We start from the raw sequence: 48,316 nt of genomic DNA on the forward strand, positions 1-48,316 counted from the left end.
CTACGGCTTGTGTAGGATATCGGGGAAGCGGAGTTACGGGGGAGCCCCTTTTTGCAAAAAGGGGCTCCCCGGACCCCTCCCCAAAAACTCCTATAATTTGCCGTCTTTGCCGCCCGAGGCGGCAAAGACTGAAACGCACAGCGCTGGCCGTCGCCAAGATTGCAGAATTATTGAAACGGCCCAACCATTAATCTCAATGATAACCGGATGATATTTAAAGCAGTGGCCAACATTTCTATCCGATTCGAGAGGACGCCATTCCGTCATTCCTGCGGAAGCAGGAATCGTAGGGCCGGCGTCCCTGCCGGCCAAAATGTGCACCGGCACGGAGGCCGGTGCCTACAAGGTTCCCGCTTTCGCGGGAACGACGGGCGTTATAACGCTCCGGCAAAGTACGCCCCGTCGATACCATCTAAAAACCAGACTGATTATCTTCGGGCCAAACGGACATTACTATTGGCAACCGGTATATAGATTGTAGAAGAAACAAGGGGGACAGACATGAAATTGGCAATGGTCGGACTTGGAAGAATGGGAATGAATATGGCGCGGCGGCTGTTGCAGAAAGGCCATGAGGTCGTAGCGTACAATCGGACGCTCAAAAAAGTGGACGAAATTGAAAAAGAAGGAGCAATAGGTGCGTACGCCCTGTCCGAATTATTCCAAAAACTCGATCCGCCAAGGATCGTCTGGATGATGCTACCGGCCGGCGACCCTGTGGATGAAACAGTGCATCAGCTCTCGCTCGTGCTCGCGGAAGGGGACATAGTCATCGACGGCGGCAACAGCTACTACAAAGACGACATTCGCAGAGAGCCTTTGCTTTCCGAAAAAGGGATCGTCTTCATGGACGCCGGCGTCAGCGGTGGTGTTTGGGGCCTGGAGATCGGATACTGCCTGATGATCGGTGGGAAAGAGTCGGCCTGCAAGTACCTTGAACCGATTTTCAAGAGCCTGGCTCCCGAAGAAGGATTCCTATATTGCGGACCTACCGGAGCAGGTCATTTCGTGAAGATGGTCCACAACGGCATTGAATACGGAATGATGCAGGCCTATGCCGAGGGCTTCGATATCCTGGACAAGTCCCCGTACGCAGAGAACCTTGACTACAGCAAATTGTGCCACTTGTGGAACCGCGGGAGCGTCATCCGCTCATGGCTGCTCGAGTTGGCCGAAGATGCATTTTCCAAGGATGCCAGGCTCTCCAACATCCAGGGATGGGTGGAAGATTCCGGAGAAGGACGCTGGACCCTCCAGCAGGCAGTGGACACGGACGTCTCTGTTCCGGTCATCGCCCTGTCCCTTTTCTCAAGATTCAGATCGCGTGAAGAAGACTCCTTCGCGGACAAAGTTCTGGCCGCACTGAGGCATGAGTTCGGCGGCCACGCTGTGAAGACGGAATAGGGCTCCAAACCTGGGAACTGTTTGGAGAGTGACCGAGGAGGGCCTTTTTGCAAAAGAGATTGTTTTTTTAACTCCGCAATAGTTGTCCAAGCCAGTAAACATCCTTCCGAGGCCTTGGCAAAGGAAGGGGCTCAGGGTTGTCATTGCGAGGAGTGAAACGACGAAGCAATCTCATCTTCGGTAGGACCGGCATCTTGCCGGTCATTCTAATAGACAGGCTGGAAGCCTGTCCCACCGATGGAGATTGCTTCGGGCTGGCACCCTCGCAATTGTATTTCGTGCCGCGCGGTATCCCCAAACGGAGCTAAAGGCATAATCCATTTACAAAAAGTCCCCCCCGCAATTTTCTAGCCCCTCCAGATCGGAGTGCAGACCTCACTCCCCTTTGAACATCAGGTGGTCACCATCCGGATATGCTTCGATGGTTGCGCCCGGCGGGAACTTGCCTTTCAGTATCTCCAGGGCCAGCGGGTTTTCGATGAGCCTTTGAATAGCCCGTTTCAGGGGCCGAGCCCCGTACGCGGGGTCAAATCCTTCGGCTGCCAGCATATCTCTTGCTCCCGGTGCAAGGACCAGCGTCAGCTTGTTTTCGGCTAATCGTTTGTTCACTCTTTGGATCTGGATATCCACTATTTGCTTGATCTGCTCCCTGTCCAGCGCATGGAAGATGATGATGTCGTCCAGCCGGTTGAGGAATTCCGGCCGGAAGTGCATTCTCAGGGCTTCCATGACGCGCCGTTTCATCGCCTCCTCATCCCGGCCGGCGAATTCTCGAATCTCTGCGGAGCCGATGTTGGAAGTCATGATTATGATGCTATTCTTGAAATCAACCGTGCGGCCCTTACCATCGGTCAATCGGCCGTCGTCGAGGATCTGAAGCAGCGCGTTGAAGACCTCCGGGTGGGCTTTTTCTATCTCGTCGAAAAGAACCACCGAATACGGACGCCTTCTGACCGCTTCGGTAAGGTACCCCCCTTCCTCATATCCGACATACCCGGGGGGCGCTCCGATGAGCCTGGCCACCGAATGTCGCTCCATGTACTCTGACATGTCCACCCTGACCATGGCCTGCTCGTCGTCGAATAGGAATTCTGCCAGAGCGCGGGCAAGCTCGGTCTTGCCGACACCGGTTGGCCCCATGAAAATAAACGATCCTACGGGCCTGTTCGGGTCCTGCAATCCGGAGCGCGCGCGGCGGACCGCGTCGGCCACAGCCACGATTGCTTCCGGCTGGCCGATGACCCGCCGGGCGATCCGATCTTCCATCTTGAGGAGCTTGTCCACTTCACCCTCAAGCATCTTTGAAACCGGGATTCCCGTCCACTTGGCGACAACCTCGGCAACGTCCTCCGGCCCCACTTCTTCTTTCAGCAGGCCGCCGCCTTTCTGAATCTCCGCGAGTTGCTCGTTCTTTTCCTTGATGTCTTTTTCCAGGGATATCATCAGGCCGTATTTCAATTCCGCGGCCTTGCTCAGGTTGCCTTCTCGTTCAGCTTTCGTCGCGTCGGTCTTGGCACGCTCATATCTTTCCTTGAGTTCCCTGATAGCGCCTATCACCTCTTTTTCCTGATGCCATTCCTTCTTGAGCACGTCAGACTCGGAGGTCAACCGAGCGATCTCGGAGCGCACTTTCTCCAACCGCTCTTTGCTTGCGGGGTCCGATTCCTTGGTTAGCGCCTGTTCTTCGATCTGGAGCTGAATTATGCGGCGCTCGATCTCGTCGATCACTGTGGGCATGGAGTCTATTTCTATCCTGAGCCTGGAAGAAGCCTCGTCAATTAGGTCGATGGCTTTGTCCGGGAGGAACCGGTCGGTAATATACCTGTGGGAGAGAGTCACCGCCGCGATTATGGCCGCGTCCTGAATTCTGACCCCATGATGGAGTTCATACCGCTCCTTTAGTCCTCTCAAAATAGAGATCGAGTCCTCCACCGAGGGCTCAGCCACATAGATAGGCTGGAAGCGCCGTTCCAAAGCAGCATCCTTCTCGATATATTTGCGATACTCATTGATCGTGGTTGCACCCACGCACCGCAGTTCCCCTCTCGCCAGAGCGGGCTTCAGCATGTTCGAAGCGTCCACAGCGCCCTCAGCCGCACCCGCGCCGACCAAGGTGTGCATTTCGTCGATAAAGAGAATGATTTCCCCGGCCGCGGAGGTGACTTCCTTGAGTACGGCCTTCAAGCGGTCTTCGAATTCACCGCGGTATTTGGCGCCGGCAATAAGTTGGCCGATATCCAGTGCCAGGACCTTTTTTCCCTTGAGTGTCTCGGGGATGTCTCCGGAAACGATTCTTCCTGCCAGACCTTCGACAATCGCGGTCTTGCCCACACCGGGATCCCCGATCAAGACCGGGTTGTTCTTGGTTCGCCGCGACAGGACCTGAATAATTCGCCGAATCTCGTCGTCTCGTCCTATGACAGGGTCGAGCTTTCCTTTGCGTGCCAGTTCGGTAAGGTCGCGGGTAAATCGCTTCAGAGCCTGATATTTCTCTTCCGGTGCCTGATCGGTCACCCTCTGTGTGCCACGGATTTCCGTGAGCACCATGTATATTCGGTCTTTAGTAACACCGTGGGTCTTGAGTATTTTCGCGGAAGCAGTGCCTGAGGCCTCTGAAATAGCGATAAGCAGGTGCTCGACCGAGACGTACTCATCCTTGAGTTGCTCCATCTCCTTGAAGGCCGCTTCCAAAACAGCCCTGAGCTGATTGGAAAAGTACTTCTCAGCCATAGCGGTTCCACTCTGCTTAGGAAGGCGCTCCACAGCGCGAAGCACTTCACTGCGAACCCGCTCAGGGTCCGCGCCCAACTTCTTTAGAATCTCGACGCAGATGCCTTCGTCATCAGAGAGCAGCGCGAGCAGCAGATGTTCGGTCTCGACTTGCGGGTTGCCACGATCAGCCGCGGTGCTTTGCGCCACCTCCAATGCCTCTTGGGATTTAAGGGTGAATTTGTCGGCACGCATTACGACTCCTCCGAGGGACAATCTATAGTGATTGCCAAAAGTATTGGCTTATTCATCATTCGCCACCCCGGCTTCCGCCGGAATGACGGCATCGTAACCGTTCACCGGGTTCGTGAGACAGTCTACGGGCAAGGCTGGACGTCCTACTCCAGCAGAAATCCCCTCTTTGGCTGAGAAACGATGAAGGCCACGTTCAACCCGTGAACGATCAGACTTTACCTATCAGGTAAATCCGAGACTCGTTGCTGTCAACCTGCCCCTGGCGATTCGTCGGCTGTACATGCTGATCAACGGTGTCATTTCGTTCCTGACGCCAGGAGGACAAGGGAGATGCCGTCGTGCCGTAGATTTCGGCTGGACCTTGTGTGAAAAGTCCCATCCAAAAAAGCAATAGCAGGAACTACCTACTAGAGATCGAGGCGAGAAGAAAGGTACCCGGGTGCGCTCTCAGTGTGACCGTATCCTGGGGCGCGTTGCGACATGGAACGGACAGGCCGAGGCCGAAACGGTAGCGAATGGAATGTCGGTTGGCAAAAGGCCTCACCATTAACTTGTTGATATAACACAGCATCACGGAAGGGCTTTCAAAGAATTGGGTAATTTTGCCCATATCAGAGTTGCTGCAAGAGATCTTTCCCGGTGTTCTGAAAACGCACCACTGCCGACCTCGTGCCAAACGTGGCTCTTATCTTAATCCCTTTCTGTTTCTGCTTTGCGTTGGTCGTGTTGGCACTACAGTTGCACTATCACGCGCGTGTTCGCCGTTTCCACCTCCTCAGGGAGGCAGTAAAGGTCCTTTCCTCGGTCGGTCTCTTCCATTCATGGGGGAGATCGCCCACAACCTCCATGGCCGTCCGCAGAACCTCGGTCCCCATGACAGAGGACTGCCGGACGGGCCGAGAACAGTGCTTTGAGGGCAATCGTCCGAGATTCTCGACGATCGCCGCTCATGGGTGCGGAGGAAACAATGAAAGACACATATCGTATTACCATGCCCCCGGAAATAGCAGGCGGAGGGAAATCAGTCGACCCTCCAAGCGGAGACGAGCTTCTGAGACTCTTGGGATTTCATGAGCCCGAATTCACTGCCGAGCAATGCAGCGACGCAGATGAAGAGACGACATTTTGGAGGTCTTTCGCCGACACTGAGATGGATTACTCATTCATCGCCTTCGGAGAGGCTGAAGACCAAGTTCAACCGGCGTCTAAGGCAGGGTGAATCTCGAGGACCTCTGACAACCACATCTTCGTTGGCCCTTGATAATTGCCACAAGAAAGCCGGTGGTAGGATCCAAGGTTTTCGAGGCGAGGCAAGAGGCCATGGAAACGAATAGAAACCTGTCGGCAGGAAAAACCGGGCAGCATGTCGTAGTCATTTGCCCGACCCGTGCGAAGGACAAAGCTCAAAGGCAGCCCTGACGAACAGAGTGGGCGCCGGGGGGGAGCAGTTCAAATGAAAGCGGTTAACAAGATATTTCTCATTGCTCTCTTGATTCTTATGATCCCGGGACTGGCGTTCCTGAGTCAGCGCCAGGCTCCAGAGGCTATTTCCGTTTCTTTGGCAACCTCGCCATGCGGCTTGAACCACGAAGGCACAAAAGTTGTTCTAAAAGCAGCAGTGAATGGAACCGGGCTCAGCCACGGAGTGGTCAGGCTGGAATTCAAGCCCATGAAGGCCGTCCGACTAGTTTTCGATTCGGACTACAAGTCCAGCATTTACGGTTACACTGATGCTCATGGGGTTTTTATCACTAATTGGACTCCTATTGTACCGGGAGAGTACATGGTTACCGCTCTGGTCAAGAAGCCGGGGCTGACCGATGGGGCATCAGTGTGCTTCGCAACGGTAAGCGACTAACCGGCGAACATATATACCTGTTCTCGAAAGTAATGACGAATTGGCTAGCGGGTGCCTCCGCGGGCTTCATCTTGACTCGCCCCGTAATTTGCGGCGGCCAACAGGCCGCCCTACATTCGTAGTCCGGGCTTGGGGTCATCTCCCGTAGGGTGGCCTATTGGCCGCCGTTGACCCAGGCACCACTGTGGCTTCATTCCGCGTAAACTTTTAAGAATCGCTATAAACGCTGGGTTGTCTCTCAGCGTGCCTTTAAAGACCGCATCAAATCACGATTCGAACCCAGGCTGTGGCCTCTCGTTTAGTTGACGGTTGACAGCAGTCGGCCTCGATGCGTAAGATGGTCCGAGGGAGTTCATCTTTCAATGGGCTCGGACGTAGCAGCGCTCGATACAGCTTGGGTATGGTCGTAAGCGAAAACACAAATCATTTGACAACAGGGGTCGTCCTTGTTGTTGACGATGATCACGCGTCGCTTCTGATGCTCACAGACCTTTTGAGCCTGAGCGGCTTTACGGTGCTCACGGCTGAAGAAGGTCGGCAGGGCATCGAAATGTTCGTGAATCATTCGCCGGACTTGGTCATCACCGACATCCGTATGCCCCACCTGGACGGATTGGAACTCCTCAGAAATATCAGAGAGTTGGACGACCTGACTCCTGTAATACTCGTGACAGGCCATGGGGACCTTGAGAACGCCATGAGGGCCCTGCGTCGCGGGGCTTACGACTTTATTCTCAAACCCATCAACCCTGATGTGCTGCTTAACGCAACGCGCAAGGGACTTGACCATTATAGGCTCAAACGACTGGAACAAGATTACCGCTGTCTTCTCGAAGAACAGGTTGCCGAGAGGACTCGGGAGCTGGCTCAGGCCAACGACTATCTGCGAAAACTTCAGGGGTGCTCTATTTTTGCCCTGGCCAACCTTGCCGAGTCTCGGGACGGTGAAACCGCGGATCACTTGAAGCGCCTTCAGGCCTATTGCAAGGTCCTGTGTTCCGGATTGTCTTCCCTCGCTCTCTACCGGGAAGTCATGACTGAGCGGTTCATAGAGGATCTTGTCCAATGCTCCGTTCTTCACGACATAGGCAAGGTGGCGATACCTGATTCCATTCTTTTCAATCCGCGGAAATTAGGAACTGATGAGTTTGAAATCATGAAACAACATGCCATCTTTGGAGGGAAAGCCTTGGAAGAAGCCTCCATCGAGATCGGCGACGAAGACAGTTACCTTTCGCTTGGTAAGGACGTGGCCTATTTCCACCACGAGCATTGGGATGGGACCGGCTATCCGTTCGGGCTCAGAGAGGAGCACATTCCCCTTGCAGCGCGCATTGTGGCCGTTGCCGACGTGTACGATGCTCTGACTACTCAGCGGCGCTACAAGAGCGCCTTCTCTCACAACGAGGCGGTTGCAGTGATTGTTGATTCCAGGGGGAAGCAGTTTGACCCCGGGATCGTGGATGCTTTCCTCCGGGTAGAAGGTGAGTTTCGCCGGGTTTGTGACGGCGTCGCACAGGCCAATGGGTCGCCACGGATTCAGACGGTAGCGCGATAGAACGCATTCCATTATATTAGAGCGAGTTCATTTCCTCGCCATGCCCGGGTGTCCGGATTGTGGCCCGGCTATATCCCATCCATTGGGGCAATGCAGCGATCTTCAGCGGCGGCTTTTTTTGCCGTCAGGTCCCCTATTTTCGCCGCCGGAAGCCAGTCACCATTCGGGGCAGGCTGCCTGCTTGAAACCCGTGGCCGACCACAATTGCACAGGGAGTTGCCGTCGAGCGAAATGGAAATCCTTTCCGCGTTTTTTGCAGCCAGGGATCGAGTATGGCCAAATTAGACTCCGTTCTTCAGATAGGCGTCCAAGCGCAGGCGTCCGATGTGCATGTGTCTCCGGGAAATCCTTTTATCGTGCGACAGTTCGGCCGGCTGCGGAAAATCAAATCGCCTGAGCTTACGCCGGATCAAACCGATCAGCTGGTCCGTGAGATTCTGTCTGAGCCTCAACAGCAGGCGTTGGATCAAAACCTCCAGTTGGATTTCAGCTATGAACTCAAGGGGCTGGCGCGTTTTCGCGGCAATGCGATCATACAGCGCAGGGGCTTGACTGCGACGTTCCGGATCATACCGCTTCGCATATCCTCCCTGGAGGAATTGGGGTTGCCTTCCGTTGCGAAGAAGTTTTGCGACTTTCACCAGGGGCTGATTCTGGTCACAGGTGCAACCGGCCAGGGCAAGTCCACAACTCTTGCATCCATGATCGACCTTATTAACTCGACTCGGCCGGTGCATATCCTCACCGTTGAAGATCCGGTGGAATTCGTTCATCCGCTCAAGAAGGGAATCGTGAATCAGAGGCAATTGGGGCTTCACACGCGATCCTTTGCCAACGCTCTTAGGGCCGCACTCAGGGAAGACCCCGACGTGATTATGGTCGGGGAATTGCGCGACCTGGACTCCATAAGGCTTGCGGTGACAGCCGCCGAGACTGGGCACCTTGTTCTTGGGACGCTTTCGACCTCGTCCGGCCCCAAGACAGTGGACCGGATCATTGATTCTTTCCCTCCGGACGAACAGAATCAGATCCGAACCATGCTGGCTGAAGGGTTGCGCGCGGTGATAACGCAAAAACTTCTGCGTTCCTCTGAGGGCAACGGACAGGTCCTGGCTTGTGAAGTCATGATCGGGACCGTCCCGCTTGCAAACATGATACGCACGGAAAAGACTTTTCAAATTGGGTCCGTGATGCAGACCAGCCGAGCGCAAGGGATGCAGCAGATGGACGACGCTATCGAGCAGCTTCTCCACGAAGGAAAAGTAACAGCAGACACGGCCCGGGACAATGCCGAGAACAAGAAGCGTTTCCGGTGACTCTGTCTGAAAACAGGCTCTTTTTATGCCCGAAATAGACGCTTTACTAACCGAAATGATAAAAGCCGGCGCATCAGACCTGCATATGGTGCCTCAGCTTCCGCCCATGCTTAGACTTCGGGGAGACCTCGTCCCAACCAAGCACGAATCCCTTACCCACAAACGAAACCAAGAGCTGTTCTTCGAGATGATGAATCAGGCTCAACAGAGGCGCCTTCAGACCACCTTGGAGTTGGATCAGGCTTACGAAGTCGAGGGCCTGGCCCGATTCAGGTGTAATTACTTCTACCAAATGAGGGGACTGTCAGCGGTATTCCGCCACATACCCACCGCGATAAAATCCCTGGAAGAACTGGGGATGCCCGCGGGGGTCCAAAAACTCATGGAGATCAAGAGGGGACTCGTTCTGGTCACAGGGCCTACCGGCTCGGGGAAATCCACTACCCTCGCAGCGATCGTCGATCGCATAAACAGGACCAGCGAGCAGCACATCATTACCATTGAAGACCCGCTCGAATTCGTGCATGACAACAGGATGTCTCTCATAACCCAGCGGGAAATAGGGACCCACGCGAAAAGCTTTGCAGACGCGTTGCGGGTCGCTTCCAGAGAAGACCCCAACATAATCCTGGTCGGCGAGATGCGAGACCTGGAAACCATTTCACTGGCTCTGACATGCGCGGAATTGGGTATATTGGTCTTCGGGACCTTGCACACCAACTCAGCCGCCAAAACCATTGATAGGATCATCAACGCTTTTCCTGCCAACCAGCAGAACCAGATAAGGAGCATGCTCAGCGAGTCCCTCAAGGGGGTAATGGCACAACAGCTCCTCAAGACATCTGACGGAAAAGGACGATGCGCGGCGGTCGAAATACTGATCAGCAGCCCTGCCGTGGGCAACCTTATACGGGAATCGAAGCTTAGCCAGGTGGCCTCCATCATCCAGACCGGAACGTCGGAAGGAATGCAAAGCATGGACCAAGCCCTCCAGCAGCTTGTCGATCAACGCCGCATCACCCCGGAAGAGGCTTACTGGAAGGCCATAGACAAGTCCGCATTCGCTTCCCAATGTTCGGATTCGATATTCGAGTAGCGGCCAATTGACTCCTTCGATGAATTTTTTCGCCGAACTCGGGTTTGAGAATATGTTTATACCAATTGCCAAAATTACTGTCCGATTTGTCTCTCGAAACTGTGTGCGACGACATTGCTCAGGTTCAAAAAGAAGCCCTGGCCTCGTACGGCGCGGAGCCCCGCGTCCGCCCTTGTCCTGGCGTCTCGTTGGTCCCAGGGCAGGCACGGGGGCCTGCCCCTACGCAGACTAACTGCATTCGGACAAAAAATTTGGCACTTGGTATAATCGTGTCGTTTCGAGAAGTGAAAGGATCTCGGGTCCCGGGGGAGCGGGGACAAAATCCGGCCATTGCCGGAAGTCGGCCCGGTTGTGCCATGCAATGGAATCTCATAAGCCTGCTTAGCCGAAGGAACTTCATAAGGCGGATATCAGCCGGCCTGTTGGGCTCCGCGTTTGCACCGGGCGTCTTCTTTTCTTTTCGGGACAGGGCTCTGGCGCAGCTGGCTGAGACAACCCAGGGCGATCCCCTTAAGGACAAAAACCCCAAAGATGTCGACGCAAGCACCATCGAGATTACTCCGCTGAAAGACTTCGGAACCATGGGCCTGGACGGCTACAAAGCCGACACGGAAGTGTGGCGGCTTATAGTCGAAGGGCATGTGGAAAACAAATTGAGCATCTCTTACCGGCAATTGTTGGACATGCCGTTTATCGAGAAGCCTGTTCTGATGATTTGTCCGGGTATCTTCGTCAATCATGGCTTGTGGAGAGGGATTTCCGCAGCTCACCTACTTAAACTTGCAAAGATTTCGGGTGACGTGAATTACGTCTCGTTCCGCGGCCCTGAAGGCAATTACGAAAAGGTGATGCGAGTGCCGCTTAAGGACATTGTTGCTGAAAAGGTTTTCCTTGCACATCATGTGAACGGAGAGGCCCTCCCTGCAAAACATGGCTTCCCCCTGCGCCTGGTGGCCGAAGGCTATTATGGATATGACTGGGTAAAATATGTATACAAGATCACAGCAGAAATAGTACCGGCCTGACCGTTCCACCGGAGGCGGAAGATGGGCTTTGATCGCGAATCCATTGACTCGCATATCGAATCGGTAATTAAAGGCAAGACCGAGGACTTGAAGGTTCCGCAGGAGGCCTGCCTGTTGGAGTCCCCGCCGGACCCATGTACGATTGTGATCTTCGGTGCGACCGGCGATCTCGCCAAACGGATGCTGACACCCGCACTTTACAAGCTTCACTTGAGCGGCGCGTTGCCGGAGCCCTTTCTCATTGTGGGCGCGGCCCGTTCCGACATGACTCACGAGGAGTTCCGGCAGGAGCTTAAAGGGGCTGTTGCAGGCATGGATATGTCGAAATGGGAAGAATTTGCAGCGGCTTCCTATTACCAGAGGGTACAGTTCGATTCAACCGAATCATTTTCGAATTTGGCTCTGGCACTCAAAGATTGGGAAGCACAGCACGATATCTCCGGAAACAAAATCCTGTATCTTGCGATCCCCCCTTCTCTGTACGAGAGTACCGTGGAAATGCTGGGCGAGGCAGGTCTTTCCGGGAAACAGGAAACCGGAGGGGGATGGGCCCGAATAGTGGTGGAGAAGCCCTTCGGGAGAGACGTGAAGACCGCGGCCCATCTGAATAAGACGCTCGAAAAGCATTTTGAAGAGCGCCAAATCTTCAGGATAGACCATTATCTTGCCAAGGAAACCGTCCAGAACCTCCTGATCTTCAGGTTCGCCAACGCGATCTTCGAGCCCCTCTGGAACCGACAATTCATAGACCACATCAACATTACGGCCGCAGAGTCGCTGGGGGTTGAAAAAAGAGGAAGTTACTACGAGGAAGCAGGCGTCCTGCGGGACATGTTCCAAAACCACATGATGCAATTGCTCGCTTTGACGGCTATGGAACCGCCGTCAAGTTTCGAGGCGGATTTGGTCCGAGATGAAACCTGTAAGGTGTTCAGATCGCTGAGGCCGTTCTCGGCCGATGACAATGGACCGAGGCTGCTGCTCGGCCAGTACGGCTCCGGCTCAATAGACGGCAAGCAGGTCCATGGGTACCGGGAAGAGGCTGGAGTGGACGCGAAGTCCCTTACCCCCACATTCGCTATGATGAAGGTTTTCGTCGACAACTGGAGGTGGCAGGACATTCCTTTCATCTTGACTTCCGGCAAGAGAATGGCCCGTAAAATGACAGAGATTGTCATCCACTTTAAGAAAGTGGCTCACTCTATGTTTCGCGGCCTCCTCGAAGAAGCGATCAAACCGAATATCTTGACTCTCGGGATTCACCCGGATGAGAGCATTAAACTGACTTTTGAAACCAAGAACCCCGGCGCGCTTGTCTGTTTGAGGTCCGTGATCATGGATTTCAATTACACGGACAATTACAGTGGACCTGCCCTCGATGCGTACGAAAAGGCCCTGTTGGAATGTATGCAGGGCGACCAGACGCTTTTCTGGCGACAGGACGCGGTGGAACTCTCATGGGCTTTCCTCGACCCGATCCTGGAACATTGTGAAACCTGCGAAGACAGAGGACGGCGGCTCTTGACTTACGAGGCCGGCACGTGGGGACCGGGAGACATGAAGTTGGAGCTTGATACGAATGCGCTTTCAGAGAAGTGAAGAACGGGTGCCACTGCTGAAACTGTCTCAAAACTGGCGATTTCATCAAACGGTCGGTACGGCGTCCCGCGGGACGCGGGACGAACCGCCCGGAATCAGGGCGCTTCTCGGAAACTGTCTCAGAATTCCTCGGCGCGGAGAGATCGTGCCACGCGGGGTGGCCCGGAGGCCACTGCCTCCGGGTTCCGAAGGAACAAGAGGGGCTGTTGAGAGGACATTACCCTGTCCAAAGACTGCCGGTGCTACTCGCAGGCTGGAAATCACCGCCTGTCGCTTCGCGACCCGGACGTGTGGCGTCCGGGCCACCCGACAGAGACGATCGTCATCGTTGTAACACGATTTGGGCCTGCTCCCGGGTTTTGAGATAGTTCCAGCAGGGGCACCCAACAAAGAACCTGAAAAGATGGTGAAGCACTGACCTGAAAGCTAGGGAGGAGGCGTATATAGCCGGTGTCAAAAATAATGTCCGACTATGAGATGCGCTTCTTGGAAATTGGTAGGTGCCAGCCTCCGTGCCGGGACATTTTTCAGATACAAATCAATTACGCCTATGGCGTGACCCGGCAGGGACCCCGGACCGCGGTCCGGGGCAGGCTCTGGCCCCTACCGGTTCCGTTAGAGAGCGTGGCCTGTGAAAAACGGTCAAGAATTGTGGCTACTGGTATATGATGTAAGCCCGGCCTGTTTGTCCCTAAAGGCGAATACATATGAGACACCAACCAGGCTGTATCAGAGTTGACCTTGCATCAACCCCGCGCGATCTCTCTCAGCCACAGGTCCACCGCAAGATGATCGTCAATCTCATCCAGGGATACCTCCCTGGGCTGTTCATCCAAGAGAAATGAGTGGATGAAGTAGTTCTCGTCGAAATCGTCCGGCTCTCCAGCCTTGCCGGGATTCTTGGAAAATCCCGCGGCCAAGAGTCTCCCTTTACCTGGACCTCGCTCCTCCGCCAGATCGAACAGAGTACGAAATTGCTCGTGATCTCGCCGGATCAGTTCAAAAATATTCATGGCTTTACCCCTCCCGATTAATTCCCCGGCCCATTTGACGCAGTAACAATTTGGTAAATGCCCTTTCCCCCATGATTGGGCGTGTTGCCTAAATCCAGAGCATGTTTCGTGCCAGATCGCGAGACGTGGAGGGAATGTCTGCATAAGGGTTTGTGGGAGCCGATTCCGCGGTCTTCCGCCGCGCAGGCGGGCTCATCCTGCGTGTCTTCCGGGAGGCCCTTGGAGCGGTAATCGGACAACAGGAAAAAATAGGCGTGCGAATTTGCGACAGCATGCCGACAGAACGGACATTTCAGCCTCAATATTGATCGGCCACTATGCAATAGAACCGCACACTAGGGCATCTCTTCCACGCCATTGTCACGGGTTATGCTGATGCGCCTTCCAAGAAGTGACATTAGCAATGGCCGGCAGGGACGCCGGCTCTACCATAATGTGGTAGCCGTCCAGCGGGACGCGGGATGTCCGCCATGTTCACTGGTATGAAAGCGAACCAATATGACAAGTGGCAGGGTCCGGGACTTTTTGCTTTAGCGGCGCTTTACCAGATGGTCTGAATATGCTAGCTTTCCGTATCATTTGTGGGAGGGCAAAAAGATGAGAACGGTCTTGGCTATACTTTTGTGCCTTCTTCTGTGCCCCCTTTCGGGCTCCATCACTCCTGCATCCGAACGAACCATTCACATCGGCATTTCGCAGATCGTGGAACATCCCGCGCTCGACGCGACCAGAAAAGGTTTTATTGAGGACCTTCAGGACAGCGGTTACAAAAACATCAACTTCAACTACAAGAACGCGCAAAACAACAGGGCGGTCTCAGGGCAAATTGCAAGGACGTTTGTCGGCGACAAGGTTAATCTGATCTTCGCGATTTCGACTCCTTCCTCACAAGACGTGGCAGCACTGACCAAAGAAATCCCGATCCTCTTCTGTGCAGTAACAGACCCTGTGGCTGCAGGACTGGTAAAATCCCTGGAAGCTCCGGGCGGAAACGTATCCGGCACCACGGACCGCTCGCCGGTTGCGCAGCAACTCGACCTCATCGGCAAGGTCCTCCCCGCTGCCAAAAGACTCGGTACAATCTATAACGCGGGCGAGACCAATTCCGTATCGTCGGTAAGGGAGATAAAAGCCGAGGCTGCCAAGCGAGGAATGAGCGTGGTAGAAGCCACGGCCGCCTCTTCCAGTGCCGTGAAAATGGCAGTGGAAAGCCTGGTGGGCAAGGTGGACTTCATCCATATTCCTACCGACAATACCGTAGTCCTTGCCTTCGAGTCCGTGGTGAAGGTCTGCCGCGACAACAAGATCCCTTTATTTGCAGCGGATGTTGACTCGGTATCCCGCGGAGCGATTGCAGCCTTGGCGGTCGACTATTACAGGATGGGCCGGCAAACAGGAGCCATGGCTCGCAGAGTTCTGGAAGGGAAGGCCAAGATCTCGGAGATGCCGGTGGAATTCCAAAAGGAGTTGCTGCTTTACCTCAACCCGCGACAGGCCGAACTGATGGGGGTGAAGCTTCCCGACACCCTTTTGAAGGAAGCGGCAAAGATAATTCAATGACCGAGTGGCTGTGAAATGAGTTGGTACACTTTTGTCGGAGCGCTGGAGCAAGGCTTCATCTTCGGCCTGATGTCACTCGGGGTGTATCTCACCTTTCGGGTACTGGACTTCCCCGACTTGAGCGTTGATGGGAGCTTGCCTCTCGGGGCTGCTGTCTGCGCCGCAATAATAACCGGCGGCGGCGATCCTTATCTTTCCGCGGGAGCGGCTTTTCTTGCGGGAGTTTTAGCAGGCGCGTTCACGGGTATTATAAGTACCAAGCTGCGAATCCTTAATCTTCTCGCAGGAATTCTCACTATGATCGCCCTTTATTCGATCAACATTCGGATAATGGGCGCTCCCAATCTGAGCCTCTTGAATCAACCAACTGTCTTCGATCGGTTCCAAGGTTTGGGAATCCAGGGTTTTGCCGTTCCCATGGCAGTGGTTTTGGTTATCCTGATTGTCCTCAAAATCTGCCTCGATTTGTTTTTGCAGACTCGCTTCGGGTTGGCGGTCAGAGCCACGGGCGACAATCCAGCGATGGTTAAGGCTCAGGGAGTTAACACCGACAACACGATCATTGTGGGGGTATCTCTCTCCAATGGACTGGTCGCCCTGTCAGGGGCCTTGTTGGCCCAGGCCCAGGGAAGCGCGGACGTAGGCATGGGCGTGGGCACCATCATAGCCGGGCTTGCAGCCGTAATAATCGGTGAAGCCTTTGTGGGCGGCCGATCCGTATTTGTGGCCACCATAGGGGTCATTCTTGGTTCGGTAGTCTACCGGCTGGTTGTGGCCGCGGCACTAAGTTTCAGGTTCGGTCCGCTGAGCCTGGCGCCTAGTGACTTGAATCTTATCACTGCGTTGCTGGTTATAGTCGCGCTCACTTTCCCGAGAGTTAGGGAGAAACTCAAGAGCAGGGCTTTCAGATGAGATTCATCTCCGGCAACAGCGGGGCGGCCATCGACCGCCGATTGCTTTATATCGATTGACAAAAGAAATGTCCAAAGACGCTGTGCCGTCAAGGCTGTTGCAGACGACCATAATCGGCGGGCACGGCCCGCCCTACGATTGAGCCAGGCCCCTCTTGTAGCGGGCCGTGCCCGCCTATTCAGAGCTGCTGCCCCAAGTAATGTCCGAAAGAAGGGTCAAAAACTTGGTCATAGTCCGGAACATCACGAAAGTCTTCCATCCCGGCGAGGTCAACGAAGTAATCGCTGTGGCTGACGTTTCCTTCCAGATACCGGAAGGCCAATTCCTCACGGTAATAGGCGGCAACGGGTCGGGAAAATCCACGCTGCTTAACCTCCTTGCCGGGACTTTTTTCGCGGACAAGGGAACCATAAAGGTTGCGGACGAAGACGTGACCCACTTGCCGGAATTCCGACGAGCCAGGCTAATCGGCAGGGTTTTTCAAGACCCCTTGATGGGAACATCGGCGGGCCTGACCATTGAAGAAAACTTTGCGCTTGCCGAGTCGCGGGGAAAGTTCAGAGGTCTCGGACCCGCTCTGAATGCGAAGGTCCGAAGCGAGATCAGAGATCATCTGGCGATGCTGGGATTGGGGCTGGAAAACAGAATGAGGGCCAAGGTGGGCTTGCTATCCGGTGGCCAGCGCCAAGCAATCACCATTCTGATGGCGGTATTTCGGCGGCCCAGAGTTCTGCTATTGGACGAGCACACAGCCGCACTCGATCCGCGTGCCTCTCGCAAAATAATGGAATTGACCAGGGAGATTGTGGAAAGCCAAAGGCTCACCACGCTCATGGTGACACACAACCTGGCGCACGCTCTTAATAGCGGCGAAAGAATAATAATGATGAGCCGCGGCCAAATAATTCGGGATCTGCCTAAAGAGACTTTCCGGGCCATGACTCCCCAGGATCTGCTGGGCCTATTCTGGGAAACGCAGAAACCCGAAGATGCGCCCGCGGGCCTTGAAATCGCGCCGAACACAAGTTGACCTTCAAAAAATGGAGGCAGTGGAATTGCTTTGGTAAGGGCACGGCATGGAGGCCATCTTATACCGGTTTGCTATTATTCTCGTAACACACTTGATGTAAGCTGTGATGGCTGTAGATGTTAGATAATTCGTGGACAAGATGTGCCACAGAAAGGGGGTACTGAGTCCATGAGAATCCATAGCCAAGATCAGACGATAAAGAAGAACTACCTCCAGAAGGACCGGTTTTTGATCGGTGAATATCAGTAAGTCAAGGCTGGGGAACACTCAAGCTACCGACGTGTGCAGGACTTTTGCAAGGCGCATGATTTAGATAGAAGGGCGTCCCGGAAGTATTATAATAGATACTTGCAGAGCGGCAACGAAGAGGATTTGCTGCCGAGGCAGAGGGGTCCGAGGTGAAAGATTTATTTCTTGTAGGCGATTCCATAGCGGCCCCGGGCGCCGGTGGGGACGTAGGAAACAACTCCGTAATTCTCACTTACCGAGCGCTGACACATCGCCAGCTTTAGACTGGAGAACGATTCGGCGGCCATTTATCGTCGAGTCACAAGCCTCGAAAAGGAGCAATCGTTTTATGGCGAGGTACCAAATAGAAGTCTCAGTCAAGGATTGCGCCGGCTGTCTGCGGTGCGAGCTGGCCTGTTCCGATGCTCACACGAAGGCCTTCAATCCTTCTGCGTCCAGAATCCGGGTGTCGATGTCAAGCGGGGATTGCAGGATCGACTTTACCGAGGACTGCGTCGAGTGTGGGATCTGTGCAGACCAGTGCTTCTACGGTGCACTGTCCAAGAGCAACAAAGACCGGGAGGATCAATGAACATGGCTGGGTTTGCCGGAAAGATCCTGTGGGTTGATTTGACCAAAGGCGTAACGAGACAAGAGCCTTTGGACATGTCGTTGGCGGAAAAGTACATCGGCGGGCTGGGCCTCTGCCTACAATTGTACTCTGATGCAATGAAACCGGGCTGCGACCCCCTGTCACCGGAAAATCCCATCGTTCTAGGAGCGGGTCCTTTGGTCGGCACCGGCCTGCCATCGACATCCCGCGTGTACTCGGTTTCCAAGCTGCCCGCGACCGGCACCATTGGTTGGTGCGGGGCCGGGGGATTCGTCTTCGGGGCCATGCTCAAAAACAGCGGTTTTGACCACATAGTCATCCGAGGCAGGTCAGATCGGCCGGTGTATCTAACAATCTTCGACGACGATATTCGGCTGAATGACGCGGATCACCTGTGGGGCTCGACCGTCGAAGGGGCAACCCATGCACTATGGCAGAAGCATGGAATGCCAAGCGGCGTACTGGCCATCGGTCCGGCGGGCGAAAACCTGGTTCCCTTTTCAATGGCCTTCGTCGATCGCATCTCAACCTTGGGCCGGGGAGGTTTGGGCGCTGTGATGGGCTCCAAGAACCTGAAGGCGGTCGTGGTCAAGGGCACGGGTGGGATCGCGGTGGCTGATCGCAAACGATACAGGGCTCTAAGTAATGAATTGTTGGACAAGATTCGGTCCTGGCCGCACCTGAGGGACGCGCAAGACCTGGGAATGGTACAGGCATTTCCCGTTGTTTCCAAGGACGAGTACAGGCGGATCAAGAAGCGCCGGGTGGCCTGTGTTTCCTGCCCGATCGGATGCAAAGACGTCATTGAGATTCCGGACGGGCCATTCAAAGGTCTCGCCAAGTGCACGAGTTCCGTAGTCAACTTGTATACCCCGGTCCTCTACGGCTTCAAGGACTATCGTGAGGCGATCAAGTGCATGGCCACTATTGATGAATACGGCCTCGACATGTTCGAATTTTTCGGTGTCATGGACATGGCCAAGAAACTGATCGACCATGGAATAATCTCGGCGGGTCCAGCCGAGCCGGAGATCAAACTCGATTCGTTGGGTTCCATGGAGGCGTGGGCTCGAAACATCAGTTTGCGGGAAGGGCTGGGAGAAGTCCTGGCACGCGGGTTTAACGGAATCATCGAGGAATACGGAGACAGGGCCATGGAGTTTGCCCCCGCGCTCATCAAAGGGATGCACCCATACGCTGGGCCGGGTTCGGCACTGGCCTGGAACTTTTTCGGGACCATGGAGCTGGGGCAGGTCCTGGACCCGCGCGGTCCACACGTGGGTTCCGGCGGGTCGCCCACATATTTCGCCAAGAGGCCTCTTGAGGCGTTTCCCAAGCATCTGAAGCGAATGGGAGTCCCGAGTGAAGCAATTGATCGAATCATCAAAGGGGCCGGTGCCGGGACAGAGAGGCAAGAACTCAAGATCGGTGCGCTGCTTAGGTACTCACATGCTTGGTTCCTCACATTAGGTTCACTGGGTATCTGCGCTCGGGGTCAAATCAATCGTTTCTACGATGCTGAGTTGTGCGCTCAGTTGTACCAAGCGGTCACCGGGATCCGGACCGACCTGCCCGCGCTGCGCCTCAGGGTGGATCGTGTCTGGACGCTCTACCGGATGGCTAACCTTCGGGAGGGCCTGGAACCTCACAAACAAGAAGCACCACCGGAAAAGTGGTTCAGCGAAACCGGGTTCAGGCACTATCTGACAGGCCATCGTCTCACCCGTTCTGAGACGGAAAACATGATCGCGGAGTATTACAGCGAATGGGGGTGGAACTCGGCGACCGGAGTCCCGACTGCGCAGGCGCTGGAAAGACTGGGGCTAACCAACCCCTGACCTAGAGGTGATATGGTGATTCTGTTTTCTCTGGATGGAGTCGCGCTGCTGGCCAAGCCAGTCCCGCGTTGGCGGGACACGCCAAAGTCAATCCGTGATTATTTTCCGGAACTGCTATAGAACTCTGTGCACCTGATCTTCCTCTGAGTCCATACCGACTTTCACGAGCAAGCATTCGGCCAAAGCTGTTCAGAGAAGTTCCGTCTTTTCCAATACTACCCTACCAAACATTGCCAGATGATTCATCCAGGGACCGAGGGCTTTCTCCAACCTTCTTGCAGGCCCGAAGAGGCTGCCGGGTACTAACGATCGGAGAGCCATTCCCCCTGAGAGCAGGTAACTGAACGGCATGCCGGCATCTATACTCTTGAGTCGCCACTCCGGAAACTCACGCTGAAATTGATCGAGGTCTCTCTTAAAAATGATCCAGGGGAGAGCGCCATTAGCGCCGGAGAGTGGGCCGCTGGAGGGAAATTCCCACTCCTTGGCCCGGGGCTGGAAAGGCTCATGATGCAATCTACTATAAATGAGCGTGGACCAAGGCGTAACCCAGGGCTCGATCATTATTACAGCGCCACCTGGCTTCAAACAGCGTAAGGCTTCGGCGAAAAAGATCCTCGGACGAGGAAGGTGATGGAGAACGTCGATCATGACTACGGCCCGCAGGGTCCCGTCTCTGAACGGGATACAATGAGCGTCCAAAACCAGCGAAATGTCCGGGAGATGCAGCAAGTCCGAGGTGATCAGATCGGGTATATGATCTTGAAGAAAACCCGCGCCCGCGCCCAGTTCCAGTACAGGCCCCGATTGCCGAGGCAGGGCCTCAACTATCCATCTGTACCATTCTTGGTAGAGTTTTCTAAGAAAGACCTTTTCGCGGAGGATTTGCCGGCGAACCACGGTGGCCTTTGGGTCATCCAGATCCAGGTTCCGGGCCAAAGGATGAGTCAACACCAGCTTAAACATTCCGAATGCTCCAGGTGTGGCGTCCGGAAACGCTTCGGCTAACCGGCACTACTCGCGCTCCTCCGCGGACACGGGGACCCGGCCCGAACGTATTCGAGCAGCACGGGTTTCCAGCAACCTGGCATCCTGTGTCTTTCCCAATTTCTTGCGAATGTCCGCCAGCTCCTCCAGACTCCGGGCAACTTTGGGATGGTCGCCGCCCAGGTTCTTCTCCAGCAATTCCAGGGCCCGTTGTAGAAAAGACTCAGCCTCCACGAGCGCGCCGTCTGATTCACAGAGGCCCGCGGCCAGGTGAAGGTTCGCTGCCCGGCTGAGCCAATCACGGCTGTCCAGCCCTCCTTGGGGCGCCTCGCGGAAACAGAAAGTCACGGCATTGACATGACCATCCGGGTTTTCCAGCGGCAGCACGTCTTGTTCGATGGCTATCTCCGCCTTGTTTCGAGCAACCAGCACGTACCCGGGGTGGAGGGGAGCGAATCCCTCCCTGGCAAGCTCGTCAAAAAAATCAGGCAAAAAGGCCCCTGATGTGCGATCTTTTATCAGATAGACGTCGGACAAGTGCAGGCCCACTGCCTCCGCGTAATTCCACCCCGTAAGCGTTTCCGCCAGCGAGTTCATGTGCCTTATGAGCCCGTTTTCGTCGGTAACTATGACTGCTCCACCGATCACCTCCAGGGCTTTGGTAAAACACGCTGCGGTATCTTTCGATTTTCTTTCCTGCAAATGCTTGTACAGCGAGACCTCGATGGTGGTGCGCAATTCGACTTCGGAAAAGGGTTTTACCAGGTAGCCGAAAGGTTGAGCCAGCTTGGCCCTCTGCAAAGTCTTTTCGTCTGTGTGGGCAGTCAAATATACTATCGGGATGTCATATCGGTCGTGAATTCTCTTGGCAGCCTCTACACCGTCCATTTCCCCTGCCAGTTTGATGTCCATGAGCACCAGATCCGGCTGAGCCGTTCCCGCGGTCTGTACGGCCTCTTCGCCCGAACTGACCACATCGGTGACGGTGTATCCGAGATTTTTAAGCTTTCTCTGAATTTCCATAGCGATGAGGATTTCGTCTTCGACGATCATTATTGTTTCAGCCGCCATGTGTTTCCCCCGAAGAATTCAAGAGTCGAAAATCTACTTTCACGGTTGTGCCTCCGTTGGAGGACACATGGAGTCGTCCACGCAATTGTGCCTCCGCTAGATTGGCAACCAACTGAAAGCCTAGAGACTCGTTCTTCTTGTAGTTGAAATCGGCCGGCAAACCTATGCCGTTGTCCTTTACCGACAAAACAAACCGATCCTCGGGAGCCCTTGAGAACTCGACCAGGACGCGGCCGCTGCGGCCTTCCGGGAAGGCGTGTTTCAGGCTGTTAGTAACCAGTTCGTTGATTATCAGGCCGCACGGAAAGACAGTTCCCACAGGAAGGAAAACATGATCCGCTCGCGTCTCCACGGAAACACCGGATGCTTTGTCAAAAAAAGCTTGAAGTATATGATTCGCCAGATTGGCGGCATATTCGGAGATGTCGATGCCGGCAAGGTCTTCGGAGCGATACAGATGGTCGTGAATGAGCGCCATGGACCGGATGCGACTCTGGCTGTCATTGAGCGCTCCGAGGACCCTTTCATCCTTGACGTAATCGCACTGGAGCGCAAGAAGGCTGGATATGATCTGCAAGTTGTTCTTGACCCGATGGTGGACCTCGCTTAACAACACTTCCTTTTCCTTCAGGGACGCTCTGATCTGTGCTTCGGCAATCTCGCGCTGGGATATTTCCATCCTGAGCTGCTCATTGGCTTGGCTTAGTTCCTTTGTTCTCTCCTGGACCTTTCTTTCCAGTTCTTGTTGAGCCTGCTTTAACGCCTCTTCCGCGGCTATTCTGGCTGAGATCTCCCGCTGCATCTCCTCATTGGCCTTTTCCAATGCCCTGCGGCGTTCCTTCTCCTCCTGATACAGCCTTGCCAGATCATTCGCGTATTTCAGCGACTGTTCAATGAGCTGATGCTTTTCGAGGTCTTGTTCCTTGTCCAAATCCGGGCCTTCATTCATGCCGATTTCCCCGGAAACCACGGTCACCCTAAAACTTGTTCCACCTTTTTGAGCAATTCCAGCGGGCTGAAAGGCTTCGCGAAGTATTCGTCAGCGCCGGCTTGGAGCCCCTCTCGCCTGTCAGTGGACTGGCCCTTGGCGGTAAGTAGAATTATTGTGCAGTCCCTGGTTGTCGGGTCGCGTTTTATTGTGCGAGTGGCTTCAAGCCCGTCCACCGGGCCTGGCATCATAATGTCCATCAGAATCAGATCCGGTTTTTGGGCCTGAGCGATCTCTATCGCTTGTGTCCCTGTTTCGCCCTTCAGGATCTCGTATTCTCCTCGGGAAAGGGTTGCTTCAACAAGGTCTCTGACTTCTTCGAGATCGTCCACGATAAGGATTTTCTTCATTGTCCGGCATCCTTCAGGTCACTTTGTTACGAGGTCGCGAAGTTCAGATTGAACATAAACCGTAACATGACGCGGCAGAATGCCACATTGTATCATTAACGAGCTTGGAACGGTAGACTTGAATAGTGCTTTTCGGCTCTTTTGCAGCAAGTTGCGGCCGTGGCTATAGTCATCGGCGCCAAGCGATCTCTTATACAGGTTGCCAGAAGTAATGTCCGTTTGGCCATGAGACGGTCAGTCCGGTTTTCAGAACGTTTCGAAAGAGCCTACTTTGCAGGACGGCTATGACGCCCGTCGTTCCCGCGAAGGCGGGAACCTTGTAGGCACCGGCCTCCGTGCCGGTGCACATTTTGGCCGGCAGGGACGCCGGCCCTACGATTCCTGCTTTCGCAGGAATGACGGAATGGAGTGCCTGCAAATCGGACAGGAGATGTGGCAACTGCTATAAAACCGGCGCGCTTTCATTTGAGTAACATTGAGAACGCCTGTCGCGGGATTCGAGGACGGCTTGTTCGCTCCCTAACAGAATGAAGAAAGCATATACATAGCAGGCGGCGCTAAGCGTCACCGTTGGCTCAGGGCAATCGTCTCTCCGTGCCTGAGCGCGACGAATTCCCCATCAGGCAAGTTTTTTGATTTTCGCGCCTGTTCAAGCCGTTTCGGCGGTTCGTCAAGCGGCTCGTCGCTGAGCACAAAAGTCCCCCAGTGTATGCCGACGGACTTCTTTGAGCGGACATCCAGATGGACCCGGACCGCCTCGTCGGGATTCATGTGAGAACTCCGCATGAACCATCGAGGCTCGTAGGCTCCGATAGGGATGGCCGACAGGTCAAACGGTCCCAGTCTTCGGCCTATTTCCTCAAATATACCGGCGTAGCCCGAGTCGCCCGCAAAATAGAAACTAAAACCTTCTGATCTTATCACCCAGCCGGCCCACAAGGTTTGATTTCGAGGCGTCAAAAGCCTCTTGCTCCAGTGCCGAGCCGGAACCGCGATGATTTCCAGGCCGTCGGCATGTTGCACGTCCCACCAGTCCATTTCTCGCACATTCGTTATGCCGAGATCCCGGAACCATTCCTTCAGCCCGAGCGGCACGAAGAATATGGTTTCTCGGCCCCCTTCCCTGTTGTACAGATCCATTATGGTGGGCTGATCCAGTGAATCGTAATGATCATGGGAGATGACGACGATGTCGATTCGCGGAAGGTCTCGGAGCGCCAATCCCGGCGGAATCACTCGCTTGGGGCCTATCCATTGAAGCGGCGACGCGCGCTGAGAAAATTGGGGGTCTGTCAGTATGTTCTTGCCGCCCAGTTGCAGCAAAATCGTGGCATGGCCGATCCATGTGAAAGTTGTTTTGTTGCTGTTGGACTTAAGATCCTGCGGGTCATTCTTGGCCGGAGGGAAATTGTAAGTCGCTTTCGGAGGAAGTCCCTTCCGGAAACGCTCCCATTGCCATCGCAAGAGGTCGGTGAATCCACGTTCGTCAACGGAATCAGGATTCTTGAAGCCTGACGCTGTGTGGTGCGACTTGCCGGAATCGAGTGACCGATCGGCAGAACTTGGCGCAACAAGCATTACCGCTCCAGCGAAAGCCGCAACAAACAATAGTAGACTACACCAGGTCGTTGGCATCCGAAGCACCCTGACGAAATTGAAATAATAGCGGATGTAAGACTTCGCAGAACTTCAGAGACATTTGAAGGCACCCCTTCAGAAGCTCCCAATTATTGCAAACAATTTTGCTACCGGCAGGTGTCCGGCGTAGCTGAAGGGAGCACCGCCAGTTGATCAGAGACTCAGCCTCAGCCCTTGCCTTCGCAGAGGCAAGGGCTGCAAATCATAGGAGTTTTTGGGGTGGGGTCCGGGGAGGCCCTTTTTGCAAAAAGGGCCTCCCCGGCCACTCTTCAAATAACTCATAGGTTTTGCAGCCACCTTAGATCAACTTTTGGTCCCGGGCGAGAAAATCTCTTTGAAAAAAGACTGCATCGCTTGCCAGGATCTCCGGTTGGCCGATTCGTTGTACGCCGCTCCTTTGCTGTTGTCCGTACCCGCGGCAGGTGTAGTGAACGCATGAACCGAGTTGCCGTAGAAGATCATTTGCCAGTCCACGCCTGCTTTCCGCATCTCGTCCTCGAATGCCGCGACTTCCTTGGGGGGGACAAATGGATCGTCCGCGCCGTGCAAGACCAGCAGTTTTGCCTTTATGTTCTTCGCGTCATTCGGGTTGGGTGTGTCCAGGCCGCCGTGGAAGCTGACCACTCCTTTAATGTCCGCACCGCTCCGGGCCAATTCCAGGCCAACAGTGCCGCCGAAACAGTATCCGATCACGGCAACGCGGCTCGGGTCAACAATTTTGTTTTTCTTCAATTCCGCGAGCGCCGCGTGGATACGCTGTCGCATAAGCTCACGATCGGACTTGTATTTGGTGGCCAACGCGGACGCCTCCTGGGTATTCGCGGGCCGCACGCCCTTGCCGTACATGTCCGCGACAAAAGCAACGTACCCCAGACCGGCCAATTTGTCCCCTATGCTTCGGTAATGCTCGCCAAGCCCCATCCAATCAGGGACCACAAGGATACCGGGACGACGGCCCTCTGCATCCTCGTAACTGAGGTACCCTTCGAGAGCTACATCATGGTCTTTGTACTCGACGGTTTCCTTGTGAGACGCGGCGACTGCCTGAGTAGCGAGCAGTGTGGCCAGCATCAACATTAGCACTAATTTCATTTCCGTCTCCTCTTGCACTTACCAACTGTACATGGAATCAATTTCAGTGATTCCATGTGGCAATTATGATGCGAGATTTGAGCGAAAGGATTCAGTCATCCTCATGTGTTTGTTGCGAAGTGAAAAAAGATAGAACTCCCGGTAGGTGCTATAATACAATAGAAATACCGGGCGTTGTTCGTCGGCAAGCGGCAACCATTAAAGGAAACACCTGATCTTTCATTTCTGAGCAAACATTCAATCCGTTCGTTGCGCAGGAGGAATCATGAAAAGTCTGACTGTCGCTCTTGTCCTGGTCCTGTTTTCTCTGGTTCAGGCGGATGCGCAGAGCTATTCCAGGGGTGGTTATCAGTCCAGCAGAACCACGGTGGATGTGCGTGTCAATTCAGACCAGGGAAGCTATTCGGCAAGATCCTTCAGCAGCTACTCCGGCCCGGTTTCGCGAAGGATCTACCGGCCCCGATACATAGGACCTGTTTACCCTGGAACTGTCTACTATCCGCAGTTCGAAGGGACATATTTCTCCACTGGGGATTCCTCCATAATGATGGGCACCGAATACATGGTTCCGGTGCGGCCCGTGGTTCCGGTGAGGCCATACAGATACCGGTATCGGTGAGCCTGACTGGGATACGGTGCAACTAGCCTTGTGGGGCAGGCCCGCGAGCCGCGGGATTCCAGCCTGCCTGTCCTGGAAAGCCAATAATGACAGGCCGGAAAGCCTGTCCCACAAGATCGGCCACAGTAGGATGTGGTGAGCGAAGCGAACCGCATCTGTCGGGAAAAGAGCAGTGGAACGCGAATGATGCGGTTCCCGTTGATCACCGCATCCTACGGGAACTTGGAAATGGGAGGTAGGCATTGTGGTAAAGGATTTCACGAACAGCAACGTGAAGCGGGTTGGCCTTTTGACTATGCTCGCCTTACCGGTAGTTGCCGCAGCGATCTTAATCTCGCCAAAGGCGATTTTTGCCGACGGTTCGACCGCTCGTTTTGGCGCAGGCGGAATTGAATTCCTGAAGAGTGAAGACATCCGCATGCTGGAGGAAGTCCTTGAGATTTCCACAAAACTGATACGAGTCAGATTTCGCTTCCTGAATGAATCCGGAAAAGACATTCACGCCACTATGGCATTTCCGCTGCCGCTCTATCCATCGTTCTTGATTGATCGCCGTTCAGGAATCGGACACCCCGCGGATTCAATCATGGATAGTTTCACGGTTCGGATTGACGGTCACCTGGTATCACCGAAGATAGATCGTAAGGCTATCCTGAATAACGGTGATATCACGGCTCAGCTGCGCGAGATTGGGTTGTCCGAGGCACAGATTTTTGCGGCTTTTGAGCTAACGAAATATGAACAAGCTGCAATGGAGAGACTGGACGAAAAGAAGCGAGCACTTCTTCAATCGAATTGGGAAATATCTGAAACTGCTTTTTGGCAACAGACCTTTCCGGCAGGAAAAGAAATTGTTGTGGAGCACACCTACAAACCGGCCGTCGGAAGCTTCCCCGACGCCTGGTTTGGTACGTGGATGCGCCGAAAAGACGATGAAGTGTGCCTCCACGATGTTACGGCACAGGCCATCGAGAATCGTGTGAAAGCCCTGGACACTGGGGGTGACGGAATGGTTAACGTTAGAACTGAAGACGTAGAATACATCCTCTCCACGGGGAGGAACTGGAAGGGACCAATCCGAAAGTTTACGCTGAGGATCGAGAAGGAAAGCCCGGATCAGTTTGTATCTCTTTGCTTCCCCGAAAAGCCCAAGAAAGTTCGCCCGACGGTGTATGAATTTGTGCAAAAGAATTTCGTCCCACCCGACAAACTTGTTGTTTATTTCTACACTGTTGGCCCGTGAGCGCGTAGGATGTGGTGAGCGAAGCGAACCGCATCTGTCGCGAAAAGAGCCGTGCAACACGAACGATGCGGTTCGCTTCGCTCACCACATCCTACGGGAAAGGGTACATTTCCATTCCACGGGTGGGCACCCGTGGCTACCCATGGTTTGCCCCTTCGGGGCAACAAATCCTCTCTCTCCCGTCGTAACCGGATGCTTCCTCTGACCTCGCTTTACCGGTTGACAAACCGGCCCAAGAGCGTAGAATATTAGCTGATTGCTCCGCCGAACAACACACCGTAATGCAGTAGTGTTTCCAGGCCCCAGCAAATCGTACTAAATTGAGGATCAAAGCCTCTTTTGTGGTAGACAAGGTGTAGCCTGCGTAGGATGTGGTGAGCGAAGCGAACCACATCTGTCGGGAAAAGAGGCGGAGCACTCGAACGATGCGGTTCCTTTTGGTCACCGCATCCTACGGGAACTTGGCCTCGTAAAGTAGTTTTCCCTGTGCCCCGCTAAAGAAATTTTATGTCTTGACCAGTGGGCAGCTTCCGCTGTCCGCGGAAGATGCCCACTGGACACGATACAAAAGTTTTTGGAGAGGGGTGCGGGGAGGAACCTTTTTACAAAAAGGTTCTCCCCGCTCTTTCTTCTTCATCCCTCATCATACGGAGGTAGTTCATGGGTGAAGCAGAGCGAAAGATCCTGGTGGTTGGAGGCGGCATTAGCGGCATGACCGCTGCCGTCGAAGCCGCGGAAGCAGGAGCGGAAGCTATTATAGTGGAGAGGAACCCTTATCTGGGCGGCCGAGTCACTCTTCTGAATCAGTATTTTCCCAAGTTGTGCCCGCCAATTTGCGGCCTGGAGATCAATTTCAGGCGCATCAAACAGAACCCCAAGGTTACTTTTCACACGCTTTCCGAGGTGACTTCCATATCCGGCGAACCTGGCAACTATGAGGTCACGGTGCAGGTGAATCCGCGGTATGTGAACGACAATTGCACTGGATGCGGGAAATGCGGTGAAGTTGCAGAAACCGAGATTTCCAATCCGGTCAACTATGGGATGGACAAAGTCAAGGCAGCATACCTGCCCCATGCAATGGCCTACCCTTTTAAGTACGTCATTGCGCCGGAAATAATCGGCACCGATGAAGCCAAGAAATGTGCGGACGTCTGCCCGTACAATGCAGTAGACCTCGACATGAAGGCCGAAACCATCACGTACAAGGTCGGGGCCATAGTCTGGGCCACGGGTTGGGACCCTTACGACGCGACCAAAGTCGATTACCTGGGTTTGGGAACCGTTCCCAATGTGGTAACGAGCGTCATGTTCGAGCGCCTTGCTGCACACAACGGTCCCACAGGCGGGAAAATCCTGCGACCTTCCGACGGCAAGGAAGTCAAAAGCGTGGCATTCGTGCAGTGCGCGGGGTCCAGGGACGAGAACCATCTGCCGTATTGCTCGGGCATCTGCTGCCTGGCTTCGTTGAAGCAGGCCACATACATCCGTGAGCAGGTCCCTGACAGCAACGCGTTCATCTACTACATCGACGTGCGTGCTATGGGCAAATACGAAGACTTTTACACCAAGGTCGATCAGGACGAGAACGTGACCCTCACCAAGAGCAAAATCGCCAGGATCTCTCCGGACCAGGAATCCGGCGGCGTGCTGGTGGAAGGCGAAGATATCGTGAAAGGTCAAATGGTCAAGCAGGTCGTTGATTTGGCGGTCCTCGCCGTGGGAATGGTCCCCGGCACAGCGACGCTAAAACCTTCGCTTGAGATGGAATACGACAACTTCGGCTTCGTGATGTCTTCCGGGCAATCGGGGATAGTGCCGGCGGGGTGCGTAAAAGCGCCTATGGAAGTTGCCGCTTCGTTGCAAGATTCGACAGCCGCGGCCCTCAAAGCCATTCAGCGTACTATGGGGAGGTAGTGTTTATGGATCAGAAAATCGGAGTCTATATATGCTCAGGATGCGGCATAGGAGAATCCATAGACGTGGACGCCCTCTCCGCGGTCGCCAATGAGTTCAAAATAGCCAAGTGTGTCTCAAACCCGACGCTTTGCAGCCAGGAAGGTGTCGGGCAGATCAAACAGGACATCGAAGCGGGCGAGGTCGACTGCGTAGTTGCCGCGGCCTGTTCCGGCCGAGTCAAGACCGACGAGTTCTCATTCGATCCCATGACCACCATAGTGGAACGGGTGAACATCCGGGAACACGTTGTCTGGTGCCAGCCGCCAAATCACGAAGACACCCAGATGATGGCGGAAGATTACATGCGCATGGGCCTGACCCGTGTGGAGAAGTCCACCCTTCCCAAGCCTTACCAGGAAGCGACGGACAAGAACATTCTGGTCATAGGCGGTGGAATAAGCGGGCTGCAAGCCTCCCTCGACGCGGCGGACGCAGGCTATTCGGTTACTCTGGTCGAAAAGGAGCCTGAGCTTGGCGGATACATGGCCAAATGGCACAAGACAACACCCAGCGGTCCGCTTTATCAGGAACTGGAAAACATAACCATTCAGGATACCATCGACCGGGTGAAGGCCAATGCCAACATCGCGGTCAAGACCGCGGTTACCATTGACAAGATCGCCGGCGCTCCGGGCATGTTCGACGTGACTCTGACCGGTGGAGAGGCTTTGCGAATCGGTTCCGTAGTGCTGGCCGCAGGGTGGAAGCCATACGATCCAGCCAAGCTGGAGCACCTCTCCTACGGCAAGTTCCCTGATGTCATTACCAACGTCCAGATGGAAGAGATGGCAAAGGCAGGCAAGATCACCTGCCCCTCGGACGGGTCGGAGCCTTCGGTGGTGGCCTTCATCCAGTGCGCGGGGTCCCGCGATGCCGACCATTTGCCGTACTGCAGCGCGGTCTGCTGCCGAGTCTCTTTGAAGCAGGCCGAGTACGTGAAACAGCAGAACGAAGAAAACAAGGTCTTCGTGTTTTACAAAGACATTAGGACCCCTGAACAGCACGAAGAATTCTACAAGAAGGTCCAAAAAGACGGCGTGGTCTTCGTCAAGACCGACACAGCGAAAGTCGCCATCAGCGAGGGCTCCGAGCGCAAACTCAGCATCGAGACCATGGACGAGCTGCTCGGCGAGCCGGTGCAGGTGGAAGCTGACATGGTCGTGCTTGCCACGGGCATGCAGCCGGCAGTTCTCGACGATCCGATACTGAACTTGCAGTATCGACAGGGGCCCGCTCTGCCTGACCTCAAGTACGGTTTTCCCGACTCCCATTTCGTCTGCTTCCCTTACGAGACTCGGCGAACCGGAATCTACACCGCGGGATGCGTCAGACAGCCCATGACCGCCACCCGAGCCACAAACGACGGCACCGGAGCCGCAATGAAGGCTATTCAGTGCGTCGAACTGACATCTCAGGGGCGGGCGGTTCACCCGAGGGCCGGGGATATGTCCTATCCGGAGCTTTTCGTCCAGCGGTGCACCCAGTGTAAGCGCTGCACAGAGGAATGCCCCTTCGGCATGTACAACGAGGACGAGAAAGGCACACCACTGCCGCATCCGACTCGTTGCCGTCGATGCGCAATTTGCATGGGCTCGTGCCCTGAACGTATAATTTCCTTTAACAACTACTCTGTGGACATGATCGGCTCCATGATAAAGTCCATTCATGTTCCGGACGAGTATGACGAGAAGCCTCGGGTCATAGGCTTGATCTGCGAGAACGACGCTTTCCCTGCCGTGGATATGGCTGGTCTTAACAAGTTGCAGTACCCGCCATGGGTGCGATTCATCCCGCTGCGGTGCCTGGGATCCATCAACCTGGTCTGGATCGCGGACGCGCTGTCAAAAGGGATTGATGGAATCGTCCTCTTTGGCTGCAAGTTCGGCGATGACTACCAGTGCCATTTTATCAAAGGCAGCGAACTGGCGAACACTCGAATGGACAAGATCAAAGAGACGCTGGATCGACTGGTGCTCGAATCCGACAGAATCAGGCTCGAACAACTGGCCATCAGCGACTACAAGCGTATACCCGAAATACTGGAGGAGTTCACCGCAAGACTGGAAGAACTCGGTCCAAACCCGTACAAAGGGTTCTAACAAGAAAACGGGAGCCATGGAAGGCTTGCAGGGGGGAACTTTTTGCAAAAAGTTCCCCCCTGCACCCCCCTCAAAAACTCCCATATTTTGCTGACGCTTGAATCACGGCGTCTGTGAGTTAAGAAGGTGCGAGTTATTGTATGTCGGCTCTATGAAATATAGGAGCTGACCTAAGGACATACGAGAGTTTGTGGGGAAGGGTTCACCAGACCCCTCCCCAAAAGGAAGCATTATGGAAGCTAAAATACCTTTCTTGGAAGTTAGTGATGCGATAGTCATGTCCGGCGCGGAGACGCTTTACTGGTGCATGCAATGCGGCCTTTGTACCGGGACTTGCCCCTGGCGATTGGTCCCCGGCGAGGCATCGGAGCAGTTCAACGTACGTATGGTGCAACGCCTGGGCCAACTGGGTCTCGAAGGCTTCGAGTCCGAGAATTGCCTCTTTGCCTGCACAACTTGCCGGGCCTGCGTGGACAGGTGTCCAAGAGGCGTGGACATCATCGGTAATGTCCGCGGCATGCGCAGTATGCTCGCGGAAGTAGGAACTATTCCGCCCAGCCTGAAGCCCATCGCGGGAAGCTTGCATGCTCAAGGTAATCCCTGGTCGGGAGATCGCAACAAACGCACGGAATGGATCAAGGATGTCGCGGTGCCGGAATTCTCGAGCGACACCGAGTATTTCCTCTCCGTTTGCTGCACCTCGTGCTACGACCAGCGGAGCCAGAAGATAGCCCGGTCGGTGGCAAAGGCCCTCACAGCAGCCGGCGTTAGTTTCGGCATCATCGGCAATGAAGAAAGCTGCTGCGGTGAGTCCATCCGGAAGGTCGGCGATGAGGAACTCTTCCAGAAGCTGGCCAAGTCAAACATAAATCTGTACAACAGCAAAGGTGTGAAGAAAATTATCGTCACTTCTCCTCACTGCTTGTATACCTTCAAGAACGAATATCCTGAGCTGGGCGGTGAATACGAAGTCGTGCACTACACGGAAATCCTCGCGCTAGCCGTTGCGAAGGGCAACCTGAAACTCTCCGGCGATGCTGCAGGTCCGGTGGCAATGCATGACCCGTGCTACCTCGGCCGTCACAACAGTATCTACGATCCTCCACGCGACCTCATTTCCGCAATCCCTGGCGCAGAGCTGAAGGAACTCTCCAGAAACCGCAAAAATAGCCTCTGCTGCGGCGGTGGCGGCGGAAGAGTCTGGATGGAAACCAAGGCCGGCGAAAGATTCGCGGAACTTCGTATCAACGAAGCTTGCGATGCCGGAGCCAAAACTCTGGTAACCTCCTGCCCTTACTGCATCACCATGCTCGAGGACTCCTGCAACGTGCTCGGCAAAAGTGACAACCTCCGAGTCATCGACCTGTCCGAATTGATCGCTGAAAAGCTTTAGGAGGGGAAAGAGAGAAGGCAATGCGGGTGGAGACCTTTTTGTAAAAAGGTCCTCCCCCCGCACCCCCCTCCCAAAAACTTCTATATCATGCTAGGCATGGGGCTTCCGGTTGACGGAAGCCCCATGCCTAGCACTATACAAAGTTCTTGTGATACGGCCACGGGCAGACTCCCTCATACCGGCCTCGTCTAAAGCCAGTGCCGCGGTTCAATAAGCCGTAGGGGCACGGCGTGCCGTGCCCAAGTCCACGTCGCTGCAACTACCTGAAACTCTCTATCGCACTTCGATTGCTCTCCCAGGTGGCTGGGTGGCCCGGACGCCACCGCGTCCGGGTTCCGAAGGAACAAGAGGGGCTGTTCGGCAAACGCTGACAACTCCGACAATTCTCGTGCACAATATTGCAAGCTGGAAATCCCCTCCTGTCGCTGCGCGACCCGGACGCGGTGGCGTCCGGGCCACCCACCATCCCCAGCCAAGTGCAAACAAGGCAATTCACGGGTTTACCGCCAGTTGGGCCAGTCCCGCCCTTTGACGGTGCAGTTCTCTCTTGTCTTTAACAAACCAAAAAATTGTCCGTCTACAAGTTCAGTGAGACCGATTCAGTGGTGAAAGGAGATCGTGGTGAACGAGAACCGCGTGGAGGCCGCTACCCTGGCAATCATACTAATAGTAGTCGTTACATTGGTTGAATCAGGCCTTTTGGACGGGATTCTCAGATAGGAAATTTAGTGGTACAACGCCATTGTCGTCGCTCGCGACAATGGCGCAAAATTATGGGAGTTTTTGGGGAGGGGTTCGGGGAGGCCCTTTTGTTCGGCCTCCCTTAAAGCTCCTCCAGAAACACGAGGGAATTGATTTCTTGTCCGCGCAGGTGCCTGACAAAGGATGACAAAGCCTGCCGCAGCTCTGCAATTCCATTTTTACTCAGCCTCAGCCGTTTGGCCACCGGCCTTTCCACTTGGAGCCCTTTGCGGATCACGGCCAATGTGTCCGGCGACAGCAAGAGCGACCTGTCTTCATCAATGCCGATGCAACCCGGATGGCACGCTCCGCCGCGAGCCGGAGAAAAGATGGCGTCCTCCCCTCGCGCCAGAGGCCGTCCGCATTCGGGGCATACGTCAAAGCGCGGGCCATAGCCGAGCATGCCGAGAAGGCGAATTTCGTCCAGCAGCAAAAGGAGCGGGCTCAAATCGTCGCTTTCGAGGCTACCGAGGAAGTTAAGCATAAAATCGAAAATCTCTTGATCGGGCTGGTCCTCCGGAAGAAAGACCGAGGCGAGTTCGAGGAAATAGGAAGCGAGCGCCACTTTGTGTATGTCCGATCGGATTCCGAGAAATCCATGCACTGCCTGAGATTCATCGATCCATACCAGGTCGTCTTTTTTGCGAGGCCTCAATGTGAAATCGACCATCGAGAACGGCTCAAGATGGCCGCCAAAGCGCACGCGGCTCTTCTTGGCGTTTTTCGCGACTCCTCTGAGCCAGCCGAGGTCGCGGCTGAAAAACACCACCAACTCATCGGCTTCTCCCCAATCCTGCTTTTTGAGAATAAGAGATCTAACCATAAAAGCCCTTCGGTCGGTACAGCAGAATTGGTTTCAAAACCTCCGGAATTTGGAGAGAAGGCTCCCCAGGCCGCTTCAAAGAAGTTTATAGATTATTTGCTTTTCCGCTTCCGAGAGACAGCGGAAGCGGAAAAGCAAACAGGATATAAAAGTTTTTGGAGAGGGGTGTGGGGAGGAACCTTTTTACAAAAAGGTTCTCCCCACAATTCCTTCCGCTCATCGAAAGCCTTGGGCTTCGCCGTAGATCTTGTGATCCCTAACCCATGCTCTCTGAGCTTCTATGAAAGCTCGGGTTTGTCCCGGCTCTTTGGCTGCCAATTCATCCAGCTTTGCACCGGCGGTCTTTTGCATGGCAGGATTCGCCACCAGGACCATCCCGCCGACGGCCTTTTCGGCTTCCTCGTTTGCAGGAGCGCCTTTTAGGGACAAGATGGCCAGGGTGTTTATTCCCCACGGCCTGAAAATACTATCCGAGGCCCGTTCCACGGCAATGATGGAGGCTTGAAGCGATCGGTAGTCTCTCATGTCGTCCAGGCACCCAAAGGCGGTCTGCAGGGAGTCCAGTCGTCGAGACGAAAGATTTGCGAAAGCCTGGACCTTTTGCTTTTCACCACGTCCCGAAGATGGAAGAATCCGGGCCAGTTCCTGTGCTCCCTGTTTCTGAAACGTCAGGCCCCAATGAAGGAAGCTGAACCCGTCGGCTTCCTCCAAGAACTGCTGGCCCTGTGAGATTATCGCTCTGTAAATTCTTTCGGCCCCTTTGACGTTGCCCTGCTTTTCCAAGGACTTACCGCGCTCTATCGCCGCGGCTGCGTAATCTCTGAACATGGCCCACGGCACCGGCTTGTGACGTGCATCCGAAGCCGCTGCAAAATCACCGTGATAGATTTCAGGGAATCCGCTTCGACTCATGGCCGCGGCCTTAAGTAACACCTCCACTCCGGCAGCGGAAGGATCTATTCCGGCAGGGCCGCGCTCCTGCTCGTACAAGCGCTCCAACTCCTTGAACTGGGCGACTGCGGTCCCCGAGGTTGTACGGGCCAGCCCCGGGAGGTCTTGGCTGGATTTGAGCCCTAGCCGCGCCAGGACTTCCAGCGCGGCCTGGAACTCATTAGCCGCTTCCTGCTGAGCGCCGGTCGGGAAGGCCGCATTGGATGTCACAATGTAGTTTATTGACAGCGGCCTCTCGAGCCACCATTGGCCCTCTTCCAGCACCCAGAGCAGAGTCATGGAAAGAGTCGAAGGTTTCGGATACTGTGGGGCCAGCACCGGCCCACGAAAGACAAGCGAAGCCCTTACCCGCTCCGTTGTTCCGTCTTCGGACTTCATTCTTTCGTCGATTCGGCTGCTCTCCAGCTTCAATTGATCCGTCCGGTAGCGTTTGAGGAAGTTTTCCACCTCTGCGGTCCCGATTTCTTTTCCGCTAACGATGTCCGGATGGATCACTTTTACGATGCCCGAGGCATCCTGAGCGCTGACCATAGCCACGAACCGCTGCATGGCCTGCTCCGGATCCGGCGGCTTCGAAAATATAGAGAGTACTCCTATAATTCCCGTCACTGCCAAGCAGTAGAAATTGGTCTTTGGAAAGGGCTTCATCTTTCTTGTCACCGAGGGGCTATTTCGCGGCACATGAAACCTTTGTGATCCGGCTAGACGGCAAAACTGCACGCCTGTCGCCTCACAAGAGGTGGGCGTTCTTTATCCTGTTCCGCAATGTACTTCAAGGTGATTTTGAACGCGGTTGGACTTGGCCGGAGAACGATCATGAAGAAATCGACGGCGCGTTACCGAGCATCTGCTTTTCAATAAGCCTGCCCAAAGCTTTTCGAATCGTGCGGGAAGACAGGATAAGGGCTTGAATGAAAAGCAGGTCCCCGTACAAGCCGATCAGAATTGCCGCACTTCCGGCCACCCCGAAGCATTCCACCGGGCGAAACGGGGAAAAAACCAGGGCCAGAAAACCGAACAGAATCACCACGCTCCATGCAGCGATTTGCTTGGCGGTTAGCTTGTAAGCACGACTGACACAAGCCTCGATTCCTTGCTCCGGATGCAATGTTATTTCTCGTTTCAACTGAGTCAGGTAGTGAATGGTATTGTCCGCGGCCAATCCAATGGCCACTGTGGCTACGAAAACCGTAACACTGTTCAGGGTATAGCCGAGCCAACCCATGACACCAAAGACAGCGGCCACCGGGGCTATGTTGGGTAGCAGACATAAAAGGCCGAGCATCGGTGAGCCCAACTGAATCATCATCAAAGCCGTGATGATGAGCCCCGCGAGAAACAGCGACCAAATTTGGTCCGCTATCACAGCCGAAGACTGCTCGGCTACCAAGACCAATTCTCCGGTGATCGAAACCTTTGACGCTCCGTTCATGGTGTCCTTGGCTGTAGAAAGGATTCTTTGAATAGTGTCGTGGACCGGAACAGAAGAAGAATTCCTGATGCGGACGGAAATATGAAGCTTGTCCTGCGCGGGGTTGAGGAATCTATTGAGGATTCGTTCACCGCCGGTTCCGAAACGAGTCATGGCCAGCAGTTGTGGGATAAGGGCCGGGTGTGAGAACAGTCCATCCTGTTTGCCGCCATCGCTGCCCACGAGACCGTTCAGATACTCCAAAAACGGCAAAATGGAATCCACATCCGCCACTTCCGGGATCTGCTTCAGGCGCTTTTCCAGTTCAGCGACCCTCTTCCACAATTCGGGCTTTTTGAAGTCTTGGCTCTCGCCTTCCAGCATCAGCTCGACTGATTGAACCGGTGAAAGCCTTTCTTCCACAAAAGAAATGTCTTGAACTTCCTTCGTCGAACCCTTCAGCATGCTCAGAATCTGGGTATCGGTGTGGATCATCGGCGTCCCCGCAAGCAGCACAGCCGTTGCCAGGACCCCGATCAAAACCAGAAACCGGGGGCGCTTGAATATGCTTTGTTCCAACCCCAGTAGCACCCTGCCCAACCAATCCCTCAACATCCCCGAATCACCCGGCAGGTCCAGGGACTTTATCGTTACAAAAAAGGCCGGGGTCAGAATCATGGCCAAAACGTATGAAGTCATCACCCCGAATGACATGATGAAACCAAGCTGCCGCACCATAGGGATGGAGCTGATCATCAGCGTCCCAAAGCCCACAGCGGTCGTTGCGGAACACACCAAACACGGACGGGCCAGCCATCGCACCGCCTGCTTGATCGCGCCGGTTTTGCTCGCAGAATCCTGGTAGAACTGATGGTACCGCACCACCATGTGAATAACGATCTCCAGGGTAGTGATCAAAATGAAGCCGAAAGAAAGCGCTGTGGTTGAATTCAGTGGGATGTCCAGGGCTGACATGAGCCCAAGCACCCAGAGGACGCACACGCAAAGTATGATATTCGCCACCAAGGTCATGGAGGCTTGCTTGAAAACGTACAGCGAGACAACGGTACAAATCAGGAGGCTCATCAAAGCGAACATCATTCCCGTTTGAATGTTGTAGCTAACAACGGCCATGCGAATTAGGGGCGCGCCTATGATTCGGTATTCCGTGCCGGGCTCTACGTGATCCCGCGTGATCTTCGAAATCGCGTCCACCAATCGAGCGCCGACATCCGGATCAAACCTCCATTCCTCCTTAACTCTAACCAAGACACCCGCGGTTCTGAGGTCACCGGACAAAAGAAGACCGATCATGGGCAGGGCCTGCCTGAACCTCGCCAAATCCGCGGGATCGGGTAGCGACAGGGAACCACCCGCGGATGAAATGACCGGATAAACCCCCAACCTATCCCCTTTGTGTTGAAAGACCCGCAAATTGGCCAGGCTGATTACTTCGGAGACTTTATCAAGCGCCTCAATGCTTCTGCTAATGGCGTCTAAAGAGCGCAAGAAACCCGGATCATTCGCGCCGGACTTCGAACTTATGGCGACAAGGATGAATTCGTCGCTGCCAAATTCTTCGAGGAAAGTCTTGTACTGAGCATATGACGATGATGTGGTTACCATCGCGGATTGCAGGCCCCAATCCATTTTGAGGTTCGGCACCAATAGGGCCAGGACAACGGTCATGACCGCGATGACGGGTACGAGGATTCTGCGCTGATCAACAATTAGATCGAGCAGGTTCTTGCGTGAAAGATCGAGTCTGTCCTTTTCCTGCAAAACTCCCCCTGCTGCGGTCCCGGCCGCGGTACATATCAGCCAACTGGAGAGAGAATATATTTGACGGCCGTAACTGCCTATTTTTCTCCGCTCTGCGCCGGTATTGCAAACATTTTTTATAACCGGGCGGAATCATACTATTTGCGGCCGAACGCTGAACGTAGAAACGAAAAAGGTTTAGTCCGCCTTCGTAGGTCCGCGGCCCGTTTCTATACCAACTCCCTTGGCGGCGAGCGCCACAACGAATAATGAAAACGCCGGTAGCGCCGGCATCTTGCCGGTTGCCTTCGAGGCGTTTTCATTATTCGTTGTGGCGATTTTCTGCATGGAAGTTGGTATTAATCGCCAATTGCTATAACTATAAGTAGTGTGACTTAGCGGAGGTAAATATGGAACGGTACGTGTGCGACGTTTGCTACTATGTTTACGATCCCGCTGTGGGAGACCCGGAAAACGGAATCCCCGCGGGGACCTCTTTCAACGATTTGCCGTCCGATTGGGTCTGCCCACTGTGCGGCGTTGGTAAAGAGGCCTTTGCTCCGGAATAAAGGGGATGCTTTACTGCTGGACAAAACTCGTCCCAGAGGCCGTCTCGCCGGCCTAGGGTAAGAAATCTAAAACAAGTAGTCATTCAGTTTAGCGAGGAAAACAACTCGCGCGAAACATGTCATTGCTTCGCTACGCTCGCAATGGCAGATGACTGACAACTCCCCGCGTAAGCGAAAGGTTACGAAAACACGATGATTTTCCTTGACAATGGGGCTTTTTCTTCTGTAATCTATGCTTGTTCCATTAAATTCTAAGGCATCCTTCGTTCCCCGCCTGTCCGGTCGTTCCGGGGAGTGGGGGGTGGCAACTTTGTTTGCGCGCGGACGCGCTGTGTCCTTTTCCGGTTAGGAGGTAGATATGCGCTGTAATCCTTCCGTGCCAAGAATTCTCTGGCTTGCTTGCCTGATTCTTCTCGTGGCCACCCCCAACGCGGCCCTGGCTCAGGGCTGGAATTGGCTGCCGTTTGGCAGCTCCTTCGATCTCGGCGGTTTCAAGGCAGAGACCTTTGCCAAGGCCGGGTACCAAAGACTCGGTCTGAATTTCGACATAGACATCCCTGAGCGGAACGCCGGGGTAGGTTTTCTGGAGCTTTCGCCTGTCGATTTGAACCTCAGGAATGAATATTTCTGGGTCGGGTCAGTCGGGGTGAATGTTCAGTCGGCAAGTGGCTTCGGGGCCTTCCTGAGCGTCGAGGGCAATTTGAGGAAAAATTTCACTGTTCAGACGCCCATTGAGCCTGAAAACGCCGCCACCCTTGGTGGGTTGTTACTCCGGGGGGCGTCGTGGGAAGGTTCCGGCTTCGAGTGGTGGAACGTCGACGGCGGCCTGACTCTGGCCCTCCCCTCCTGGGCATCACTGGTCGGAGGGGTTCGCTGGGACCACCTTACGCTCAAGATGGGCAACCCATACAATGCTGTCAACGAGTACGCCTTGGACCGTTACCAGGCTGATTTCCGCTCAAAGGTCATTATACCCTACTTTGGTTTTCAACTTCTGGGGCAATCCTATAAGGCGACATTTATTGGCAGCCCTTTTGCCAGTGTGCAATTCAAGCTCCCCTTTGTCTTTGTCAACAACGGTGTTCAGCCTATTGATGAAGCCCGGTACAAGCTGTTCACCACAGGTGGTTTTCTCGAAGGGACAGTTGATTACTCGTGGAAGCTGGCAGCAACACCGGCATACTTAGACCTGTGGGCCAGGGCCAACTGGATGCGGTTCTCCGCAACAGGAGAAGAACTGTTTTCGAATTTTGACACAGTCACCCCCCTCACGCAGCAACTGGAAAGTGGCAAGGCGACGCTGTCGCGTTACACTTACGGCTTTGGGCTGAGCGCAAACCTGGCGTTTTAGAAGGCGGTTGGCAGAGGTTCTAAAACGCCGGACCGAGCGGTCTCACTCCGAAAACCAAGGCAGAGGATCGGGAGGAGTTTTTATCATAGTCTCGAATGGACAAGTTTGAGGGATATAGAGCGGCGACACGTCTCATATCCTCTCCTAGCCCCAACCGACCCCCCGCGTCGGCTGGGGTTTTCTTTTTCGTGAGCCCTTGAAACTCCTCTTTCGGTGACGACGCCCACTCAAGGCGTTCCAGCAGAGGGGCAACTAGCCGGTCCCTCCTCTTTTCGACCCACAATGAGGATGTCGCTGGCCAGGTACGCATAACGGGATGTAAGAAACTTTACGGATCTGCGATACCAGCCAAAATTCTCCAGGCCGGCCATCAATCGGATTCTGTTGCGGAAAAGGCGAAAGCCAGCGACGTCGGTCACCACGAAGTTGGCAGAAGCTACCTGTTCAACTAGGGATCGTAAGGAACAAAATGCCATGCGGGAGGCTCTGTCTGCGTCTCTCCAGTTGGACTGCGTGCCCAGACAGACGGATTCCTTTTCCTGGTAGATCTTTCTGAAGAACTTCTTGAAGCCGCTGGAAATACTGGGCGCCCAGGAAATCGGGTTGTAAACAAAGAGCTGTCCACCGGGTTTCAGCACACGATACGACTCGGCCAAGATTTCGTCGGTATTTGGAAGATACATCAGCACTTCGTTGCACACCACGGCATCGAGTGATCGATCCCGAAATGGCAAGCCGTCGACGAGATTCACTTGGCAGAGATTCTGATATACATCTTTTCCCGCAGCCTGGCGCAGTTGGGGTTCGTATAAGTCCAGTCCAAACCATTGCCATCCCTTAGCCATCCCGCAAAATTCTGCGAGACGGCCCGGCCCGCACCCCACGTCCAGGATCCGCATATCCGAGGATAGGTTTTTCCTTTGGTTCAACAAACACTTGCGGAGATAGGGGAAATGCGCGAATTTCAGGCGATATCGCCCCCGATGGTGAAACCAGGCAATGTCATTTATTGGAGCGTTTTTCATAACATGGTTCTGCCGAGACAACGCGGATCGCGCCTGACAATCTTTCGCCGGAGGTAACCGCCAACGGTCGCGTTCCAGGAATGGATACCCCGCTGACTACCCAATATGCCTCATCGCGGCCCACTTATTCAAGCATGAGTTCAACTGCCGGGACCAAACGGGGCCGCGAGTACCACATACCACAAGGAGCCAAGTGTGCCTCATCGGTCTGACGAGAACCTATTCGGCCATCCGATAGGGCTTTCCGTATTGTTTCTCACCGAGACGTGGGAACGGTTCTCCTACTACGGAATGAGGGCTTTGCTCGTTTATTACATGGTCAAACAGCTCATGTTCACACAAGGTCAGGCGTCACATATATATGGGTTGTACACGGGCTTTGTCTATCTAACGCCGTTCTTCGGGGGTATTCTCGCGGACCGTGTGCTCGGCCAACGCAAGACAGTGATTCTCGGCGCGGTTTTGATGGCGCTAGGCCATTTCCTGATGGCCTTTCAGTCCCTCTTTTTCCCGGCCCTCGTTTTCCTGATCCTGGGAAACGGCGCTTTCAAACCCAACATTTCCACCCAGGTGGGCAATCTCTATCCTGCCGGAGACCGGCGGCGAGACAGGGCTTTCAGCATATTTTACGTGGGCATCAACGTGGGGGCTTTTTTTTCTCCATTGGTTTGCGGCACCTTAGGTGAGATTTACGGCTGGCATTATGGGTTCGGAGCCGCGGGCGTCGGCATGGTAATAGGACTCTGCATCTATCTGGTGGGGCAGCGGTGGTTGGCCCCGGACAATCTGGCCAAGACAAAATCGATTGAGAAGACGGCCCCGGAGCAGTTCACAAAAACCGAAAAGAACAGCCTATGGGGCCTGCTTGTAGTGTGCCTCATCAGTGTGGCTTTTTGGGCGGCTTACGAGCAACAAGGAAACACGATCGCGCTTTGGGCAGACGTCAACACCGACCGCCATATTTTCGGCTGGGAGTTCCCTGCGTCGTGGTTCCAGTCTCTTAATCCGGCTTTTGTCTTCCTGTTTACCCCCCTGGTTATGACGTTTTGGTCACGGCAATCAAGAAGAGGCAAGGAACCGCCGACAGTCTTGAAAATGGCCTTCGGCTGTTTCTTGCTGGCATGCGGATTCTTGATCATGATTCCGGCAGCGATGGTGTATGAAACGGCCGGAACCCGGGTCAGCATGTGGTGGCTGGTCGTTTTCACCATTTTGGTCACTCTCGGCGAGCTGTACCTTTCTCCGGTAGGGCTTTCACTGGTGACGAAACTTTCTCCCGCGAGGGTCGTTTCCATGATGATGGGGACCTGGTTCTTATCTTCGTTTCTCGGGAACTACGCTGCCGGGCTCCTCGGCCATTTCTGGGAGAAGATGGCCAAAGATATCTTTTTTCTTATGATCGCAGCGCTTGCATTCGCAGCGGGATTAGCTATTCTGTTGGTCCTCGGACCATTGAAGCAGGCCATAGGCCCGGAACATGACATGTGATCCGATGCATCGCTCGTAGGCTTCTCGATTTGAGGCATAACCATGAAAGGCCGCGACAAGGCCATTGATAATACGACACGCGAATTGACCGAACTGCGGCAAAAGGTCTTTGAACTGGAGTCGGTGAAGGTTCGCAGCGAACGAACCGTCCAAGACTTGCGCAAGCTGTTGAGCATGCAACAAGTGATCCTGGACAGTATTCCGGACATAGTCTGGCTCAAGGACGTGGAGAGCCGGTTCCTGGCGGTCAATGAAGCCTTTGCCAAAGCATCGAAGAGAACCAAGGAAGATCTGATCGGAAAAACCGACTTCGATTTCTGGCCGGCCAGTCTGGCCCAAAGGTACCGCGACGATGATGTCCAGGTCATGAAGTCCGGCGTAAAGAAGGTCATCGAAGAAACCCTGGCCCATTCGGAAAACGAGAAAGTCTGGATAGAAACCATAAAATCTCCCGTTCACGATGATATGGGACATGCGATTGGCACTGTCGGGATTTCCAGGGATATCACAGAGCGCAAACTTGCCCAGGAGAGGATCCAGGCCGAACTTGCCGTTGCCGCTCGAATTCAAAAAAACATGTTGCCGCAGGATTTTCCCCACCTGGCCCCGACGGACGCCTTCGATCTCTATGCGCTGATGAGCCCCGCGAGAGAGGTGGGAGGCGATTTTTACGATTTTTTCCTGGTTGACAATGACCACTTGTGTGTGTCCGTAGGTGACGTTGCCGGCAAAGGAGTTGCTGCTGCGCTCTTCATGGCGATCACAATAGCCCTTCTAAGGAGTACGGCGAGAGAGACATCGGCCCCTGATGCAATCCTGAACCGCTTAAACAGAGAATTGGTCCGCGGCAATGACGCGTGCATGTTTGTAACCGCGTTCTGCGCCATACTCGATCTGCGGACAGGGAGTCTTTCATACGCCAATGCAGGCCATCAACCGCCCTTGATTTGCACCCGGGAAAAATCAATTGCTTGCCTGGCCGCACCCAGTGGCCCGCCGCTGGGCCTCGTGGACGGAACCAGCTACAGGGAGGAATCCCTGACGCTCGATCCCGGAAACATTCTTTTCGCGTATACGGATGGCGTAACTGAGGCCTGTGACAAGCAATCGGCATTCTTTTCCGAAGATAGGCTCGTACAAAGGGTATTGGAACTGAAGGCCGGCACCTGCGAGAAAATAATATCAGGGGTGATGGAATCCGTGGCTTCGTTCTGTACCGAAACGGACCAGACAGACGACATCACCATGCTGGCTCTAGCGTTCAAGGGACGGCATGCTGCCGAACGAGGGTGAAGACGCTCCCTGCGCTAATGGGCCGCGCTCTATCTCCCCATCAGCCCCAACACGCCTATTATTACCAGATAAACCCCGACGATCAGATACATCAAATCGGGCCGAATAAGTATCAATATACCTGCAATGAGAGCTAGTACAGGCGAGAACCTCGGGTGTATCCTCATGGTCAATTCCTCCGCATACTAATTGCTGACCTCAATCCGTTATTGTTGTCATTACGGTAGGTATGGACCCTGGTATTGTCAATCTTGGAGCCGGTAGCAGTAGTGCGACCCTTCTTTGACCCGAGCGGCAAGGCCTTGCTCCTCCAGGGCATCCAAATGTCCTTCGGTTGCCGAGATCCCGTAAAAGACTTCTATGCCTGAGAGTGGGCCGAAGAGTTCAGTTGCCACCATGAACTGAGTCATTCCGGCCTTTTTCTTTGCGATCTTCTCGCCCTGTGCCAGGATTCGGTGTACTTCTTTGCTTCGTTTGGCGTGTTGGTCCCGGATCCTACGGATTCGCGTGGCAAGGTCCTCAAAAGTTCTTCCATGTCCGGGCAAGATCCTTTTCGCGGCCAGGCCGTTGATCCGGTCCAGGGACGCCCGATGCTCGGTCAGGCTTTTGTACCCCCCGGAACCGGTCTTACGCATGGCGGGATTAGGGAATATTTCGGTCAAGAGCGTGTCCCCGGTGAACAGTGTTCCGTCCGCTCGGTTTAAAAGGCACACGGAACCCGCGCTATGGCCGGGAGTATGGATCGCCTGAAGCTCCAAATCATCAAATCCGAAAACCATGCCTTCGCTTATAGGCGTTTCAGCGGCAATCGGATTGCACATTCCCCTATGGCGGGCGAAAACCACTTGGATCAATTCGTCCGCGAGGTCTTTCGGTATCCCCGCTTCCGCGAAAAACTTTCGGTAATTCTCGCGTATATCTATCAATTGCTCATCCGGATTGGCCACCCATTGAATGCTGTCCCAGGGGTGAACGAAGACTTCCGCTCCGCTGATTTCAGCGATTCTCCCGGTTAATCCGATATGATCCATATGGCCGTGAGTAGTAATTATCCTGCGAAGGTCGCCGAGTTTTCCGCGCTGAGCTTCTATCGCTGATTTGATAGTTTCCAGGCCCTCTTCAGTGTTAACGCCGGTGTCAATCAACGTGGGGACGGAATCCGCAATGTAGTAGCAATTCACCCATTTAACGGGGTAAGGGATCGGAACTTGTATCCTCGTGATTTTGGTCATGAGCCTCGCTTGTCCTGCTGCTCGTTTATGTCACATCCGTGCGAAACGACTGGTTTGTCGCCAATTCTTTATGGGGCATCTCGAAAACGAGTGCCGGGCGTGTATTAGCGTCATTCCGGCCAAAGCCGCGGCCCGGGTATTTTCGAGCATAAGCGATATCACCTGCCTTCCATACAGTCAAACCTGTTGACAAGTCTTTGGTGAACGGGCAATGAATGACAGTGCAAAGACCGACTGCATCACACGATCAATCACCAAATTCCGGAAGGGAAAAACCATGGTTAAGGTCACGTGCTTCGGGGCCGCAGGTGGCGTAACAGGCTCCAATTTTCTTGTTGAAACTTCGAGAGGGAGGAGCCTCCTTATAGATTGCGGGCTTTTTCAGGGTGGCAAAGAGATGGAGCGTCGCAACTGGGAGCCTTGGGGCTACGACCCGAAAGAGGTCAAAAACCTGATCCTGACACATGCCCATATAGACCACAGCGGCCGCATCCCAAAATTGGTCAAGGACGGTTTTCGCGGAAAGATCATTACTTCTCCCCCCAGTGCCGAACTGTGCCAGGTGATGCTTCCCGATTCAGCCCACGTACAGGAGATGGAGGCCGAATGGCGGACAAGGAAACGTCGCCGCCAGGCCAGGCAGCATGTGGAACCTCTGTACACGACTGAGGATGCTGAGCGGAGCCTCCAATATTTGGTCCCTACGGAGCTTGATACCGTAATTGATGTTGAGCCCGGCATCAAAGCCAGGCTCAGGAACGCGGGCCACATCCTCGGCTCGTCCATTGTCGAACTGTGGATCGAGGACGAAGGAAAGGAAACAAAAATAGTCTTCTCCGGCGATCTGGGGAAGGAAGATCCCTTGATAGTACAAGATCCCTTCGAGATCGGAGAGGCGCACCATGTATTTCTCGAATCGACCTACGGTAACCGGACGCATCGGTCTCTAGAGGAGAGCAAAGAGGAGCTTCTCAGTGCGATTGAGTATGCCGTGTCCAACAACGGAAAGGTGATTATTCCCGCATTCGCGGTGGAGAGGACCCAGGAACTGCTCTATATTCTCGGTGAATTCTCACGAGCAGGCAAACTCCCCAATATTCCAATCTATCTGGATAGTCCCCTTGCCATCAAGGCAACTGAGATATTTCGCAAGAATAAACAGTATTATGATGAGCCTGCCAGTGCAATGGTCGGGCGGGGGATTGATCCGTTCGATATGCCAAACCTCAAGTTCACGCCGACAACGAACGAGTCCATGAAGATCAACCAATTGCCGGGCTCCGCGATTGTCATTTCCGCCAACGGCATGTGCACGGCAGGCCGAATAAAGCATCATCTGAAGCACAACCTGTGGCGGCCGGGCGCAAGCATTATCATGGTGGGATTTCAGGCCGAAGGCACTACGGGACGGCAAATCGTGGAAGGAGCGAAATTCGTCACGATTTTGGGGGAAAAGATAGCGGTCAGAGCAAAGGTTTTTACCATTGGCGGGATCTCCGCGCACGCGGATCAGGAAGACCTTCTCTCCTGGGTTGGCCATTTCTCGAAAAAGTCCAGCCCGCGGGTCTTCCTTATTCACGGAGAGCCTTTGTCAAGCGAGTCGCTCGCCGCGGCAATCAGAAAGAATTTCGGACTTGACGTGTACGTGCCCCGATGGCGTGAAACGTTAAGCCTTGAGCCGCGCGAAGGTCTCCCCGAGGTCTTGCCTCATGTCGTCCCTGCGGATTTGCGACGACAAAAAATGCTCGAAATGACCGAGGACCTGGGAATCGAGGTCGCCAAGTTAAGAGACCGGTTGCTCAGTGAGGCACAAAAAATGTCCGAAGAAGACGTGGAAAGGCTCACAGAGATCCGCGACGAATTGCAAGCGATTGTAGCAGGGTAGACGCCCTATAACGATTTTCGATCGGGAATGCTTGCAGCCGTTCTAATATCAATTCACCCCTAAAACAGTCACTCGGATTTTCATCGTGTCCGGCACTGACCTGGTTCCCAGGTCAGTGGCACCCAATATTTTCAAGTCCGAACCGGTGTCATACCAGTTCGCTATTATTCTCGTAACATCAAGGATAGCAGCTGTCATTGCGAGAAGCGAAGCGACGAAGCAATCTCTCGCCACTGAGATTGCTTCGGGCTCGACGCCCTCGCAATAACAACTTTCGGCGATGTTATATTTTTTATGGCGAACTGGTGTCGGGTGCCACAGACCTGCCCAAGC

Annotated in this window: 37 protein-coding genes; 23 read left to right on the top strand and 14 right to left on the bottom strand. The window is 54.3% G+C overall.

Annotation, left to right across the window (positions count from 1 at the left end; all coding sequences use genetic code 11):
* Positions 1–501: 501 nt before the first annotated feature.
* The gene (gene gnd, locus HY913_12045; protein ID MBI4964000.1) at positions 502–1,404 is read left to right on the top strand and encodes a decarboxylating 6-phosphogluconate dehydrogenase; all 903 of its coding nucleotides are present in this window, start codon (positions 502–504) and stop codon (positions 1,402–1,404) included.
* 375 nt (positions 1,405–1,779) lie between these two features.
* On the opposite strand, the gene clpB is transcribed toward gnd, so the two are convergent.
* Positions 1,780–4,368 carry an ATP-dependent chaperone ClpB gene (gene clpB, locus HY913_12050; GenBank protein MBI4964001.1) on the bottom strand — a complete coding sequence of 863 codons (2,589 nt, stop codon included), beginning with the start codon at positions 4,366–4,368 and terminating at the stop codon, positions 1,780–1,782.
* Between the two features lie 967 nt (positions 4,369–5,335).
* Between clpB and HY913_12055 the strand changes: the two genes are divergently transcribed.
* From HY913_12055 to zwf, 7 genes are all read left to right on the top strand, one after another.
* A complete protein-coding gene (locus HY913_12055; GenBank protein ID MBI4964002.1) occupies positions 5,336–5,587 on the top strand; it encodes a hypothetical protein in 252 nt (83 codons plus the stop codon).
* Positions 5,588–5,821: 234 nt separating this feature from the next.
* The gene (locus HY913_12060) at positions 5,822–6,226 is read left to right on the top strand and encodes a hypothetical protein (protein MBI4964003.1); all 405 of its coding nucleotides are present in this window, start codon (positions 5,822–5,824) and stop codon (positions 6,224–6,226) included.
* A gap of 328 nt (positions 6,227–6,554) precedes the next feature.
* On the top strand, positions 6,555–7,784 hold the full coding sequence (locus tag HY913_12065) for a response regulator (GenBank protein ID MBI4964004.1): 1,230 nt from the start codon (positions 6,555–6,557) through the stop codon (positions 7,782–7,784).
* A gap of 272 nt (positions 7,785–8,056) precedes the next feature.
* Positions 8,057–9,100, top strand: coding sequence for a type IV pilus twitching motility protein PilT (locus HY913_12070; GenBank protein MBI4964005.1), 1,044 nt, complete (start codon positions 8,057–8,059; stop codon positions 9,098–9,100).
* Positions 9,101–9,125: 25 nt separating this feature from the next.
* Complete coding sequence (locus tag HY913_12075) at positions 9,126–10,196, top strand: type IV pilus twitching motility protein PilT (protein MBI4964006.1); 1,071 nt, start codon at positions 9,126–9,128, stop codon at positions 10,194–10,196.
* A gap of 356 nt (positions 10,197–10,552) precedes the next feature.
* The gene (locus tag HY913_12080) at positions 10,553–11,221 is read left to right on the top strand and encodes a molybdopterin-dependent oxidoreductase (GenBank protein MBI4964007.1); all 669 of its coding nucleotides are present in this window, start codon (positions 10,553–10,555) and stop codon (positions 11,219–11,221) included.
* Positions 11,222–11,242: 21 nt separating this feature from the next.
* On the top strand, positions 11,243–12,820 hold the full coding sequence (gene zwf, locus HY913_12085) for a glucose-6-phosphate dehydrogenase (protein ID MBI4964008.1): 1,578 nt from the start codon (positions 11,243–11,245) through the stop codon (positions 12,818–12,820).
* Positions 12,821–13,566: 746 nt separating this feature from the next.
* Here zwf and HY913_12090 read toward each other — a convergent pair.
* Complete coding sequence (locus HY913_12090) at positions 13,567–13,833, bottom strand: hypothetical protein (protein ID MBI4964009.1); 267 nt, start codon at positions 13,831–13,833, stop codon at positions 13,567–13,569.
* Between the two features lie 597 nt (positions 13,834–14,430).
* On the opposite strand from HY913_12090, the gene HY913_12095 reads away from it, so the two are divergent.
* The 5 genes from HY913_12095 to HY913_12115 all read left to right on the top strand — a co-directional run bounded on the left by HY913_12095 (position 14,431) and on the right by HY913_12115 (position 20,014).
* Positions 14,431–15,393 carry an ABC transporter substrate-binding protein gene (locus HY913_12095; GenBank protein ID MBI4964010.1) on the top strand — a complete coding sequence of 321 codons (963 nt, stop codon included), beginning with the start codon at positions 14,431–14,433 and terminating at the stop codon, positions 15,391–15,393.
* 15 nt (positions 15,394–15,408) lie between these two features.
* Complete coding sequence (locus HY913_12100) at positions 15,409–16,305, top strand: ABC transporter permease (protein MBI4964011.1); 897 nt, start codon at positions 15,409–15,411, stop codon at positions 16,303–16,305.
* 223 nt (positions 16,306–16,528) lie between these two features.
* Positions 16,529–17,335: an ATP-binding cassette domain-containing protein gene (locus tag HY913_12105; GenBank protein ID MBI4964012.1), complete on the top strand. Its 807-nt coding sequence runs from the start codon at positions 16,529–16,531 to the stop codon at positions 17,333–17,335.
* Between the two features lie 577 nt (positions 17,336–17,912).
* Positions 17,913–18,155: a 4Fe-4S binding protein gene (locus HY913_12110; protein ID MBI4964013.1), complete on the top strand. Its 243-nt coding sequence runs from the start codon at positions 17,913–17,915 to the stop codon at positions 18,153–18,155.
* Positions 18,152–20,014: a hypothetical protein gene (locus HY913_12115; GenBank protein ID MBI4964014.1), complete on the top strand. Its 1,863-nt coding sequence runs from the start codon at positions 18,152–18,154 to the stop codon at positions 20,012–20,014. Before HY913_12110 ends, HY913_12115 begins: the two co-directional genes overlap by 4 nt.
* A 189-nt stretch (positions 20,015–20,203) precedes the next feature.
* On the opposite strand, the gene HY913_12120 is transcribed toward HY913_12115, so the two are convergent.
* The 6 genes from HY913_12120 to HY913_12145 all read right to left on the bottom strand — a co-directional run bounded on the left by HY913_12120 (position 20,204) and on the right by HY913_12145 (position 26,140).
* On the bottom strand, positions 20,204–20,980 hold the full coding sequence (locus HY913_12120; protein MBI4964015.1) for a class I SAM-dependent methyltransferase: 777 nt from the start codon (positions 20,978–20,980) through the stop codon (positions 20,204–20,206).
* Between the two features lie 48 nt (positions 20,981–21,028).
* Positions 21,029–22,072 (bottom strand): response regulator, encoded by a 1,044-nt coding sequence (locus HY913_12125; protein ID MBI4964016.1) that lies wholly within the window; start codon positions 22,070–22,072, stop codon positions 21,029–21,031.
* Positions 22,062–23,021 (bottom strand): hypothetical protein, encoded by a 960-nt coding sequence (locus tag HY913_12130; protein ID MBI4964017.1) that lies wholly within the window; start codon positions 23,019–23,021, stop codon positions 22,062–22,064. Before HY913_12130 ends, HY913_12125 begins: the two co-directional genes overlap by 11 nt.
* Before the next feature lie 23 nt (positions 23,022–23,044).
* Positions 23,045–23,410 carry a response regulator gene (locus HY913_12135; GenBank protein ID MBI4964018.1) on the bottom strand — a complete coding sequence of 122 codons (366 nt, stop codon included), beginning with the start codon at positions 23,408–23,410 and terminating at the stop codon, positions 23,045–23,047.
* A 564-nt stretch (positions 23,411–23,974) separates the two neighbouring features.
* Positions 23,975–24,988, bottom strand: coding sequence for an MBL fold metallo-hydrolase (locus HY913_12140; GenBank protein MBI4964019.1), 1,014 nt, complete (start codon positions 24,986–24,988; stop codon positions 23,975–23,977).
* 363 nt (positions 24,989–25,351) lie between these two features.
* Positions 25,352–26,140 (bottom strand): dienelactone hydrolase family protein, encoded by a 789-nt coding sequence (locus HY913_12145; GenBank protein ID MBI4964020.1) that lies wholly within the window; start codon positions 26,138–26,140, stop codon positions 25,352–25,354.
* A 265-nt stretch (positions 26,141–26,405) separates the two neighbouring features.
* Between HY913_12145 and HY913_12150 the strand changes: the two genes are divergently transcribed.
* The 5 genes from HY913_12150 to HY913_12170 all read left to right on the top strand — a co-directional run bounded on the left by HY913_12150 (position 26,406) and on the right by HY913_12170 (position 33,453).
* Positions 26,406–26,759 (top strand): hypothetical protein, encoded by a 354-nt coding sequence (locus HY913_12150; GenBank protein ID MBI4964021.1) that lies wholly within the window; start codon positions 26,406–26,408, stop codon positions 26,757–26,759.
* Positions 26,760–27,003: 244 nt separating this feature from the next.
* Positions 27,004–28,002, top strand: a complete 999-nt coding sequence (locus tag HY913_12155) for a DUF4424 family protein (GenBank protein ID MBI4964022.1) — start codon at positions 27,004–27,006, stop codon at positions 28,000–28,002.
* 660 nt (positions 28,003–28,662) lie between these two features.
* Positions 28,663–29,919: a CoB--CoM heterodisulfide reductase iron-sulfur subunit A family protein gene (locus tag HY913_12160; GenBank protein MBI4964023.1), complete on the top strand. Its 1,257-nt coding sequence runs from the start codon at positions 28,663–28,665 to the stop codon at positions 29,917–29,919.
* Positions 29,920–29,924: 5 nt separating this feature from the next.
* Entirely contained in the window at positions 29,925–32,060 is a 2,136-nt protein-coding gene (locus tag HY913_12165; GenBank protein MBI4964024.1) for a hydrogenase iron-sulfur subunit, read from the top strand.
* Between the two features lie 232 nt (positions 32,061–32,292).
* Positions 32,293–33,453: a (Fe-S)-binding protein gene (locus tag HY913_12170; GenBank protein ID MBI4964025.1), complete on the top strand. Its 1,161-nt coding sequence runs from the start codon at positions 32,293–32,295 to the stop codon at positions 33,451–33,453.
* 823 nt (positions 33,454–34,276) lie between these two features.
* Here HY913_12170 and recO read toward each other — a convergent pair.
* From recO to HY913_12185, 3 genes are all read right to left on the bottom strand, one after another.
* Positions 34,277–35,017 (bottom strand): DNA repair protein RecO, encoded by a 741-nt coding sequence (recO, locus tag HY913_12175; GenBank protein MBI4964026.1) that lies wholly within the window; start codon positions 35,015–35,017, stop codon positions 34,277–34,279.
* 216 nt (positions 35,018–35,233) lie between these two features.
* Positions 35,234–36,616, bottom strand: a complete 1,383-nt coding sequence (locus tag HY913_12180) for a hypothetical protein (GenBank protein MBI4964027.1) — start codon at positions 36,614–36,616, stop codon at positions 35,234–35,236.
* Positions 36,617–36,782: 166 nt separating this feature from the next.
* Positions 36,783–39,161, bottom strand: coding sequence for an MMPL family transporter (locus HY913_12185; protein ID MBI4964028.1), 2,379 nt, complete (start codon positions 39,159–39,161; stop codon positions 36,783–36,785).
* A gap of 389 nt (positions 39,162–39,550) precedes the next feature.
* On the opposite strand from HY913_12185, the gene HY913_12190 reads away from it, so the two are divergent.
* Positions 39,551–39,709: a rubredoxin gene (locus HY913_12190; GenBank protein MBI4964029.1), complete on the top strand. Its 159-nt coding sequence runs from the start codon at positions 39,551–39,553 to the stop codon at positions 39,707–39,709.
* A gap of 358 nt (positions 39,710–40,067) precedes the next feature.
* Complete coding sequence (locus HY913_12195) at positions 40,068–41,060, top strand: hypothetical protein (GenBank protein MBI4964030.1); 993 nt, start codon at positions 40,068–40,070, stop codon at positions 41,058–41,060.
* 227 nt (positions 41,061–41,287) lie between these two features.
* On the opposite strand, the gene HY913_12200 is transcribed toward HY913_12195, so the two are convergent.
* The gene (locus HY913_12200) at positions 41,288–42,085 is read right to left on the bottom strand and encodes a class I SAM-dependent methyltransferase (GenBank protein MBI4964031.1); all 798 of its coding nucleotides are present in this window, start codon (positions 42,083–42,085) and stop codon (positions 41,288–41,290) included.
* Between the two features lie 195 nt (positions 42,086–42,280).
* On the opposite strand from HY913_12200, the gene HY913_12205 reads away from it, so the two are divergent.
* Together HY913_12205 and HY913_12210 are read left to right on the top strand one after the other, a co-directional pair.
* Positions 42,281–43,573, top strand: a complete 1,293-nt coding sequence (locus tag HY913_12205; protein MBI4964032.1) for a peptide MFS transporter — start codon at positions 42,281–42,283, stop codon at positions 43,571–43,573.
* 42 nt (positions 43,574–43,615) lie between these two features.
* Positions 43,616–44,866, top strand: a complete 1,251-nt coding sequence (locus HY913_12210; GenBank protein ID MBI4964033.1) for a SpoIIE family protein phosphatase — start codon at positions 43,616–43,618, stop codon at positions 44,864–44,866.
* 29 nt (positions 44,867–44,895) lie between these two features.
* Here HY913_12210 and HY913_12215 read toward each other — a convergent pair whose 3' ends face one another.
* Together HY913_12215 and HY913_12220 are read right to left on the bottom strand one after the other, a co-directional pair.
* Positions 44,896–45,033, bottom strand: a complete 138-nt coding sequence (locus HY913_12215) for a DUF3096 domain-containing protein (GenBank protein MBI4964034.1) — start codon at positions 45,031–45,033, stop codon at positions 44,896–44,898.
* 78 nt (positions 45,034–45,111) lie between these two features.
* On the bottom strand, positions 45,112–46,098 hold the full coding sequence (locus tag HY913_12220; GenBank protein ID MBI4964035.1) for an MBL fold metallo-hydrolase: 987 nt from the start codon (positions 46,096–46,098) through the stop codon (positions 45,112–45,114).
* A 277-nt stretch (positions 46,099–46,375) separates the two neighbouring features.
* Here HY913_12220 and HY913_12225 point away from each other — a divergent pair, with 277 nt between their 5' ends.
* On the top strand, positions 46,376–47,983 hold the full coding sequence (locus tag HY913_12225) for an MBL fold metallo-hydrolase (protein MBI4964036.1): 1,608 nt from the start codon (positions 46,376–46,378) through the stop codon (positions 47,981–47,983).
* Positions 47,984–48,316 lie beyond the last annotated feature (333 nt).

Source organism: Desulfomonile tiedjei (genome assembly GCA_016212925.1).
GTDB lineage: Bacteria > Desulfobacterota > Desulfomonilia > Desulfomonilales > Desulfomonilaceae > JACRDF01.

Coding starts and splice junctions, on each gene's coding strand:
- HY913_12165 (MBI4964024.1), top strand. CDS start 29,925: ATGGATCAGAAAATCGGAGTCTATATATGCTCAGGATGCGGCATAGGA.
- HY913_12110 (MBI4964013.1), top strand. CDS start 17,913: ATGGCGAGGTACCAAATAGAAGTCTCAGTCAAGGATTGCGCCGGCTGT.
- HY913_12135 (MBI4964018.1), bottom strand. CDS start 23,410: ATGAAGAAAATCCTTATCGTGGACGATCTCGAAGAAGTCAGAGACCTT.
- HY913_12055 (MBI4964002.1), top strand. CDS start 5,336: ATGAAAGACACATATCGTATTACCATGCCCCCGGAAATAGCAGGCGGA.
- HY913_12220 (MBI4964035.1), bottom strand. CDS start 46,098: ATGACCAAAATCACGAGGATACAAGTTCCGATCCCTTACCCCGTTAAA.
- zwf (MBI4964008.1), top strand. CDS start 11,243: ATGGGCTTTGATCGCGAATCCATTGACTCGCATATCGAATCGGTAATT.
- HY913_12190 (MBI4964029.1), top strand. CDS start 39,551: ATGGAACGGTACGTGTGCGACGTTTGCTACTATGTTTACGATCCCGCT.
- HY913_12060 (MBI4964003.1), top strand. CDS start 5,822: ATGAAAGCGGTTAACAAGATATTTCTCATTGCTCTCTTGATTCTTATG.
- HY913_12115 (MBI4964014.1), top strand. CDS start 18,152: ATGAACATGGCTGGGTTTGCCGGAAAGATCCTGTGGGTTGATTTGACC.
- HY913_12200 (MBI4964031.1), bottom strand. CDS start 42,085: ATGAAAAACGCTCCAATAAATGACATTGCCTGGTTTCACCATCGGGGG.
- HY913_12120 (MBI4964015.1), bottom strand. CDS start 20,980: ATGTTTAAGCTGGTGTTGACTCATCCTTTGGCCCGGAACCTGGATCTG.
- HY913_12180 (MBI4964027.1), bottom strand. CDS start 36,616: ATGAAGCCCTTTCCAAAGACCAATTTCTACTGCTTGGCAGTGACGGGA.
- HY913_12090 (MBI4964009.1), bottom strand. CDS start 13,833: ATGAATATTTTTGAACTGATCCGGCGAGATCACGAGCAATTTCGTACT.
- HY913_12100 (MBI4964011.1), top strand. CDS start 15,409: ATGAGTTGGTACACTTTTGTCGGAGCGCTGGAGCAAGGCTTCATCTTC.
- recO (MBI4964026.1), bottom strand. CDS start 35,017: ATGGTTAGATCTCTTATTCTCAAAAAGCAGGATTGGGGAGAAGCCGAT.
- HY913_12170 (MBI4964025.1), top strand. CDS start 32,293: ATGGAAGCTAAAATACCTTTCTTGGAAGTTAGTGATGCGATAGTCATG.
- HY913_12145 (MBI4964020.1), bottom strand. CDS start 26,140: ATGAAATTAGTGCTAATGTTGATGCTGGCCACACTGCTCGCTACTCAG.
- clpB (MBI4964001.1), bottom strand. CDS start 4,368: ATGCGTGCCGACAAATTCACCCTTAAATCCCAAGAGGCATTGGAGGTG.
- HY913_12065 (MBI4964004.1), top strand. CDS start 6,555: ATGCGTAAGATGGTCCGAGGGAGTTCATCTTTCAATGGGCTCGGACGT.
- HY913_12125 (MBI4964016.1), bottom strand. CDS start 22,072: ATGGCGGCTGAAACAATAATGATCGTCGAAGACGAAATCCTCATCGCT.
- HY913_12160 (MBI4964023.1), top strand. CDS start 28,663: ATGGGTGAAGCAGAGCGAAAGATCCTGGTGGTTGGAGGCGGCATTAGC.
- gnd (MBI4964000.1), top strand. CDS start 502: ATGAAATTGGCAATGGTCGGACTTGGAAGAATGGGAATGAATATGGCG.
- HY913_12210 (MBI4964033.1), top strand. CDS start 43,616: ATGAAAGGCCGCGACAAGGCCATTGATAATACGACACGCGAATTGACC.
- HY913_12140 (MBI4964019.1), bottom strand. CDS start 24,988: ATGCTTGTTGCGCCAAGTTCTGCCGATCGGTCACTCGATTCCGGCAAG.
- HY913_12130 (MBI4964017.1), bottom strand. CDS start 23,021: ATGAATGAAGGCCCGGATTTGGACAAGGAACAAGACCTCGAAAAGCAT.
- HY913_12080 (MBI4964007.1), top strand. CDS start 10,553: ATGCAATGGAATCTCATAAGCCTGCTTAGCCGAAGGAACTTCATAAGG.
- HY913_12215 (MBI4964034.1), bottom strand. CDS start 45,033: ATGAGGATACACCCGAGGTTCTCGCCTGTACTAGCTCTCATTGCAGGT.
- HY913_12075 (MBI4964006.1), top strand. CDS start 9,126: ATGCCCGAAATAGACGCTTTACTAACCGAAATGATAAAAGCCGGCGCA.
- HY913_12225 (MBI4964036.1), top strand. CDS start 46,376: ATGGTTAAGGTCACGTGCTTCGGGGCCGCAGGTGGCGTAACAGGCTCC.
- HY913_12195 (MBI4964030.1), top strand. CDS start 40,068: ATGCGCTGTAATCCTTCCGTGCCAAGAATTCTCTGGCTTGCTTGCCTG.
- HY913_12070 (MBI4964005.1), top strand. CDS start 8,057: ATGGCCAAATTAGACTCCGTTCTTCAGATAGGCGTCCAAGCGCAGGCG.
- HY913_12150 (MBI4964021.1), top strand. CDS start 26,406: ATGAAAAGTCTGACTGTCGCTCTTGTCCTGGTCCTGTTTTCTCTGGTT.
- HY913_12095 (MBI4964010.1), top strand. CDS start 14,431: ATGAGAACGGTCTTGGCTATACTTTTGTGCCTTCTTCTGTGCCCCCTT.